This is a genomic window from Clostridium sp. SHJSY1 (assembly GCF_031626875.1).
Lineage (GTDB): Bacteria > Bacillota > Clostridia > Clostridiales > Clostridiaceae > Clostridium.
Genome location: NZ_JANDMF010000019.1, coordinates 1 through 57,671 on the forward strand (window position 1 = coordinate 1; position 57,671 = coordinate 57,671).

A 57,671-nucleotide genomic window follows, 5' to 3' on the forward strand; every position below is an offset into this window, starting at 1 on the left:
TATATAAAATGGTGTGTAAAATTCAAAAAGGGAGCTATCGCTAACGGATTTTAATCCGCTAATGCGACAGCCCCTTTTATATAAAATTATTATATTCTAATTACTTAACTATATTAACTGATAATAGAGATATAACACTTATTGCCAAACTTAAAGTTGCATATATAACTTTTTTTATTCCATGTTCATTTAACCAAAACCTAAAAGCTAAAAAAGTCATGGTCAAAGAAACTCCAAATTGTATTGGTGCATAAGAATTAAACCACACATAAGAATTAAACCATAGATAAGAGTTGATTAACTGATCTATATTTATAAAATGGTAAGAAGTTAAAATTGTACATATAATAAGTACACTGGTTATAAACGCTGATGCAATTGTCATTATATTAATAAACTTTTTCATAGCTACTCACCTATCATTTCTTCAAATTCTTCTTCTGATATGACCTTAACACCTAAATCAATAGCTTTTGTAAGTTTTGATCCAGCCTCTTCTCCTGCAAGTACATAATCAGTTTTTTTACTAACACTTCCAGAAACCTTAGCTCCTAATAGTTCTAGTTTTTCTTTTATACTTCCTCTTGTGTAATTATTTAATGTACCCGTAACAACTACAGTTTTACCTTCAAATACACTTTCTATTACATCAATCTCTTCATACCTTGGATTAACTCCTAAATTCAAAAGTTCTTCTATAATGTTTAGGACTTTTTCTTCCTTAAAGAACTCAATTATACTATTGGCTACTATATCACCTACATCAGATACTTTAATCAAATCTTCAAATCCAGCTTTTTTCAAACTATCAAGTGACTTAAATGTTTTAACTAAATCTTTAGCTGTCTTAACGCCAACATTAGGAATACTTAGTGCATAAATAAATGCATGCAATTCACAATCCTTACTTTTTTCTATAGAATCTAATAAGTTTTGAGCCTTCTTTTCTCCAAACTTATCTAGAGTTAATAAATCTTCTTTATTCATCTTATACAAATCAGAAATTGATTTTATATTTAACCTCTCAAATAGCTGTTCAGCTGTTTTTTCAGAGAACCCTTCTATATTCATAGCTTCCCTTGAACCATAGTGAACTATAGTCTTAACTAGTTGTGGCTTACAGGATAAAGTATTGTCACAGAAATAATGTGCTCCCTCTAAAACTATATGACCTCCACAGCTAGGACAAACTTCAGGAACAGTTATTTCCTTTGTACCTTCTAAGCTTTCAGATACAACTCCCATTATTTCAGGAATAACATCATTAGATCTTCTAACAAAAACCTCTGCTCCTATTCTTACACCTTTTCTAGCTATATCATCCATATTATTAAGCGTAGCTCTTTTAACTGTAACACCAGCAAGTTCTACAGGCTCTAATAGTGCTGTTGGAGAAACCCTACCACTTCTTCCTACATTCCATTCTACATCTAATAATGTTGTTGTAGCTTCCTGAGCTTCAAATTTATATGCTATTGCCCACTTAGGGAACTTAACAGTGTATCCTAAAAGTTCTCTAGTTCTAATGTCATCTATAGCAATAACTAATCCATCTATATCATAATTCAAGTCAAATCTGATATCCCTTATATAATCAATTTCTTTTTCTATATCCTCAATAGATGAACAAACTTTAAGATACTCATCTATTGGAAGCCCCTTATCTTTGATAAAGTCCATCATTTCCAAGTATGTTTTAAATTGATAGCCTTCTTTATATCCTACATCATAGAAAAATGCTGACAGATTTCTATTGGCAGTTTCTTTGACATTTAAATTTCTTAAAGCTCCAGCTGCACCATTTCTTAAATTTTTAAGCGGTACTGTTGCTGTCTCATTGTATTTTTTAAAGGCTTCTGTAGTCATTATAGCTTCTCCATGAACCTCTAGAATGTCATTTGAATCTATTTTTAAAGGAATAGACTTGATGGTTTTTACTTGAGAAGTTACATTTTCACCAATAGCCCCTGTTCCTCTTGTTGCACCTGTTACAAGTACACCTTCTTCATCATATGTTAAGTTAATTGTAAGCCCATCAAACTTCTTTGTTATTACATATTTTAAATCAGGTAATTTTTCTCCTCTTGCTCTATTCTCTTCAATGAACTTTTTATTTCTATTATGCCACTCTCTTAATTCATCAACACTTTGGGCTTTATCCATACTCCACAGTCTCCCTTTGTGAGTATATTTACTAAACCCATCTAATACTATATCTCCTACTCTTAAACTTGGAGAATAAGGAAGTATATATCCTTCTTCTTTTTCTAATCTTTTTAGTTCATCATATTTTTTATCATATTCTTTGTCAGTAACTGTAGGGTTATCCAAAGCATAATATTCATAAGAATACCTGTTTAATTCATCTACTAATTCCTTTATTCTCTCTTTATTATCCATTTTTAGCTACCTCCAAAATCACTATAACACTTCTAATTTTGCTAGTGATAACAACAATATCTTTACTCCTTGCTTATCAAATGCAATAGTTAACTTTTTATCATTTCCTGATGGAGTTACCGAAACTATTGTCCCAACTCCAAATTTCTCATGTTTAACTTTTCTACCCATTGTAATTTCAGCTGTATTTGATGTTGTAGTTGTAGCTCCAACACCTGCTGAAGTTCTCTTTGAGTACAGATTTCCTCTTATACTATGTGGATTAAATTTAGATGAATTAGTTCCACTAGCTTTTGCTGATGATGAACTTGTAAGTCCTCTCTCATTTATAAATTCTTTTAATTCAGATTTTACTTCTCCTATAAAATCTGACTGACTATAACTTACTGTTCTACCAAATACCTTTCTCACTTCAGCAGACGTCATATACAATATTTCTTTTGCTCTTGTTATTGCAACATAGCAAAGCCTTCTTGCCTCTTCCATTTGATCTTCTTTATCCATATCAGTAACACTTGGGAATAATCCATTTTCCATACCAACCATAAATACAACTGGGAACTCCAACCCTTTTGCACTATGAATAGTCATAAGTACTACTGAACCCTCTCCATTTTCCTCTTCATCAAGCTTATCTGTGTCTTGAACAAGTGAAATTTTTTCTAAATAAGCTTCTAAACTTTTATCTTCACTATTTTTCTCAAAGTCAACTGCATCAGATACTAATTCTTTTAAGTTTTCTATTCTACTCTTATCCTCTATCTCTCCAGATTTAGATAATTCATCTAAATATCCAGTATCTTTTAATATACTTTCAACTAAAACTGATGGAGGAACTGTTTCTTTTAAGTCCATGAAATTTTCCATAAGTTCTGTAAACTTTTCTATACAAGAAGCATTTCTAGCTGTTAATGATGGTATGTTTCTCACTTGACTCAAAGCATCCCATAAATCTAATTCGAAATCACCAGCAAATTCTTGAACCTTTTGTACAGTTGCATCACCTATGCTTCTCTTTGGCACATTTATTATTCTCTTTAAGCTTATGTCATCTTGAGGATTAACTATAACCTTTAAATAAGAAATTAAATCTTTAATTTCCTTTCTATCATAGAATCTAGTTCCACCTACAATCTTATATGCAATTCCTCTTCTTCTCAAAGTTTCTTCAAATATACGAGACTGAGCATTTGTTCTATATAAAATTGCAAAATCATCATTTTTTCTGTTTTCACTATGTTTTAAATCTGCAATAGTTTTAGATACAAAATCTCCTTCTGACCTATCATCAAAAGCTCTATAAATTTTAATTTTACTCCCTGCCTCTTGAGTTGGTCTAAGTTGTTTGTCTTTTCTTCTTGAATTATTTGCTATAACCACATTTGCTGCTTGAAGTATATTATCCTTTGATCTATAGTTTTGCTCAAGTTTAATTACTCTAGCCTCTGGATAATCTTTCTCAAAGTCTAATATATTATTTATATCAGCACCTCTCCAAGCATATATGCAATTGTGCATCACTATGTCATTTGCCATATAATTTCTTACGCCTTCTATATTTAAATCATAAACAACCCCGTTGTATTGTTGAATATTTACTGATACTACTTCTTCACCAATAACCTTCCCTTCATGAAAAGTTACAACTTCCATACCTTCTTTTAAACTTCCTAAAGGCATAAACAAGAAATTTTCATCTCTTGTTAACTTCGCTCTCTTTGTTATTTCAAAATTTTCACTATCATTTACAATATTTTTAACAAATTCCTCTGTTTTATCAAAATCACTATGTTCAGTTTTTTCTATATCTGATATAGATACTGTAAAATCATTTATTTCAACTACATGTGAATATATTTCCTTACTAGTCTTATTTCCACCAAAGAAATTAACATTAATTTTCTTTCCTTTTACTAAATCTGAACTTATGAAGTGTGGATATTCTTTATATAAATATTCACTATCCATCAAAGCTTCTACTACATCATTATCTTCACCTTTAGTTAAATTGCATTTATTTAAATACTCATCTTTATAGCAAATTGCTTCACTTTCTGTTTTACAAACCTTAAGTATCCAAATCTTATCTCCTTGATGATCCAAAAGTGCCACATTTAATCCATTTATTTTTTCTCCACCAACATTTATAGAAGAAGAAGTCTTACCAATTATATAACCAACATTTCTTTTATAAATTAAATATACATAAAATAAATTTTCTAAATCCATTACTTTACTAAAAGTAAGATGGTTTGGTGTTCCTTTAATTACTTTACCACTTTTGGTAACTATCTCAACTATATCTCCATTGTACTCTTTCTTTGATACACTTGTTACTTCTTGGAACTTATATTTCCCATTTCCTACTAATGATTGAACTTTATCTCCTTGATTAATTTTTTCAATCTCTACTATACTACCTTCTCTATTTATAAAAGTACCTTCAACTAAACATTGATCATCATCACCAACAACACAAATATTCTTATTTTTAGCTGCTAAGAGCTTAACTAATTCATATTGTGCTCCGTTTGTATCTTGATATTCATCTACCATAATATATTGAAATTTTCTTTGATAAAATTCTAATACATCTGGATTCTTTTTAAATAATTCTACTGTCTTAAATATTAAATCATCAAAATCCATTGCATTGTTTTCTTTTAGTCTTTTTTGATACATTAAATAAACATCTGCTATCTTATTTTCTCTAAAGTTACTTTCAAATTCCCTTTTGAAACTTTCTGAAGTTTGCATCTTATCTTTAGCTCTACTAATCTTCCCCATTATCTCTCTTTGAGTAATATCTTTATCATTTATATTTAGAGCTTTCATACATTCTGTTAAAAGAGTTTTTTGATCTGATGTATCATATATAGTAAAGCTACTTCGATATCCTAAATGTTCTATTTCTCTTCTAAGTATTCTTACACAAGTTGAGTGAAATGTAGATATCCACATATCTTCAGCCTTTTCTCCAACAAGTTTTTTAACTCTATCCTTCATTTCTTTAGCTGCTTTATTTGTAAAAGTTATCGCTAAAATTTTATAAGGAGGTATCCCTAAGTCCTCTATCATATGAGCCATCCTATAAGTTAACACTCTTGTTTTTCCTGAACCTGCTCCAGCAAGTATTAATACTTGTCCGTCAACAGTAATAGCACCTTCATATTGTTCTTTATTAAGTAATGATTTTAAATCCAAATCATACCCTCCTCTCTAAATACTAAAACATTATAGCACACTAAATCCTTCATTTATATTATAATCTTCTACTCAAAATAATCCAAAGTCTATAATTAAAAAGCTACTGATAGCTGACATATTTGTTATTGAATTAGCACTTGATATTCCTCCATAAATTTCTTTTATGCTTTATTTTAGCATATATTTAACCTTTGAAAAAATTATGTTACCATTAAATAGAAATCTTTTTTATATACAAGGAGGATTAAATGAAAAAATTTCTTTTATGCTTTATATTTATTATAATAACCTTTTCTTTCATAGGGTGTACCAGTAAGGTTGATTATAATAGTGTGAACAGTTATTCAGACGAAACCTTAACCTCTGTACTTACTGCCATGAATCAGTTAGATTATGATAAATTTTCTTCTTATTTAAGTAGTGAAATGCAAACCTCTTACAGTTTATCAAACTTTCAGAGTGAAACTACTAATATTATGAACAAAATTGGTTCTTTTGAATCATTAAGCTACTTTTATGGCGAAGAAAGAAATGGGTATATATCACTTATATATGATGTTAAATACTCTAATTCTGAAAATACAGTGCCTATATCTATAACATTCAAAAAGGATGACAATGAACATAAAATATATCAATTATATTTTGATTCAACAATTATCGATAATTAACACGGAAATTACTAATTTATTCAACAAATGCTGATATTTAATATTACATTTATATTAAATATATTATATAATATATTTGTTATCATTAAATAAGGAGGTATTTTTGCATGGATGAATCTAGTATATATCTAGTTTTTTCAAAAACAGGAACATGGCTTTCACGCTTAATTAAAGTCTTAACAAACCATCCGTATACTCATGTTGCTTTAAGTTTAGATTCTAATTTTAACAACATGTATACTTTTGGTAGATTAAACCCTAACAATCCTTTTTATGCTGGATTGACAATTGAAAATCTATATGCTGGAGTTTATCAAAAAGCACAATACTGTGAAAGTTTAATATGTAAAATACCAGTTACTAATGAGCAACTAGAAAAATTAATTATAGAAATTAATAAATACTATTCTTCAGATATACAATATAAATATAATTTTTTAGGTTTGTTTGCTGTTTTATTAGACAAGCCATGGAAAAGAGAAAATCGCTACTTCTGTTCTCAATTTGTAACAGAATTATTGATTAATAGTGATATATGGGTTAGTCCAAAGTTGCCTGAATTAACAAGACCTATAGACTTGATTCATATAGATAACAAAGAAATTATATTCCAAGGTTTAACAAAAGAACTTGTTTCTATTGATAAAACATTTTCTCCTATAGCACTTTAATAGAATTTTATAGTATTGATATAAAAAGAGATTTAATATTCTCATTATTTTATATCAATACTATTTTTTTCATAAAATTCAATAGTTACTTTATTTTTTCTTCGTATTAGATTAAAATTAATTGTAAATGTTAATGAATTAAGATAATACTTAAGAGAGGATGAATAATATGGCAAGCGAAATGAACTCATCTAATTTTATTAGAAATATAATTATTGAAGATTTAGAAAAAGGGAATACAAAAGAAGTAATTACTCGTTTTCCACCAGAGCCTAATGGATATTTACATATAGGCCATGCTAAATCAATATGTTTAAACTTTCAACTAGCTGAGGAATTTAAAGGAAAAACTAATTTAAGATTTGATGATACTAATCCAGTTAAAGAAGATACTGAATATGTTGATTCTATAAAAAAAGATGTTGAATGGTTAGGTTTTAAATGGAGCAATCTTCTATTTGCATCAAATTATTTTGACACAATGTATGAAAAAGCTATCCTTTTAATAAAAAAAGGAAAGGCATATGTATGTGATTTAACTCCTGAGGAAATGAAAGAATATAGAGGAACATTAACTGCTCCTGGAAAAGAAAGCCCTTACAGAAATAGATCTGTAGAAGAAAATTTAGATCTTTTTGAAAGAATGAAAAATGGTGTATTTAAAGATGGAGAAAAAGTTTTAAGAGCCAAAATAGATATGGCTTCTCCAAATATAAATATGAGAGACCCTGTAATTTACAGAATTGCTCATGCTACTCATCATAATACAGGAGATAAATGGTGTATCTACCCAATGTATGATTTTGCACATCCTATAGAAGATGCTATTGAAGGGGTAACTCATTCTATTTGTACATTAGAATTTGCCGATCACAGACCTTTTTATGATTGGATAATACAAGAATGTGAAACCGAAAGCGTTCCAAGACAATATGAATTCGCAAGATTAAATTTAACTAATACAGTTATGAGTAAAAGAAAATTAAAACTATTAGTTGATGAAGGAATTGTTGATGGTTGGGATGATCCAAGAATGCCTACTATTGCAGGTCTTAGAAGAAAAGGATATACCCCTGAATCTATAAGAAACTTCTGTCAAGCAATTGGTGTTGCTAAAGCAGCTTCTGTTGTTGATGAACAAATGCTTGAATTTTTTATCAGAGAAGACCTTAATCCAAAAGCTTTAAGAGCTATGGCAGTAATAGATCCTCTAAAGGTTGTTATTACAAATTATCCTGAAGGTCAAACTGAAATGTTAGAAATAGAAAACAACCCTCAAGATGAATCTGCTGGTACTAGACAAGTAGCTTTTTCAAGAGAAATTTATGTTGAAAGAGAGGACTTCATGGAAGTACCTGCAAAAAAATACTTTAGATTATTCCCTGGGAATGAAGTAAGACTTAAGGGTGCATATTTCATAAAATGTAATGAAGTTATAAAAGATGAACATGGGAATGTAGTTGAACTTCATTGTACTTATGACCCAGAAACTAAGAGTGGTAGTGGATTTACTGGAAGAAAAGTTAAAGGAACTATCCATTGGACAGACGTAAACTCAGCTATTCCTGCTGAATTTAGATTGTATGAACCTTTGATTCTTGATGATGTTGAAGAAAACGAAGGCAAACACTTCCTAGAACAAATAAATCCAAACTCTTTAACTATACTTAAAGGATTTATTGAACCATCTGTAAAAGGTGCTCTAGCTGGTGATAAGTACCAATTATTTAGACATGGATATTTTAATATAGATTCTAAAGATACAACAGAAGATAATCTTGTATTTAATAGAATAGTTTCATTGAAAAGTTCATTTAAGATTGGTTAAAAAACTAAGAGGCATCTCAAAAATTGAGATACCTCTTAGTTTTTTATACTTATTTTCTTGTATGTTTATATTCTGAAGAATATATATTCTCAAAAATATTTATGGTAATATTCTTATATTCAGAATATGCTGATTTAATGAGGGGTTATCTATATTTTAAAGAAACTTTTCAAATCTTTCTCTTACTTTATCTTCACCTAAAATTTGCATTATAGTATAAAGGTCAGGAGTATTTGCTCTATGCGTTAATGCAGCTCTTACGGCTCCAGCTACATCAGAAATCATTCCTTTATAGTTATCAGGATTAGTTTTATACTCTTTCCTATTTGCACAATATCCCAGATTAAGTCCTATAGCTTTTAAATCTTCAAACCATGCTTCTTGACTTCCAGAGTTAAAGTTAAACTCATTAGCATAAGTTTTTATAACTTCCTTAGCAGCATCTAAAGATAATGTTTTAGGTAATTCTATATTTACTTCTGCTTCATTATAGAATAATTCATCAAAGAAATAGAATATCTTCTCTTTAACTTCATCCCACTTAGCAAAGTCTTTTCTTGGTTTTGGCCCTTCTTTATCTATATTAAACATTTCTTTTGACATATCTTCTTTTGCTGTAACAAGTTCAAACATTTCTTTATCAAATTCTTCAGCCCATTTTGTATAATCATTATATACTTCTTCAGCCTTAAATTTAGAAATTACATCTTTACTAACATCATTTAATTTTACTATATCAAATAATGCTCCACTCTTACTCATTTTATCAAGATCTACATGGAATTCATGATAATCCGCATTTGGATTTTCATTTCTCCAATCTTCATAACTTGAGTTAATTATATTTAGTAAATATTCAATAACAGATTCTGTTGGATAACCAACTTCCTTATAGTAAGAAACAGCAGCTTCTGCATCTTTTCTCTTTGAAAGTTTTCTCTTTGAACCATTATCATTTTTCATTATTGTTGGTATATGAGCATAGTTTGGTCTATCAAATCCCAATACATCAAATAATTGTACATGTATTGGTAATGATGATAGCCACTCTTCTCCTCTAATTACATGAGTAGTTCTCATTAAAGCATCATCAATTGCATGAGCAAAGTGATAAGTTGGAAGCCCATCAGATTTAATTATTACTATATCCTGATCATTTTCTGGAAATGAAGTATCACCCTTTATAAGATCATGGAAATCCACTCTATTTTCTGATTTTCCAGGTGACTTTAATCTTATGATATAGCTTTCACCATTTTCTATTTTCTTAATAGCATCTTCAGCACTTATATTTCTACAAGTAGCATATTCTCCATGATATCCTGGAGTAACTTTTTCAGCCATTTGCTTTTCTCTAGTTGAATTTAATTCTTCTGGAGTACAGAAACAAGGATATGCTAATCCTTTTTTAACTAACGCCTTAGCAAAAGTTGAATATATTTCTTTTCTTAAACTTTGTCTGTATGGACCATAGTTACCTACTTCTGATTCTTCTCCAGTAGCACCTTCATTAAAGTTCATACCAAAATTCTTCATAGTTTCAATAGTATCAACTATTGCACCTTTAACTTCTCTTTTTTGGTCTGTATCTTCTATCCTTAAGAAAAATACACCTTCACTTTGACTTGCTATTCTTTCATTGATCAAGGCAGCAAAAACTCCACCTATATGTTGGAATCCTGTTGGACTTGGAGCATATCTACATACTACTGCTCCTTCTTTTAAATTTCTTTTTGGATACTTTTCTAAATAATATTCTGGTGTCTTTTCTATACTTGGAAACAGAATATCTGCTAATTTTTCAAAACTCATAATATCACCTTTCTTTTATTGTAATTAAAATAAAAAAATCTTCCATCCTAAAAATAGGACGAAAGAATATTACCTCCGTGGTACCACCTAAAATTGAACGAATTAATCGTTCCACTCTTATCTATAAGGGGATTATCCCATAACGACTCCAAAGCTTCTTTCTACAGGTAAATTTACTTTAGTTTCACCAAAACCCAAAGCTCTCTTTAAAACCTAACACTGTATACTCTTCTTTTTCATTGTCTATACATATATTATTAACAAATCTTTCTTAATTATAACTTGTCAAAATAATCTTGTAAATATATTTATTGTATTAAAAAATTTCATTTTATTTTATTTTTGCAAGTTTCCATTCATTTTCTCATTTCATTTTTGCAAGTTATGAAGGATTATGTTCCTCAATAAAAAACACTTGTTTTTCATAGAAATACTTACAAATACATTTTAGTTTGTCTTTATTATTTGACAATATTCTCAGCATTTTTTTAATCATATAAAAAATGTTAACAATTACATATTAGTATTTTTAACAAAATAAAAAAAACGCAACCCTTGGGGCCAGGTTGCGCTTTAGCAATAAGCAATAAATAAAAAGGGGGCTATTTATTCCTTTTATTTATCCTTGCATAAATATTATATGTTATTGTCCACTAAAATGCAAGAGATTTTGAAAAAAAAGTTTGTTTTTCATATCATTATGAATGATATTCCTGCATCCTTAACAAATATTCGTTAATTTGACATTAATATTGCTAATTCATCTTCTGTAAGTTCTCTATATTCGCCTTCTTCCAAATCATGGTCTAATTCTATTCCTCCAAACTTAATTCTTTGAAGATAAACAACCTTTTTCTCGACAGCTTCAAACATTCTTTTAACTTGATGAAATTTCCCTTCTTGAATTGTTATATGAACCTCCGAACCTTCAGCTCCAACTGATAACACTTCTAACTTGGCTTCTTTACAAGTATAGCCATCGTCTAATGTAATCCCCTTTCTAAAAGCTTCTATATCTTCTTCAGTAACTTCTTTATTAATCTTTGCATAATACACCTTATCAACATGCCATTTTGGTGAAAGTAGTTTATGATTTAATTCCCCATCATTTGTAAGAAGTAAAAGACCGACAGTATCTTTATCTAATCTTCCTACTGGAAATGGTTCAAATACTTGATGTTCAACTTCAAGCAAATCTATTACAGTCTCTTCTCTATTATCAACAGTTGCAGATATTACTCCATCTGGCTTATTCATAATAAGATATATATACTCTCTATATGTAATTTCTTCACCATTTATTTTAATTACTGATTTTTCCGGATCAACTGCCATTCCATTATCCTTTATAATAATTCCATCAACTTCAATAAGCCCTTTTTTAGCCATAATCTTAACTTCTTTTCTACTTCCATATCCTAGATTTGATATTACTTTATCTAATCTCTCCATTAAAACAACTCCAATACTTTAAAAATTAATTTTATTATACCTATTAAAACTATGATTAACAATCAAAAATCATATGTAACTTATAAAAAATAAGGATAAGCTTGTCTTAAGCTTATCCTTATTTTTTAGATTCCATTTCTATAATATGACATAACCTTAGGTACATAATTTTGAGTTTCCTTAGGCAATTTGTACAAATCTGCCCCAGAAGTTACCCCTCTTCTTTGTAATGTTCCTGGTCCTGCATTATATGCAGCTACAGCCATTTCAGTGTTTCCATGATACATATCTATGTATTCCTTAAATAATTGAACTCCAGCTTTAATATTTTGATCTGGATCGTATGGATTAGTAACTCCCATTGCTCTAGAATTTTCAGGCATAAGTTGCATCAACCCCTGCGCACCTGCTGAAGATCCTGCATTTGGGTCAAAATTTGATTCAGCCTTTATAATTGATAATATTAATTTGGAATCCACACCATACTGTTTTGAATACTTATCTACAATTGAATATATTTTATTACTATCAGAACCTCCTGTTGAAGAAGATTCTGACACTAACCTACTTGTACTTGCATTTGCATTATATTTCAGACCATTACCTAATAATTGTTCCATTGCTTGAAGATCTTTACCATTACTATTATTTATTGTATTTCCCAATTTTCCTCCATCTTCAGTTTTAGTCATATAATCTACCAAAGCCTGATAAATTATTTCAAACTCCATGCCATCACCAACAGATTTTTGAAGCACATTTTCCATCAGCTTCATTTGCATTAATTGTTGTGCTGCCTTATTTGCATCATCTATCTTAATACCCATACATTTCTCCTTTTTTATATATCAAATCTAAATTCTCCATAATCTTCATATTTAACTTTTTTATAAAAACTCTTAGAAAAAACCATAACTCTATATTCACCTTTAACAAAAGGTATAAATGTATAATAATTTTTTTTACTATACTCTTGAACCTTTACCCAGTTGCCTTTTTCCATGATGAAAAATTCATAGCAAACATCTTTTCCACCTTTACTTATTGCTTTAAATGTTACCTCTTTATTAATCTCAATTTTATTTTTATCACAAATAATTTTAGTATTTGTAACTGGTTTTGTTTCAAACACATAAAGGCTTAACTCTTTTTTGCTATCAAATTCATCTTCACACTTTACATTTTTTGCATAGATTTCAAAAACATATTTTCCTGCACATCTAGGCTTAACTTTTATCCTCTTACTTTCAACAAATCCAGTATCCTCAACTAAATGCCCATCAATCTTTGTTATATATCTAAGTAATACACTTCTAGTATTTTCTGTTATAGCTTCAAGTTCTATTACTTCACCCACTAAATTAACGTCTTTATGTGGCATTAATATATAGTCAATTTCACCTGGTAAATATTCTTTTGCAGTTAAATAGACAAAAGTATGGCTGTCATATTCCATAGTAGAATATTTATTTTTTACTCTTATCTCAATTTCATATTCTCCCTTTTCTTCAGGAGTAAAATTAGCCCAGTTTGCTGTTCCATACTCTATTCTTTCTTTTTCTTTATTATCTTTATACACTACAAATGAATATTGTAAGTTTATTTCACCTTCTGCCATAACCTTAATGTTTATAGGTTGCCCTATTAAAACAATTTTTTTTGTATCTAATATTACGTCAACTATCTTGGCAGGCTTCTCTGCTCTTTTATCTATAGTAAATATGATATTTTTCTTAGCTTCATATTCTCCTTCAAATGATACATCTTTAACATATAGAATAATATCATATTCTCCTTCTTTTTTTGTTTCCCATAAAAATTCATTTCTTCTTATATATCCTGTGTCCTCTGATATTGGACCATTAATAATATATCTATATACCAGTTCATTTCCACCCTTGACATCAGCCTTTAAAAATATAGAACTTCCATTTACTTGAGGCGAATTAACATGCGAAGTAAAATTTTTAATTTTAACTTTTTTATAAGGCTTTACTTCATATAGCATAATTGCTCTATCATCATATTCTTTATTTGAAAGTATATCTCTAACCAAGCATAAAAGCCTATACTTTCCTGCTTCACTTTCTTGATAAGCTAATGACCTCCTAGATGAATAATCTTGCAAACATGTAGTTTTTCCTTCATTATTAATTTTGATAAATTTATATAATAAGCTTCTCTTATCTCCTAAATTTACATCTACTTTAAAAGTCAATTCTTCATTTACTAATAAATTCTCTGTCAAACATTTAAAATCTGATATTTCTATTTTCACATTAGGTAAAACATCAAATCTTATAGTTGTAAATTCATCAAAATTTTCTTTAGAATCTATTGCCTTGCATTCAACTAATACCTCCTGCTTACCTTCTTTTATTGCAGTATATATTAATGTATTATCTAAATTATAGTCCCTAATTAACTCCCAATCTTGCTTTCCTTGTATCCAAAATCTATATAAAATTTTCTCATCACTTTCAACATTTATATTGACCTTCTCACCTACCATAACATTAACATTGTCTATAGTAACATTTTTTATAAGTTTAACCTTCTCATTCCCTACAATAAAATCTTCCTTAGCTAATAAATCATATGGTTTTTCAGAATCTATCTCCTTAGCTTGAACCATAACCATATATTTCCCCTCTTCTTCTGGCTTCCACATACATGTCTTCTTTTCAGAAAAATCTTGAATAGTACACCAAATTCCACCACTACCTATAATGAACTTATACTGAAGATTTTCCTTATTAAAATCTGCTTTTATGTTAATTTCGTCTTTTACAGATATCGGACTCTCTTTATCAAACTTTATACCCTCTTCGACCATATAGTATCACCTCTTAATTCTTGATACTTTCTATTTTACCATATTTTGTAAACCACTGCTAATATATCTCTTCTTTTATTATACAATTTTTATCACTTTTATTTAATCATAAATTTAAAAAAACATCAAAATATTTTCAATTATTTTGATGTTATTTATTTATCTGTATTATTTTTTTTAAATTTATGATTAATTTTGTTTCATCTTCCTTAGTTCTTTTTTTAGGGTTTGTAGTTTTTCCTCCACCCCGTCTTATTTTTTGAGATAAATGCCGCTCTTCAAGTAATCTACTTATATTTTCATTAGTATATAAATATCCTTTTGGGTTCAATACAAATGCTTTCTTAGGTAAACACATTGCTGCAACCCCATAATCTTGAGTTATTACTATATCACTTTCAAATGTATTATTAACAACATACATATCAACGCTTTGAAATCCACTATCTACAACTTTAACTGTTGAATAATCACTATTAATATAATGATGTATATCACAAAAAATTAATACTTCTATACTTTCTTCTTTGGCTATTTTTTCAATAATGGAGATACTTGGACAAGCATCTCCATCTATAATTATCTTCATATTATAATCTTTTTTCTAGTTCAGCCTTCATTTCTTCATATCCAGGCTTACCTAGTAAAGCAAACATATTCTTCTTATATGCTTCAACTCCTGGTTGATCAAATGGATTAATACCTAGTATATATCCACTAATTCCAACAGCCTTTTCAAAGAAGTATACTAATTGACCAAAGTAATATGCTGATAATTCTGGTACATTTACAACCATATTTGGAACTCCACCATCATTATGAGCTATTAATGTTCCTTGGAATGCCTTTTTATTAACAAAATCCATATCCTTACCAGCTAAGAAGTTTAATCCATCTAAATCATCTTCAGTTTCTTCTATTAAAATCTTTTTACTTACACTTTCAACATTTATAACAGTTTCAATAAGATCTCTTTTCCCATCTTGTATATATTGACCCATTGAGTGAAGATCAGTACTGAAATCAACTGCTGCTGGGAATAATCCCTTACCGTCTTTTCCTTCTGATTCCCCATATAATTGTTTCCACCATTCATTAAAGTAATGTAATGATGGTTCATAATTTACAAGTATCTCTATATTCTTACCTTTGTTATATAATGCATTTCTAGCTGCAGCATATTTATAACAATCATTTTCTTCTAAATTAGGGTTTGAATAAACTTCTCTTGCATCTGCTGCACCCTTCATCATTTCATCTATATCAATTCCTGCTGCTGCAATTGGAAGTAATCCAACTGGAGTTAAGACTGAGAATCTTCCTCCTACATCATCAGGTATTACAAATGTTTCATATCCTTCTGCATCAGCTAAAATCTTTAACGCTCCTCTAGCTTTATCTGTTGTAGCAAATATTCTCTTTTTAGCTTCTTCTTTACCATATTTTTTTTCCATAAATGATTTAAATATTCTAAATGCTATAGCAGGTTCTGTAGTAGTACCTGATTTAGATATTACATTTACAGAAACATCTTTTCCTTCAAGAACTTCTAATAAGTCACTCATATAGGCAGAACTTATATTGTTTCCTACAAAAAATATTTGTGGAGCTTTTCTCTTTGAAGAATCCAATACATTTTGAAAATTGTGTGTTAACATTTCTATAGCAGCTCTTGCTCCTAAATATGAACCACCAATTCCTATTACAATAAGAGCATCAGAATCACTCTTTATCTTTTCTGCTGCTTTTTTAATTCTCTCAAATTCATCTTTATCATAATTTATAGGAAGGTCAACCCACCCAAGAAAATCGTTACCAATTCCTGATTTATTATGTAACGTATCATGAGCTGCTTTAACCAATTCCTCCATATAACTTACTTCATGCTCTTTTAAAACTGGAGCTGTTTTTGATAAATCAAACGACAATGCTTTTTTCATAACTATTACCTCCGAATATTATTAATGGAAATTTACCCTTAATTATTATATCATAGTTATTGTAGATTTTTTAACTAATTCATTATTATTATCTATTTTTAATGACCATATTATTTATTGTACATAAAAATATTTTTCGAATTACTTTTCTATGGAATATAGTGATTAAACAATCCATATCTACCTAATATTTCATATAAAGTCCCATCTTCTTTCATCTCTTTCAACTTTTCATTAATGGCATTTAATAATGTAGTATCGCCTTTTTTTAAAGGATATCCCACATTAAAATCTATCTCTGACTTATACTGACTTGGCGATAATAATTTAAACTTATCCTTAGGACTTACTAAAATCATATTTTCTGCTATTATAGAATCAGTTATTATGGCATCCACCATACCACTTTTTAATGCTGCCTTTAGAGAATAGTCATCAAATATAAGAATATAATCCTTTAGTAATCCTTGCTTTTTCCAATTCTCAGCCATAGATACATACACTGAACCACCTACAACACCGATAGTTTTATTCTTTAAATCTTCCGTACTATTTATATCTGAATCCTCTCTAGTTAATATAGCCTCTTTTTCTGTATAAATTGAGTTGGTGAAATCTACTACTTTTTTTCGTTCATCAGTTATAAATATCCCTTGTGAAAATAAATCTATATTTGGATTCACAATTAATTCTTGTAATGCATTAGCAAATGGAATATACCTTACTTTTACCTCTTTAATTCCTAATCGCTTTGCCACTTCTTTTATAATCTCTGCGTCAAGGCCACTAAATGCTCCACTTTTAGGATTCTTATATGAATAAGGTTCTTCATCAGGAGATACTACTGTTAATATTCCTTCTTCTCTTATCTTCTGTAATCTATCTACTTCTACCATTTTATTTATTGATTGTATCATCTTTCCATTTGCATTAGTTGTAAGATTTAAAATAACAATTAATGCAACTAAGAACTTAAAAAAGTTTTTCAATTAAATTCCTCCCCAATTGTTCTTTTAAACTAAGCGTTATGTTTAACATCATTCCTATCTATGGAATATAATGACTTACAGCACCATATTTAGCCAGTATATCATATACAGTTCCATCTTTTTTCATTTCTTGTAACTTCTCATTAATCTCATTTAATAATGTAGTATCCTCTTTCTTTACAGGATACCCAACATTAAAATTTATCTCTGCCTTATATTTATTGGGTGATAATATTTTTAATTTAGATTTTGTTGCTACGCTATTTTCAGCTATTATAGATTCTGTCAGTACTGCATCTACAATTTTATTTTCTAGTGCTAACTGTAAAGAGCCATAATCAAAAAAGACTAAATAATCTTTTAATAGTCCTTGCTTCTTCCAATTCTTAGCCACTAATTCATATACTGTCCCGCCAACAAGTCCAATTTTAGCATTTTTTAAGTCTTCTTTATTATTTATGTTAGAATCTTGTCTAGTTATCACTGCATCTTTCTCTATATAAATTGGATTGGTGAAATTCATTAAATTCTTTCGTTCATCTGTTATATATAACCCTTGTGCTATTAAATCTATATTCGTATTATTAATAAATTCTTCTAATATATTAGGAAATGCAACATATTTTACAGCAATATCTTTAATTTCCAAACGTTTTGCTATCTCTTTTATAATATCTGCATCTAACCCATGTAACGAACCACTTTTAGGCTCCTTATAAGAATAGAATTCTTCATTAGGTGATAATATTGTTAGTACTCCTTTTTCCTTTATCTTCTGTAATCTATCAAATTCCTCAGTTACAGCTCTATTTTCATTACTTACTTTTATCATTTCACATCTTACATTTATTGCAAAATTCAAAATAACAATCATTGGAATTATACACTTCAAGTAATTCTTCAATAAAATTCCTCCTAAAGTAGATGTATTCTGTTTTATTTTTACTCTCTATTATATTAATTATTCTAATATGATAAAAATAAGCTATCTAAAATAGTCACTATAATTTCTATTTTAGATAGCTTTTCTTTTATTTATATTATTTTAACTGAAATTGGGCTTTTAACTCTAACTTATCACCATTAAATGTGAAATTAGCATTTGACCCATCTTTATTAATATATTGATATATTGTGGATTCTGTATTCATTATCTTGCTTTGTGATAATATTTGACCTTCACCTAAAACTTCTTTTAATTGATCATAAGTCATTCCATTGTTAATCTTATTATACTTATCTAATGTTATGTCTGCATCCATCTTTTTAAGACCTGATTGTGCTTTCCCAGTAACTACACCATTTTGAATAGTTACATTCATACTACTTAATCCCTTGCCACTCCATGCATATATTACAGTTTTAATTCCAGAAATCTCAGATGATGATTCTTCTTTTCCTTCTCCTAGTACATTAATCAAATCATTATAGTTTTGTCCCATTTTGATACTTAAAAAATTATCATAATTTATTTTACTATCTTGATCTTCAGCTTTAGAGCCCGCTTGACTAGAAGTTGTATCAGTAGCATTAGATGCAGCAGTATCATTATTTTTGTCTTTACCTTTTTGAGTTCCAATAACAGCTACTATAAGTATTAAAATTACCCAAACCCACACTTTCTTATAAAATGGCTTTTTTCCTGATTTACTCATATTAGTTTCCCCCTATCTTTACCATATAGATTTTACATTATATCCACATTTATGTAAATATAATTTTACAAATCAACCCTATTAATAGAAATATAGTTATTTATTATATATTGTTATTACTTTTTCAATTTATACTAAAAAAGTGAAGGTCATTTATATAGCTAATAAATTTTCATTGTTTATTAACCACATAAATACTCTTCACTTATAATACCTAATTTGTCTTTAAAGTATATGTATTTGTAGAATTTAAAGGAACTGTATTTAAATAAGTTTCTCCTGTCTTATTAAAAAATACACCATAAGTTATTCCATTGCTACTTCCATCTCTTATGCCTTTTACTTGAACGACAGCATTATCTGGCACTCCAACCTTTACAGCTTTATGCCTAATAGAAAAAGGTTCTCCTTGGGCTGTTCCATCTACAAATACTTGAACATAATCTCCATCCTCTTTATCTGAAAAATTCCAAATAGAAAGTTCTATGTTTCCATAGCCACTAGCTGTTTCTACTGAAAAATCCTTTGCTTCTAGTTTTACACTCTCTTTGCTCAGCTTTTCTCCAACCTTTACTTCTTCTATTTTTCCTGATTTAATATCTGACTTATAATTTACTTTACCTGTTCCTCCTAATACTGATGAATAAATTACAAAAAGTAAAGCAAGTGTGCCAACTACAGTTCTAAAAATTTTCATAGATGGAGTTATAAAATTTTCTTTCACTTCCTCTTCTTCTAACTTTTTATATGAAATATCTTCTTGCTTTAAATTTTTATTATCTTTATTTCCTTTAGAATTATATTCATCAAAATCCTTAGACTCATTCTCTTGAAATCTTTTCATTTTATCTCCCTTCTAAACTAAACATTTCCACTATAATTTTGCATTTTCTCTTCTGCCTTTGGAATAAAATTTACAATTGGCTTTTTAGCATAGTAAATTGAAACAAATATCCTCCAAAGAATTAATGAAAGTATAAATACAAATATTCCAAACTTATGTCTTCCTTCATTTAATGTTATATAACTCCAATTTAAAACCTCTGTTCCAATGGATATAAATAAATTAGCAATAGTTAAATATTTAATTGTTTCAAATGAAAATGGCAACACACTATATATCTTTCTTAAAATTCTAAACCTCAAGGATAAATACAGCATCACTAAAATTACTATCATAATAGAAATGTAATCTCCCGTTACAGTATATCCTGAATTTATTATTTTAAATCCGTCAGCTATTGTCATAATTGGCATTAAAATAGATATTAAAAACACTAACAATATAAGTGGAACACCACAAACAAATGTTATAAGATTGCTTAATAACTTAAAAATCTTCTCCACAATGTCACCATCCTTTATAAATTAACCTTAGAAATATCATCAGCTTCAATCATAATTAGATCTTCCTTTGTTAAGTTTTCTACCTTTTCTAATCTAACAGCTTGATTTCTAACAGCTTTTTCAAATAAATTTCTTACATATCTTCCATTTCCAAAATCATCAATTTTTAAGGCTTCCTCAAAAATTAATTTCATTTTCCCTCTGGCCTTATTAGATACTGCATAACCTTTATTCTTAAATGTAATATCCGCAATCTTTACAAGTTCTTCTGCTGAGTAATCCTTAAACTCTATAATATTTGCAAATCTTGATTTTAATCCTGGATTCACATCTAAAAACTTATCCATATCTTCACTATACCCAGCTAATATAACAACAAGATTTTCCCTATTATCATCCATTCCTTTAACAAGAGTATCTATAACTTCTTTACCAAAGCCCCCTCCTGTATTTGCATCTTGTGCTAATGAATAAGCTTCATCTATAAACAAAATTCCACCAAGAGCTGATTCAATCTTTTCTTTAGTCTTTATAGCTGTTTGTCCAACATAACCAGCAACTAATCCACCTCTATCTGTTTCAACAAATTTCTTGTCATTTAAAACACCAAGGTTATAAAACACTTCCCCAATAATTCTAGCCATAGTTGTTTTCCCTGTACCTGGATTACCTTTAAATATCATATGAAGAGTTTGAGAGTCATCTACTGGAAGAGCTAATTCCTTTCTTTGAGCTTTAATCTTAAGTTGAGCTTGAAGGCTTTTTATAAATTCTTTAACTTCTTCAAGTCCTATTACTTCATTTAATTTTCCTTCTAAATCAAAACTTTCATCGCTCTCTTTAACTTTTCCAAAATCCTCTTCATATAAGATGACAACTGATTCTTCATTTATCTCTTCCATATCAGCTATCCTTGAAGATTGTCTTCTTATTGCTTCTTCTACCACATTTCTAACTAATCTTCCATTTCCAGCTTCTGCTCCACCATTTTTCTTAGCACTATCTATAGTTGCTCTTAGCTCATCTTCAGCATCATCTGAAAGGATGAACCCTTTACTCTTAATCATAGATTTTCCTATGCTTAAAAGTTCATCTACAGTATAGTCTGGGAAGTTAATCTTAAGTGGGAATCTTGATTTCAGTCCTGAGTTGCTCTTTAAAAACTCATTCATTTCCTTATCATAACCAGCAAGAATTACTATAATATCTTCTCTATGATCTTCCACAAGCTTTACCAAAGTATCCACAGCTTCTTTTCCTAAAGAATCATTTTCTGTGGACATTAATGCATAAGCTTCATCTATAAATAGAACACCACCTAATGCTGATTTAAATATTTCTGTTGTCTTCTTAGTTGATTCCCCTAAATATTGGCTTACAAGACCACTTCTATCAGTTTCTATAACTTGACCAGATTTTAAAATACCCATCTTTTTCATTAAATCTGCAACAAGCCTTGCAACTGTTGTCTTTCCTGTTCCTGGATTCCCAGTAAAAATCATATTTAAAGATTGAGAAGATTCAACACTTACACCTAACCTCTTTCTCTTTTCATTTGCTTTAAGCTGCTTTTCTAAATTTCTTACAAATTCCTTTACTTCTCCTAAACCTATTATTTTTGAAAGTTCATCTTCAAGATTAAAGTCTATTTTTTTATCTAAACCAAAATCACTTAACATAAGCTTATTCAAATCACTTTTATTTATTTTATTTTCATCAGCTCCTGCTAATCTCTTTGATTGGTTTGCTATAGCTTGTTCTACTATATTTCTTGCAAGTCTTCCATTACCACTATCATTTTTACCTTTAATTTGCTTACTTTCAAATAGCTCAATTAGTTTTGCATCTAACTCTTCATTAATTTCATATCCATTTGATTGGGATATCACCTTTGAAATTTGTAAAAGTTCCTTTGGAGTGTAATCTTCAAAATCAACATTATAATTAAATCTAGATTTTAAACCACTATTAGTCTTTAAAAACTCTTCCATTTCTTTTGAATAGCCAGCAAGAATAACAACTAAATCATCTCTGTTATCTTCAACTGCCTTTACAAGACTATCCACCGCCTCAATTCCAAATACATCATTTTCATCTCTAGCTAAAGAATAAGCTTCATCTATGAATAATATTCCACCTTTAGCTGCATTAACTTTTGCCATAGTCTTTTGTGCTGTTTCTCCAACATATTGACCCACTAAATCATTTCTTGAAACTTCAACTAAGTGCCCACTAGATAAATATCCAAGAATTTTTAGATATTTAGCCATAATTCTAGCCATAGTTGTCTTTCCTGTTCCAGGGTTTCCTGTAAAAATCATATGTAATGATAATTTAGCTGCTTTTGATCCTTGAGCCACCCTTAAATTTTGGACTTTTATATTATCTTGGAGTCTCTTAATAAATGACTTAACACTATCAAGACCTATTATATTATCAAGCTCTTTATTTAACTCTTCTAGACCTTCTTTATCTGCTTGTTTTATTATCCCTGATAACTTTATTTTATTTAAATCATCTAACAATACTAATGAATTTTCATCATCACTTAATGTATAAGTTTTATTCTTTAGCAACTTTTCATTTAACTCTAATTCAACAAGAGGTTTGTATATACTTTCTTCAACAAAAGTATTTAATGCATGAGCACCATTTAATTTATCACTGTTTTTGACAATAAACTTTAATGCACTTTCATGAAAGTTTACTGTAATAGCTAAGTTATTTTCTATCTTTTTCCTATAATCCTCTAATATAAATTCACAAATTATAGAAAGATTATCATCCGAAAGAGACTCTGTTTTCACTATGTCATATACCTTCTGCATAAATTTACTTGGAAATGAACTTTTAATTTCATTTTCACTTTTTTCTGTAACAAAAACAATATATTTTCCATTTGCTAGAATTTCATCTGTGGTATTAAGGGTTAGATTACCCTTTCCTGTTACTTCTATCATCTGATCTACTTGATCCATATATCTTTTATTTAATTTAAGTTTTTCATTAATACCTAAGTTAGTTATTGTATCTAAGACGCTTGAATGACATTTGTCAAAATTATCAAAAACAACAACTGGTTCTTGTCTATAAAGTGCATTATAAAGATCTGGTAAAAATAAATTTTCTGCATCTTTTTCAAGTTTATATTTAGATAAATCTATTTGAAAATTTCCTGTTCTTTTAAGTATTTTTTCTTCTTTTAAAAATTTAGTAATAGCTTTTATAGCCAAATGTCTTCCTGAACCTTTTGGTCCAGTTACAAATATAATATTACTTATTCCATCTTCCTTTCCATAAACAAAAGGTCTTTTAAATGCAATAGTTAATTTATCTAAGAATTCATTTTGCCCCAATACATATTCATTTAACTTATTCTCAACTAAACAGAATGCTTTATCTAGTTCATCCCTATTTTTATTATTTTTTAAATATATATCTCTAGTATTTCCTGACATAGAAGATGTTCCTATATTATTTTTTACTCTAGTATCAATTTCTTCAGCTGCTTTTAATGTGTTTGATGCCTTCTTAGCTACTGTTTTACTTATCGTATTATTTGCATTTGTCATAGCATTATTTGTAGCTTTTCTTCCTTTTTGAAATAATTCTTTATTTATAATTCCTGCTCCCTTTATATGCTCTAAAACTTGAATTTCAGGAAATAAAATTCTCATCAAAACATTTGGTTTTAGCAAAACATCTTTATTCAACTTATTCTTCGTCAATTAAATACCCCTCCACTTCTATTTTTCATAATTACTTATTATATCATAAATTACATTTTTTAAGTGTATGTGTATCTTCATCTTATCTTAATAAGTTAAATTTTCATTATTAACATAAGTTTATCAAATCATTCTCCAATCTTTATTTTAATGTTATAAGTTCTATAATTATGTTTAGAAAATCTAATAATTAGAATCAATAGATTTTATTTACAAAAAAATATCTATGCAACTTTCCTTGGATAACTATCAGTTACATAGATATTATTAATATAATCTAAAATATTCATTTTTCTAGAGCTACAGGTTTTGGGTTTTTTTTTCACTTAATTATTTTAACAAATATAAAGTTTTAAATTTGCTTCATTAATGTAATAATTTATAGCAAATTTAAAACCTCTAATTTTCAGGTGAATTTTATATTAATTAATGTGTTATATGTTTTGCTATAATTTTTAGGTCCTCGTTATCAACCTTGCCATCCCCATTAACATCTGGTGTATAGCTTCCCCATTTGCTAGAATTTGTTCCAACAAGTTTTGAAGCTATTGCCATATCGTCAATTGTTACCTTATCATCTCCATTAACATCACCTGTTACAATTTTAAATATTTGTCCTGAACATGTGGCTTCATAAACTTTATCATTGACATCCCCAACAATTGCAGTTGTTACTATTATTTCACCCTGGGCTACATCTTGATTAACTTTAAATGTAAGCTTTAATATCTGACTATCACTATTTATGCTGTTTTCTTGTCCATTGCTTCCACCTATAAATACTAAATGTCCATCACCTGAATTTTCTTCATCTGAAATCTGAAATTTATCTGTATTTGTAACTTCAGAATTAACAAATTGGAATGCCTTATTGTCATATTGAATATCTATATATTCACTACTGATATTATTACAATTTTTCATACTAACATATACAACAAGTGTTGAGCCTGAAGAAATTGTAGTTTTATCACCTTGAATACTAATAGCAGTTGGGAACAATATTGAACATTTACCTAAATCACTCCATGTTCCTGTTCCAGCTGCAGTTATAGCTCTTACTCTATAGTTATGACTTGTCCCTGATGTTAATCCTGATACTGTATAGCTTGATGCTGTTATTCCTGTAATAATCTTACCATCTACCTCTATATCATAACTTATTGCTCCTGTTACTGTTGCCCAAGTTATTGCCATAGATGAAATATCAACTGTAGAAGTTACATTTGTCACAATGCTTAAGGTTGTTTTAGTTACTACATCACTCCATACCCCTACTCCTGCTGAAGTTACTACTCTTACTCTATAAGTATGGCTTGTTCCTGGTTCTAAGCCTGTTACTACATAACTTATTCCTGTTACTCCTGTGATTACTTTTCCATCTACTTCAATATCATAGCTTAATGCTCCTGTTACTGCTCCCCAGCTTACTGAAATAGATGTGCTATCTGTAACTGAAACTACACTACCTACTACACTTAATGTTCCCTTTGTTACTATGTCACTCCATACTCCCACTCCTGCTGAAGTTATTACCCTTACTCTGTAAGTATGGTCTGTTCCTGGGGTAAGTCCTGAAATTACATAGCTTGCTCCTGTTACTCCTGTGATTACTTTTCCATCTACTTCAATATCATAGCTTAATGCTCCTGTTACTGCTCCCCAGCTTACTGAAATAGATGTGCTATCTGTAACTGAAACTACACCACCTACTACACTTAATGTTCCCTTTGTTACTATGTCACTCCATACTCCCACTCCTGCTGAAGTTATTACCCTTACTCTGTAAGTATGGTCTGTTCCTGGGGTAAGTCCTGAAATTACATAGCTTGCTCCTGTTACTCCTGTGATTACTTTTCCATCTACTTCAATATCATAGCTTAATGCTCCTGTTACTGCCCCCCAGCTTACTGAAATAGATGTACTATCTGTGGTTGAAACTACACCTCCTACTACACTTAAGGTAGTCTGACTTACAACTTCACTCCAGGCACCTACTCCGCTAGCTGTTGTTGGTCTTATTCTATAAGTGACTGTTGCACCAGGTTCTAAACCTGTTATCACATAACTTGTTCCACTTATTCCACTTATTACAGTTCCATTAACTTCTATATCGTATCCTGTTGCTCCAGCTATTGGTGTCCAACTTACATTGACTGATGTGTCTGTTGCTACAGCTGTAACACTACCTTGTATAATCACATCTAGTGCAGTTTTAACAATTGGATCACTCCAATCTCCTATTCCATCTGCTGTTGTTGCCCTTATTCTATAAGTATGAGTTATACCTGGTTGCAAATCAGTTGCTACATAAGTTCCAACATTTCCAACACTTACTACAACTCCATCTACTTCTACATCATAACCTGTTGCTCCTGGAATTACTCCCCAAGATAGATTTACAGATGTTCCTGTTACTACTGCTGTAACTCCAGTTGAAACTACAACATTTAAATCTGCCTTACTAACTGGATTACTCCAATCTCCTACTCCAACACTTGTATTAACTCTTACTCTATAAGTGTATGTTGTTCCTGGAGTTAGTCCTGTAATAACATAGCTTGTTCCAGTTATTCCTGTAATTAATGTGCCATTTACTTCTATATCATAACTTGTTGCACCTGTTACTAATCCCCAATTTACTGTCATAGAATTATTACTTAGCACAGCTGTTACATTAGCTACAACATTTATAGTTCCTTGAGTTACTACTTCACTCCAATCACCCACGCCAGTTGAAGTGACTACTCTTACCCTATAAGTATGATTAGTTCCTGGTGTAAGTCCTGAAATTGCATAGCTTGTTCCAGTTATTCCTGTGATTACTTTTCCATCTACTTCTATATCATAACTTAACGCACCTAATGCTGCTGCCCAATTTACTGTTAAGGATGTACTTCCAACACTTGAAGTTACATTTCCTATAACATTTATTGTTGCTTCAGTTGTAAGTGCTGTCCATTCTCCTACACCCGCTGAAGTTATTACTCTTACTCTATAAGTATGATCTGTTCCTGGTGTAAGTCCTGAAATCGCATAGCTTGTTCCTGTTAGTCCTGTGATTATTTTTCCATCCACTTCCACATCGTAACTTAATGCTCCTGTTACTGTTGCCCAATTTACTGTCAATGAAGTACTATTTACAACAGCTGTTACATTAGTTACTAAGCTTAAAGTTGATTTTGTTACTATTTCATTCCAATCACTTGTTCCTTCAGCAGTAATTACCCTAACTCTATAAGTATGGTTTGTCCCTGCTGTTAAATCTGAGATTACATAGCTTGTTCCAGTTACTCCTGTTATTACTTTCCCATCTACCTCTATCTCATAACTTGTTGCATCTTGTATAGCATCCCAATTTAATGTTATTGAAGTACTAGCTACCACTGATGTTACATTAGTTACCACACTTAAAGTTGACTTTGTAATCTGTTCACTCCAGTCTCCTGTTCCTGCTGAAGTTATTACTCTTACTCTATAAGTATGGCTTGTTCCTGCTGTTAATCCTGTTATTGAATAACTTGTATCTGTTACTCCTGTGATTATTTTTCCATCTACTTCTATATCGTAACTTAATGCTCCAGCTAATTCTGCCCAACTAATTGCCATTGAGGTACTTGTTACTGTTGAAGTTACATTGCTTACTATACCCACAGTTGTTTGAGTTGAAAGTGTTGTCCAGTTTCCTGTTCCTGCTGAAGTTATTACTCTTACTTTATAAGTATGGCTTGTTCCTGCTGTCAAACCTGTAACCAGGTAACTTGTTCCTGTTACTCCTGTGATTACTTTTCCATCTACTTCTATATCGTAACTTAATGCTCCTGTTACTGTTGCCCAATTTACTGTCATTGAACTGCTTGTTACTGTTGAGGTTACATTTTCTACCAAGCTTAGTGTAGATTGTGTTGCTATTTCAGTCCAATCACCTGTTCCAGTCTCTATCTTGGCTCTAACTCTATAGGTATGGCTTGTTCCTGATATTAATTCTGCTATAACATAGCTTGTTCCTGTTATATCCGAAATTATTTTACCATCTACTTCCACATCATAAGCTGTTGCTCCATCAACTTTATCCCAATTTAATGTTATTGAGTTAGTTGCTACTGTTGAAGTTACGTTTGCCACAACACTTAAAGTTACCTTATTAAACAAATCAGTCCATTCTCCAACGCCTGCTGCTGTAGTTACTCTTAATCTATAGTTATGACTTGTTCCTGCTTCTAATCCAGAAATCACATAGTTTGTATCTGTTATTCCTGTTATTACTTTTCCATCTACTTCTATGTCATAACCTATTGCTCCTGTTACTGCTGTCCAATTTATTGATATTGATTTTCCTGTAGCAGTTGCACCTACATTTATTACAGCACTTAAAGTTGATTTAGTAGTTAAATCGCTCCAATCACTTGCTCCATCTGCAAATACAACTCTAACTCTATAATTATGACTTGTACCTGCTGCTAGGCCAGAGATTACATAACTTGTATCTGTTACACCTGTTATTACTTTACCATCTACCTCTATGTCATAGCTTATTGCCCCATCTACTTTATCCCAGTTTACTGTTATTGAAGTACTTGTTACTGTTGATGCTACGTTAGCTGCTATGCTTAAGGTAGTTTTTGTTATTAGATCAGTCCATTCTCCTACTCCTGCTGCTGTCGTTACTCTTACTTTGTAGGTATGGCTTGTACCTGCTGTTAAACCTGAAATCACATAACTTGTATCTGTTATTCCTGTTATTACTTTACCATCTACTTCTATATCATAGCTTGTTGCTCCTTCGATTTTATCCCAGTTTACTGATATTGAAGTACTTGTAGCTATTGATATTACCCCAGTTACTGCACTTAATGTAGCTTTACTTGTGAATTCGCTCCATTCTCCTGCTCCTGCTTCACTAATTGCTCTAACTCTATAGGTATGAGTTGTTCCTGCTGTTAATCCTCCTATTATATAATTTGTATCTGTTATTCCTGCTATTACTTTACCATCTACTTCTATATCGTATCCTTTTGCGCCATCTACCTTGTCCCAACTTACACTTATTGATGTACTTGCTACTGTTGATGTTATATTACTTACTGTACTTAAAATAACTTTATTTGTTAACTCAGTCCATTCTCCTACTCCTGCTGATGTTGTTACTCTTACCCTATAAGTGTGACTTGTTCCTGGTATTAAATCTGAAATTACATAACTTGTATCTGTTATTCCTGTTATTACTTTACCATCTACCTCTATATCATAACCCGTTGCCCTTTCTACTTCTGCCCAGTTTACTTTTATAGAAGTACTTGTAGCTACTGATGTTACCCCAGTTACAACACTTAATGTATATTTAGTTGTTAAATCAGTCCAATTACCTATTCCTGCTCTAGTATTTACTCTTACTCTATAGGTATGGCTTGTTCCTGGTGTTAAATCTGAAATTACACAGCTTGTTCCTGCTACATTATTTATTACTTTGCCATCCACTTCTATGTCATAGCCTATTGCTTCATTGACTTTATCCCAACTTAAATTTATTGCTGTACTTGTTACTGTTACTTGTACATTAGTTACTACACTTAAGGTAGTTTTAGTTGTAAGTTCTGTCCAATCACCTACTCCCTCAGATGTTATTACTCTAACTCGGTAGTTGTGAGTTGTTCCTGATGCTAATCCTGAAATCACATAGCTTGTTCCTGTTACATTATTTATTACTGTACCATCAACTTCTATGTCATAGCTTATTGCCCCATCTACTTTGTCCCAACTTACATTTATTGATGTGCTTGTTACAATTGATGTTACATTAGTTACAGCACTCAGTGTTACCTTAGTTGTAAGTTCAGTCCAATCACCCACTCCTGCAGCTGTTGTAGTCCTAACTCTATAAGTATGACTTGTTCCTGGGGTTAAACCTGATATTATATAACTTGTATCTGTTATATCTGAGATTACTTTACCATCCACTTCTATGTCATAGCTTGTTGCTCCCTCTACTTTGTCCCAGCTTACATTTATTGACGTACTTGTTACAATTGATGTTACATTAGTTACTACACTTAATGTAGTAGCATTTGTTAGTTCACTAAAATCTCCTGAACCATCTGTAAATTCTGCCCTTATTCTATATGCATGAGTAGTTCCTGGCATTAATCCTGTTATTTCATAGCTTGCATTAGTTATTCCTGTTATTAACTTGTCATCTACCTCTACATCATAACTTGTTGCTCCATTTATAGGATTCCAGATCAATTTTATAGATGTACTTGTTACTGAACTTTGAATACCATTTACCAAATTCAAAGTTGTTTTGCTTGAAAGAACACTCCAATCACCTATACCAGCTGCTGTTATTGCCCTAACTCTATAAGTGTGAACTGTCCCTGGCACTAAATCCTTTAATTCATAACTTGTATCTGTCAAGCCTGTTATTAGTTTGCCATCTATCTCTATATCATAGTTTGTTACTCCTGCCACTGCATCCCATGTGATTTTTAATGATGTACTAGTTACGGTTGCATTTACATTGTTTACTGCACTTAATGTTGATTGACTTACAGGTGAACTCCAATCACTTGCCATACTAGACGTTTTTGTTCTAACTCTATATGTATGGTTTGCGCCTGCTGTCAATCCAGCACATTCATAGCTTGTATTATTACCAGCATCTATTACCTTACCATCTACTTCTATATCATAGCCTATTGCCCCATCCACAGCATTCCATGTGATTTTCATAGATGTACTAGTTACATCTGTAACACTTAGTCCATCAGGTATTTCAATAGGAAAGTTTGGTTTTGGTAACTTCATTAAATATGGATACTGTGTATCCTTACTCCAAGTTGATGTAAAGTCCCAATTTGAATAAGTATCCTTATTGTATAAATCTTTTGTATCCTTTGATTGTTCACTTGGTATTTTCATACCTGAAATTCTACTATCAAAATAACTATCTGTTACTGAAGTAGATGTTCCTGAATTTCCCCCTATGTTGGTTCCTGAACCACTTGTTTTGGCTGCAGAATAACTATTTGTAATGGTTGTATTACCATTTCCAAGTATTCCACCCACATAAGAATTTCCTGATATTGTTCCTAAACTGAAGCAATCCTTAACAATTCCAGCATTAGAATTTCCAAGAAGTCCTCCTACGTTATTGGCTCCTGATATATTACCTGAAAAATATGTTTCAGAAATATTTCCCTGAAATGATCCTACAATACCGCCTACATTGCTACTCTTAGAATTTACATTTCCTAATACATAACAATCTTTTATAGTTCCGATAAGACTTCCAACAAGGCCTCCTACACTATCACCTTTTCCCACAACTGAAATATTAGAATAGGAATTAGTTATAGTTACATCATTTCCGATTCCAATTAGTCCACCAGTGCATCCAGAACCTGTTACTGTTCCTCCAATAACTGAACAATTATCAATAATGCTTACACCATAAACATTTGATGCTAAAGCTCCTGTGTAGCTACCATCTGAAATATTTACATTTTTTATGCTTAGATTTTTTATTGTTGCACCCTTAACACAACCAAATAATCCATTTGTATAATCACCTGAAAAATTTTCAATCGCATGCCCATTACCATCAAATGTTCCTGTAAAAGGAACTGCACTATTTCTTCCAATTGCTGTCCAATCAATATTTTCTATGTTAACATCATTGGCTAACTTATAACTTGCTCCAACATCATATTTTATATTTTGAAGCTGTTTTGCAGTACTTACTATATATGGGTCATCAATTGTACCTGTTCCTCCTGCAACTTCTCCTGTAGGAGCAGCTGTAACACCATCAGGTTTTTGTACACTTCTCAAATAAGGATAAGAAGTTCCTTCATCAATTGCCCATACTCCTGATAAATCCCAGTCTTTAAATGTTCTTGACATCTTCATCGCTGTGGATAATTTACTTATATCATAAACACTTTGTGGAGCATATTTACTAGCTACTCCATCATAATAACTACCAGTTATTGTTGTATTTGTTCCTGACAAACCTCCACTACCTGTTCCAGTTACAATTATTCTACCTGAGGAATAACTATTTTTTATTGTAGAATTACTGCCTTCTATTCCAGCATTATATCCTTGTATTCCTCCAATATAATTTCTTCCTTTTACTGCACCTAAATTAAAGCTGTTTTCTATAACGTTACCTGAATTTGAATATCCAACAAGTCCTCCTACATCATCTCCAGCAGCAGTAACACTCCCACTAGCATAACATTGATTAATTTGTCCATGAAGCCAGCCTGTTAATCCTCCTGCATAGCTTCCATTAGAACTAACATCATTAATTGTATAAGACTTTGTAATATTTCCTTCCTCTTTCCCGACAAGTCCTCCAGTATAATTGCCACTTTGACCTACTACTTCTGCAGTTGCATAACAATTAGTGATATTACCTGTAAGGTTTCCTATAACTCCACCTACATTATCACCTTTTCCTGTTACGTTAACTGAAGAATAAGAATTACTAATGACTAGTCCATTTGCTTCACCTACTAAACCACCAGTATTTCCATTACCAGTAACACTTCCATCTGCAGAGCAGTTATCAATCACACTTGTTCCAGACATGTTACCAGCTATAGCTCCTGTATAACTTTCACCATTAATATTTACACCTTTTATGCTGAGATTTTTTATTGTTCCACCATTTACATATCCAAATAGTGAATTTCCATCAGCATTAACCTTTGTAATTGAAAGATTTGTTAAAACATGTCCGGCTCCATCAAAAACTCCACTAAACTGTGCTGTACTATTTCCTATTGGCGCCCATTCAACATTGCCAAGGTTAATATCACATCCCAATTTATAATTTGCAGACAAGTTACTACTAACTTCTTTCAACTGGTCTTTAGATGATATTATATAAGGGTCACTTGAGGTACCTGTTCCTGTTCCAGAGAAAGCGTATGCCTTATTCGAACCAATGATCTCAAGAGTAATCGTTCCAAATAGTAACGTTATAAAAAACAAAAAAACTTTACATTTTTTTAGTTTTTTACTCTCCAATATTTTCTCACCTCTCTCAAAAAAGTTATTTAATTCCTGTAAAAATTAGTATTATATTATCACCACCTAATTATGTATTGACAAATGATAATACTTTATAAACGCCTTATTACATTTATTTACATATTTTCTTTATTTTTATCATTTATCTAATTTTAATTTTAGTTGTAATTTTGTGTATTGTAAAGTAAATATTGTCATATAGTCGAGTGATAAGTTGCTCATTAAAAAAACTGTCCTAAAAATAAATATTACTTTATTTTTAGAACAGTTTAATTAACTATATTTATTTACTCTTACTTGCCAACATAGCCTTAGCTACATACTGCCTATCTAACTGATCTACCTTACCATCTCCATTTACATCTGGCTTGTAGCTTCCCCACTTATCTTGAGTAGTTCCTATAAGTCTTGACACTATATTAACATCAAGCATATCAATCTTACCATCTCCATTTACGTCGCAATTTATTATGTTAAAGTTTTGACCTGAACATGTTGCTATATAATTTTGACTATCTTTATCTCCAATATTACCTTGTGATACACTGATCAATCCATTTCCTACTGCTATTTTAGCTTTAAATGTAAGCTTAAATAACTTACTATCAGAATTCAAAGTATTATCCCCTGTAGTTCCCCCTATAATTCTTACAGCACCTTCTGTAGAATCATCTGCATAATAAATTTGATTTGAATTTGGATCTACTGGTTCAGCACTACCATAAGTAAATAGATTAGAATCGTATTTTACAATTATATCTTCTGAATTTATATTTACTACATTTTTCATATCTACTACTATTGTAAAGGTATTTCCAGCCATTAAATTGTAATTATCTGCTTCAATACCTAAGTTAGGTGATGGTACTGGTTTTCCTGTGATTGCATCACTCCAGTCTCCCACTGCACTTGAAATCTTAGCCCTTACTCTAAAGCTATATTCTATATTTGGGTCAAGTCCTTGTGCTACATAAGTTGTACTATTTTCATTGTCTATTACTTTTCCGTTCACTTCAACATCATAGCCTGTTGCTTCATCTACTGCATCCCAAGTTAACTTTATTGAATTATACGCTGCTTGTACTGTTGTATTCTTTACTTTATCAATTGACTTGGTACTTTCATTAATTACAATGCTCCACTCTCCTATTGTATCCTCTGATTTTGCCCTTACTCTGAAAGTGTGGCTTGATCCTATATCTAATCCATCTACTTTATAACTTGTATTTGTTCCATTGTCTATTGCCTTTCCATCTACTTCTACATCATATCCTGTTGCTCCTACTACAGCTTTCCAATCTAGTTGTATTGAAGTATGTGTAGATGTCTTTATAACATCTGTTATTACTGCCAATGTTGTTTTTGTTATGGTGTCACTCCATTGACCCAATGTGCTACCTGCTTTTGCTCTCACCCTAAAGGTATGCTTTGTTCCTGGTTGTAAGCTATCTGCTTCATAAGATGTAATATTTCCATTATTTATTGTTTTTCCATCTATCTCAACGTCATATCCTACTGCTCCTGCTACCTCATTCCATTTGTATTTAATTGAAGAATCGCTTACTGATGTGTTAATGTTATTTGGTGTTACAACAGCTAAAGTAACTTCATCTATCTCATTACTCCATTGACCTATTGTATCTAATGTTTTAGCTCTTAACCTAACCTTATGCGTAGTTCCTGCTACTAAACCATTCACCTCATAACTTGTACTGTTTCCATTATCTATTACATTACCGTCAAATTCTACATCATAACCAGTTGCCCCTATTACAGCATCCCATGTTAGTCTTATAGTTGTATCTGTTACTGAAGAAATTACTGAATCTGATGATATTACACCTAATGTTGTTTTATGTGTCATATCGCTCCAATCGCCAGATGCATCATTTCCTTTTTCCCTTACTCTAAATGTGTGAGTAGTTCCAGCTGTTAACCCCTCTGCTTCATAGCTTGTATTATTACCGTTGTCTATCAATTTCCCATCAACCTCTACATCATACCCTGATATACCATTTACTGCATCCCAAGTATATTTTATAGTTGTGTCTGTTACTACTGCTGTTATATTATCTGCTGATATTTCGCCTAATGTTGTCCTTGAAACTATATCACTCCACTCACCTATTGTATCTGCTGTTTTAGCTCTTACTCTAAATGTATGATTAGTACCTATTGTTAAGCTATCTAATTTGTAACTTGTACCATTTCCGTTGTCTACTAATTTTCCATCTACCTCTACATCATATCCAGTGGCACCCTTTACTGTTACCCATGATAAATTTATGGAACTATCTGTTGAAGATACTTTTATATCATTTACTGCAATCTTAGATAGAATGGTTCTTGAAATTGGCATACTCCAATCTCCTACACCATCTGCTATTTTTGCCCTTATTCTAAATGTATGTGTTATCCCCTCTTCTAGGTTTGTAATTTCGTATGAAGTACTAGAGCTATTATCTACTATATTACCATCTACTTCTACATCATAACCTAATGCTCCATCTACTGCTGCCCAGCTAAGTTTTATTGATGATGAAGTAATATCTACAGTGACATCATTTACTGATATTACTGATATGGTAGCTTTATTTATTGGTACACTCCATTCTCCTGTTCCTTGTCCTGTTTTTGCTCTTATTCTAAATTCATGATTTATCCCAGGTGTTAGTCCTGTTACTTTATAGCTTGTATTAGCCCCTGCATCTACAATTACACCATCCACTTCTACATCGTAACCTGCTGCTCCATTTACTGCTCCCCAACTTAAGTTTATTGTTGTTCCTGTTGCTGTAGCAGATATATTGCTGGCAGCTACTACTGCTAAAGTTGTTTTTGTTACAGTTTCACTCCATTCTCCTACACCTGCAGCTGTCTTTCCTCTTATTCTATAGTGATGAGTTACTCCTGTTTGTAATGAGTTTGCTTCATATACTGTGCTGTTTCCATTATCTATTACTACTCCATCTACTTCAATATCATATCCTGTTGCTCCTTCTATTGCATTCCAGCTCAATTTTACTGATGTATCTGTTACTACTGATGCTACATCCTTTTCCTTTAGTGTATCTAATGTTGTTTTTAATATTGGTTCACAAAAATCTCCTATACCAGAAGTTGTCTTTGGTCTTATTCTATAGGTATGTGTTATTCCTGCAACTAATCCATCAGCTTCATATACTGTACTCTTACCATTATCTATTATTTTTCCATCTACCTCCACATCATAACCTGTTGCTCCATCTACTTCTCCCCATTCAAGTTTTATTGATGTGCCTGTTACTTGTGATGCTACAGTGCTTGAATCTATTCCTGATAATGTTGTCTTTATTATTGGATTACTGAAGTTTCCTATTGTATCTGCTGTTTTTGGTCTTATTCTGTAGGTATGTGTTACCCCTACATCAAGTCCTGTTGCTATATATACTGTACTACTTCCATTGTCTATTACCTTTCCATCAACTTCTACATCATAGCCTATTGCTCCTGTTACAGCTCCCCAACTTAATTTAACCGATGTACCTGTAGCAACTGCTACTACATTATCAGTGGCTATTATAGCTAAGTTTGTTCTATTGATACTTGTGCTCCAATCTCCAACTCCACTAGCTATCTTTGCTCTTATTCTAAATATATGAGTCTCTCCAATTGTTAATCCTGTCAATTCATACTCTGTATTATTTCCATTGTCCACCACATTTCCATCTACTTCAATATCATATCCTGTTGCTGCATTTATAGCATTCCAGTTTAATTTTATTGATGTATCTGTTATTGATGTTGTAATATCACTTGGTGATATTACTGCTAAGGTTGTTTCTGTTATTTTATCACTAAAGTTTCCTACTGTATCTTCTGTCTTTGGTCTTATTCTATAGATATGTGTTACACCTGTCTGTAATCCATCAGCCTCGTATACAGTGCTATTTACATTATCTATTACTGTTCCATCTACCTCTACATCATATCCTGTTGCTCCATCTACTGCATTCCAACTTAATTTTACTGATGTGTCTGTAGCTGATGCTGTTACATCATTTACTGATATTGTTGATAAGACAGTTTTTGTTATTAAGTCACTAAACTCTCCTACTCCGCTACCTGCTTTTGCTCTTATTCTGAACTTATAAACTGAACCTGGTACTAAATTTTCAATGTTATAGTTAGTATTGTTTCCGTTATCTATAACACTTCCATTAACCTCTATGTCGTAACCTGTTGCTCCATTTACTGGTGCCCAGTTTATTTTTATAGCTGTATCTGTAACATCAACTTTTATATCATCCTTAGAAATTGTGCTTAAAATTACTTTAGTTATTACATTACCGAAATCTCCTAAACCTTTATCAGTTTTTGGTCTTATTCTATAAGTGTGAATTGATCCTGCCTTTAGGTTATCAGCTTTATATTCTGCGCCATTTCCATTATCTATTACTGTTCCATCTACTTCTACATCATAATCTGTTGCTCCACTTATAGCTTCCCAACTTAATTTTACTGATGTATCTGTAACTATTGCACTTACATTTTTGATAGTATCTAAAGTTGTCTTTGTAACTACATTACTCCATTGTCCTATTGTATCTGCATTTTTTGCTCTTACTCTATATACATGAGTTACTCCTGTCTCTAATCCTACTGCATCATAAGTTGTACTGTTTCCATTGTCTATTACAGTTCCATCAACATCTATATCATAACCTGCTGCTCCTAAAACAGCATTCCAGCTTAAATTAACTGATGTACCTGTAGCCACTGCTTTTATACTATCACTAGATATTACATCTAAAGCAGTTTTAGTAATTAATTCGCTCCAATCTGCAGCACCACTTGCTGATTTTGCTCTTATTCTAAACTTATAAGAAGTTCCAGCAGTTATATTCAATAATTGATAACTTGTACCACTTTCACTGTCTATTACTTTACCATTTATCTCTACATCGTACCCTGTTGCTCCTGCAATAGCATTCCAACTCAAGTTTATCGCACCACTTGAAACTACTGATGTTACATCACTTGACGATATTTTGCATAAAATAGTCTTTGTTATTGGATCACTAAATTGTCCTATTGTATCTAAAGACTTTGCTCGTATTCTGTAAGTGTGTGTTGAACCATTTTCTAATTTTTCTCCTGTATACACTGTGCTATTTCCATTATTTATTATTGTTCCATCTACTTCTACATCATAACCTGTTGCTCCTAAAATAGCATTCCAGCTTAATTTTATTGCTCCGTCTGAAACCACAACATTTACATTGTTTGATGTCAATACTGCCAATGTTGTCTTACTTACTTTATTGCTGAAGTTTCCTATTGTGTCTGATGTCTTTGGTCTTATTCTATAAGTATGAAGTGTTCCTTGCTGTAAATTTTTTGCTACATAGCTTGTATTATTTCCATTGTCTATTATCTTTCCGTCTATCTCCACATCATAACCTGTTGCTCCTAAAATAGCATTCCAGTTTAGTTGTATTGAATTTCCGGCTACTAACGCTGTGATATCTTTAATCTCAATTGTATCTAAAGTTGTCCTTGTAACTGTTGCACTCCAATCTCCTATTCCATCAGCTGTAATTGCTCTTACTCTAAAGTTATGGGATGTTCCTGAAATCAAATTCTTTGCTTCATAGCTAGTACTAGTTCCATTTTCAACTATCTTTCCATCCACTTCAACTTCATAACCTATTGCTCCACTTACTGCTGCCCATGAAATGTCTACAGTTGTCCCTGTTATACTTGAAGTTATATTTCTTACTTCTCCTGGAGTAGTTTTTGTTCCAAGGTCACTCCATTCTCCAATCCCATCTGGTGTTTTCACTCTTACCCTAAAGTTATGAGTTGTTCCTGGAGTTAATCCACCAATTTCATAGCTCATATTATTTTCATTGTCTATTATATTTCCATCCATCTCTACATCATAGCCTGTTGCTCCATCTACTGCGTTCCATAGTAATTTTATTGATGTACTAGTTACTACTGCTGATACTCCTTTTAAATCATTAGGAGTGGTTTCTGTAATTAAATCCGTCCAAGCTCCTACTCCATCTTTTGTCCTTAATCTAACTCTAAATGTATGACTTGTTCCTGGAGTTAAGTTTCTTGCTGTGTAACTTATGTCTGTGCCATTATCTATTACTTTTCCATCTACTTCTATGTCATAGCCATCTACCCCTCGTATTGGATTCCACTGTACTCTTATACTTGTACCTGTTACCTTTGTAACTTTAAATCCATCTACGGATCTTGTTTGATCACCTGAATTAGGGAATAATGGTATGGATAGTTTTCTAAGATATGGATATGCCTTATCCATGCCCCAAGTAAATGTAAAGTCCCATCCTGAATAAGTTACCTTATTTTGTAGATCACTTGTAGCCTTTGCTTGATCTGCTGGTGCCTTTATCCCTGATGCTGTACTGTCAAAGTAACACTTAGTTATTATGGAGGCTGTCGATGATGTGATTCCTCCTATATTTGCCCCTGTTCCTGTTACCTTTCCAGCTGAATAACAGTTTGTTATTTTGGCATTTCCAGTTCCTTGTATTCCTCCTATAAGATTTGTCCCAATTACATTTCCTATATTAAAGCTATCCTGTACTGTACTTGAAGTTGAACTTCCAACTAATCCTCCAACATTATTTACTCCTGAAATAGTTCCTGTAGAGTAAGATTGTACAATTGGTCCTTGTAATGCTCCTGCAAGTCCCCCTACATTATTAGCTGTATTTGAAGTTACATTTCCATTAGCATATGAACCTGTTATACCTCCTGCTATATTTCCTGCTATTCCTCCTACATTATTTCCATCTGAAGTCACATCTCCAATTGTGTAACAGTTAGTTATATTTCCTGCAAGGTTTCCAACAAGTCCTCCTATATTATCACTTTTTCCTATTACTGTTACTGTTGAGGATGAATTACTTATGTTTAATGCAGCTCCACAACCTACTAGACCTCCTACATAGCTTCCTCCAGAAACAGTTCCATCTATAGCTAAACATCCATCAATTGTACTAGTTCCTGCTACATTTGCCACTAAAGCTCCTACATAATCTCCACCTAATATATTGGTATCTTTCATAACAACATTTTTTATTGTTGCACCTTTAATATATCCAAAGAGACCATTTACATTAACTCCTGAGTTATCCATTGAAAGATTTTTTATTGAATATCCATCTCCATCAAAAGTTCCTGTAAATTGTGCGTTGCTATTACCTATTGGTGTCCAGCTTATTCCACTAAGGTCGATATCACGTCCAAGTTTGTAGTATGCTGCTAAATCATATTTTATATTAACTAATTCATCTACATTAGTTATAATATAAGGATTGTCCTGTGTTCCTTTTCCAATGGGATTGTACTTAGAAACTACTGTAACAGAATCTGGTTTAGTTATACTTTTAAGATAGGGATAGGATTTGCCCTCATCTATCCCCCAAGTATTTACAAACTCCCAATTCTTAAAATTTCCTTGGCACTCCATCTCTGCAGTAAGTCTACTTATGTCATTAGCATTTTGTGGTGCAAATCCACTTGCCATTCCATCATAATAACTACTAGTTAAAGTTCCACCATTTCCAGTTATTCCACCTATATAAGTTCCACTAGATAATATTTTTCCTGCTGAATAGCAATATTTTATAGCTGTAGTACCATTCCCCTGTATTCCACCTACATAAGAGCTCCCACAAACTGAAACAGTATTAAAGCTATTTTGTATTACATTTGTTGTACTGTTAGTAACCCCTGCAAGTCCTCCTGCATAACTTCCTATTGTTGTAACACTTCCAGTTGCATAAGATTGATCTATTGTTCCTTGAATACACCCTGCAAGTCCTCCTACATTATTTCCATTTGAATTAACATTGTTTGTTGTATAACATTTTGTAATATTTCCAACTATATATCCTACAAGTCCTCCTGTATTATTTCCAGCCTTAGATATTACATCACCTGTTGCATAACTATTGATAACATTTCCTGTAAGATTTCCTATTAAATCACCAACATTATCACCACTTACTACTTCACCTTTTAAACCAATTCCATCTACTATTGTTATTTTTACTGAAGAATTTGAATTGCTTATAGTTAATCCATTTCCTAGTCCAACTAAGCCTCCAGTATTTCCATATGCAATAATTGTTCCATCAGACGAGCAGTTATCTATTATGCTTGTTCCTGTTACATTTCCTGCTAATGCTCCTGTATAGTTTCTACCTATAATATTTACACCTGTTAGCTTTACATTTTTTATATCTCCACCATTTACATAACCAAATAATCCAGTTACATCATTTCCAAGTCTGTTAGTTGTGAGATTTTCTATAGTATATCCATTTCCATCAAAGGTTCCTGTAAACTGTACATTGCTATTAGTTCCTATTGGTGTCCAGTTTATTCCTTTAAGATCAATGTTATTCCCAAGCTTGTAATTTGCTCCTAAATCACACTGTATATTTTCAAGCTGCTGAACTGTAGTTATAATATATGGATCTTCTACTGTTCCTTTTCCTCCTTTAACCTCGCCTGTTGGAAGTCCATTAGATACTTCATCTGGCTTTGGCATATTCTTTAGATAAGGATATGACTTTCCTTCATCTATTCCCCAAGTATTGATAAATTCCCAGTTTAGAAAATTAGTCTTTTGTTTCATTGATGAAGTTATTCTACTTACATCTAATGAAGTTTGCGGAATATATCCACTTGATATTGCATCATAATAACTACTATTTACTGTTACTGATGTAGTGTTACCTGTTAATCCGCCTATATTCGCTCCTGTTCCAATCACTTTTCCAGTTGAATAACAATATTTCATAGTTAGATTACCAGAACCTTGAATTCCTCCAACATTTGATACTCCTGTTACTACTGCCATATTGAAATTGTTTTGTATTGTCATTGATGTAGTTATTCCTGCAATACCTCCTACATAACTTCCAGTTGTTGTCACACTACCAGTTGCATAACTTTGATCAACTGTACCAGTATTTGCATTTCCTACAATACCACCTGTATTATTTCCATTTGCATTAACATTATTAGTTGTGTAACATTTTGTAATGTTTCCTGAAATAGCACCTACAAGCCCACCTGTATTGTTTCCAGTTTTAGATACTACATCTCCTACTGCATAACTGTTAGTAATGTTTCCTGTAAGATTTCCTACTAAATCACCTACATTATCACCATTAATTCCATCCCCATTTACTATATTTATTGTTACTGAGGAATTTGAATTGCTTATGTTAAGTTTATTTCCTGCTCCAACTAATCCTCCAGTATTTCCATAAGCAGTAATTGTTCCCGTTACTGAGCAATTGTCTATTGTACTTACTCCTGCAACACTTCCTGCTAATGCCCCTGTGTTATTTCCACCTAGAATATTAACATTGTCCATTTTTAAATTTTTTATAGTTGCTCCATTTAAATAGCTAAAGAGACCAACTGGGTTACTATCACCTAGTTTGTTCATAGAAAGATTCTTTATTGAATAACCATTTCCATCAAATACCCCAGTAAAAGGTACAATATTGTTAATTCCAATTGGTGTCCAATTTACTCCATTTAAATCTATGTCCTTTGCAAGTTTATAATATCCTCTAAGATCATTTGTCATATTTTCAAGTTGTTCTGCTGTACTTACCATATAAGGGTCATCAGCTGTTCCTTTACCTCCTGCTACTTCCTCTGTTGGAAGCCCCTCTGTAACACCAGCTGGTTTCTGCACAGATTTAAGATATGGATAGGATGTCAACTCATCTATTGCCCAAGTATTTATAAAATCCCAACCTGTAAAGTTACTTTGCTGTTTCATTGCTGTAGTAAGTCTAGCTACATCTAGTGAATCCTGTGGTGAATACTGACTTGATACTGCATCATAATAGCAGCTATTTATTATTGTATCTGTTCCAGATATACCTCCAGAAGCCCCTTGTGCCATTACCTTCCCTGCTGAATAGCAATTCTTTATTGTTGCTTTTCCATACCAAGTATAATAGTTATTTCCTCTATATCCAGTTCCTACCCAATCCGTTATACCTTGATCGTATCCTTGTATTCCTCCTACATTACTTCTTCCTTGAATAAATTTTAAATTATAACTATCACTAATTAAGTTTGGTGGATTAACATTAGGTGCCATATAGGAATATCCTACTAGTCCTCCTACATCATCTAATCCTGTTACACTTCCAACTGTGTATGATTGATTTATATTTCCATAAAGCCAACCAACTCCCCCCCCTACATAACTTTCTTGTGATGTTACATTGTTAGAAACATAACTTTTTGTTATACTTCCTGTTAAGACTCCTACAAAGCCTCCTACATAGTTTCCACTTGTAGAAACCACATCACCAGTAACATTTGAATTTGTTATACTTCCATTAAGATCACCTACTAAACCTCCAAGTCTATTTCCTGATGATGATCCTTGGTTTGATCCATTCACCTTTGCACTTGAAGAAGAATTAGTTATATTAGTTCCACTAACTCCTTGTCCTATTAATCCTCCTGTATAAACATATCCATTAATCGTTCCACTTACTGAGCAATTATCTATTGTACTGCCTGTACTATATGCTGCCAGAGCCCCTGTATAATTTCCTCCTATTAGATTTACACTATCAAGTTTAAGATTCTTTATTGTTGCTCCATTTATATAATTGAATAATCCTGTAAAATCCGTTCCAAGTCTGTTCATGGAAAGATTTTTTATTAAATATCCTGCTCCATCTAGCGTTCCAGTAAATTGAAAACTAGTATTATTCCCTAGAGCAGTCCACTTAACTCCTGATAAGTCAATATCATTACCTAGCCTATAACTTGCTCCCAATTGGTACTTTATATTTTGAAGCTGCTGAGCTGTACTTATTATATATGGATTATCTGGTGTTCCATTTCCATTAAGAACCTCTCCATTATTTAATCCATTAGGCTTTTTAACATTTTTTAAATATGGATAAGAACTTCCTTCGTCTATTGTCCATGCATTTATGAACTCCCAATTTACGAAATTACTTTGATGCTTCATAGCTGATGTTATTCTACTTACATCATAAGCATTTTGAGGAACGTATCCACTTGTTATACCATCATAATAACTGTTAGTTATTGATGTATTAATACCTGTTAATCCTCCTAAATATGAACTTCCTGATATTTTTCCTACAGAATAACAACTTACTACACTTGCTGCACCAGTTCCCTGTATTCCCCCAACATATGCGGCTCCAATAACAGGTGCTAAATTGAAGCTATTTTGTATTGTTCCTGAATCCACATATCCTGAAAGGCCTCCAGCATTATTGGCTACTGTTGTTACACTTCCTGCTGAATAACATTGGTCCATAGTTCCTTTAAACCACCCAGTTACTCCTCCTACAGTATTTCCTTTTGAACTTATAGTATTAGTTGAATAACTTCCTGTTATATTTCCACCTAGGACTCCTGCAATTCCTCCTGTGTAATCCCCACTTTTAGATGTTACATTTCCTGTTGCATAAGAGTTTGTTACATTTCCTGTAATTTCTCCAACAAGTCCTCCTATTCTATTTCCTGAACCTGTTATTGATATTGATGAATTTGAATTACTTATATTAAGGGTATTAGCTTGTCCTACTAGCCCCCCTATATAAGATTCTGCTACACCATTTATACTTGTGTTTATTACTCCATCAGCTGAACAATTGTCGATTATACTTGTTCCTGTTACATTTCCTGCTATTGCTCCTATATGTTTTCCGCCTATTATATTTACATTGTTTAAATTTAAATTTCTTATTGTTGCACTGCTTATACTTCCAAATAATCCATTCAAATCTAATCCAAGCCTATTCATAGATAGATTTTTTATTGCATGTCCATTTCCATCTAATGTTCCTGTAAATGGTACATTATTATTTCCTATTGGTGTCCATTTTATTCCTCTTAAGTCTATATCATTTTGAAGCTTATAATAAGCACATAAATTATAGTTGATATTCTGGAGTTGCTGGGCTGTACTTATTATATATGGATCTGTCTTTGTTCCACTTCCACTTGTCATTTCACCAGAAGGAAGTCCTTGCGATACTCCAGATGGCTTTTTCACATTTTTTAAATAAGGGTATGACTTTCCATCATCTATTGCCCAAGTATTTAAGAATTCCCAATCTACAAATGTATTTTGCATTTTCATTGATGTTGTTGACCTACTTGTGTCGTATGCATTTTGAGGGATATAACCTGATGCATTTCCATCATAGTAACTGCTGATTATTGGCACGTTTACTCCTGTAAGACCACCTATTGCTCCTAAGCCTGTTATCTTACCAGAAGAATAACAATACTGTATACTTCCCACACCATTTCCTTGTATTCCTCCTACACCAGATACTCCACTAACAGAAGCTAAATTAAAACTGTTTTGTATTGTTCCAGCATAAAGACTTCCTATAATTCCTCCATCACCATTTCCTGATGAAGTTACACTACCTGTTGCATATGACTGTTGAACATTTCCATTAATCCATCCAGAAATTCCCCCTGTACTGTCACCTGCAGAAATAATATTATTGGTTGTATAACATTGTGTTATATTTCCTGTTATTGCTCCTACAAGTCCTCCTGTATATATTCCACTTTTAGATACTACATCTGCTATTGCATAGGATGAAGTTATATTTCCTGTAAGAGCTCCTATAAGACCTCCTACATAATTTCCTTTTCCTGTAATACTTACAGAAGAGTATGAATTACTTATATTAAGCCCACTAGCTGTTCCCACTAATCCGCCAGTGGTCCCATCCGCTATAATTTTCCCATCTGCTGAACAGTTATCAATGATACTAGTTCCTATAACATTGGCTGCCAAAGCTCCAGTATCATTTCCTCCTATAATGTTTACACTTCTTAAATTTAAATTCTTTATTATTGCTGAATTTAAATATGCAAACAATCCATTTTGCCCTAAATCTAGTTTGTTAACATAAAGATTTTTTATTGTGTGGCCTTTTCCATCTAGCACTCCACTAAATTTTGCTGAACTGGTTCCAAGTGGTGTCCACTCACTACTTCCTAAATCAATATCACAATCTAATCTATAATTTGCAGTTAAATTGTTACTTATTTCTAGAAGTTCAGCTCTTGAGTTTATAACATAAGGATCGTTTGTTGTTCCAGTCCCAGATCCTGAATATGCATAAACATTTTCAGATTTAATTGTGAGCACAGAAGTTAATGCTAGCAAAAAAATTATAAGAAGCAAAATTTTTTTACTCTTTTTAACTAACTTACTTTTCACTATATTCCCCCCTCATATATTATTTTTTATTTTTTATCTTTTGTGTTTTTCCACCTCCATTCATCCATTTTACTTTAATTCAAGTTTTTTACATTAATATAAGTTTATTCAATTAATATTTTAGTTGTTTTTTTGCCAATTGTAAACATTTATTCCCATTATATTACTATTTATATCAAAAATGTATTTCTCTTTAAACCAATAAAAATTATGGTGCTAAATTTTGTTGAATTAGTGATTATTTTTATATTATTAACTGTCATTTGAATCAAAAAAATTGTTTTTAAGCATAAATTAAAAGCATAGAATTTCTAACCTTCTATGCTTCTAATTTATGCTATATTCTTTTTCCTATATAATCTTAAAAACCTGTTCAATATTTTCTAAAATTTATAATATATCTCAAACTAATTTTTTACTACTACAGAAACTCCATCAGGTATAATTACAACTTTTGCATCTTCACCTTTTAGAGCATATGCTCTCTTTAAAGCTTCTTCAATAGAATATGCACACTCCATATGCATATTCTCAATTATTTTAGGATCACACATATCACTTACCATAATAACCTTATTTTTACTCAATATTCTTGCTAAAATTTGAAATTCCCATTGATCTGGTTTTGTTTTATCCTTAGAAACTTGGAGGACTTTATTAAGTACCTCTATTGGACTTTCAACCTCCGCCATATTTCTATAAAAAGATTCTCCACCATGTCCATCATTGCATGCTGATACCATTATTATTACAGAACCTTCTTTACAACAAGCTTCAGCTGCTGTCATTCCTTTAACTGATTGATAAATATTCTGATCAAGAGGATATCCTCCATTAGAACTAATTACTATATCTCCCTTAACACTATCAATACTAGAAAGTTCTGAAACAAATTTGCACCCTTCTTCATGTGCAAACTTACTATTTCCACTAACCGCATGTATAATTTTCTTATCACTATCAATAACAACATTTAATATAAATGCTAATTTAGCTTTTTCAGCTGCAAACAGCATATCTTCATGTATAGGATTCTTGACTAATCTGCCTGGTCTTGCATGCCCATTTCCTATAAATTCCGAATTATGGTTCCACATTATTGTGCTTGCACTTGCAATACCTGGAAGTATGCTTTTTCTTCCCCCAGAAAAACCTGCAAAAAAATGTGGTTCTATAAAGCCCTCAGATATTAGAAGTTCTGCATTAACAGCCAGCTTATTTATCCATAACTCTCCACCAGATGGAAGAATACCTATGAAAGCTTGTTCATCTTTGTTCTGTGAGTAATGGTTAATTATCTGTTCATTATTTACAATTTCCTCTCCAAATTTATTAATCATTTCTTCTCTTGTAGTAGGTCTATGGAATCCAGTAGCTATAAGAATCTTTATATCTATATTGGGATTCACCTCTCTAATTCTTCTCAAAAGTATTGGCATAGTTATTTTACTTGGAACAGGTCTCGTATGATCACTTGTTATAATAACAATATTTCTTTTCCCTTGCACCAATTTTTCCAAACTTTTACTTTCAATAGGATTATCTAATGCTTTTTCAACAATTTCTTTCTCAGTAAGTTCCGTTTTGTAATTATGTGCTCTGGATTTAAGCACAGCTTCAAGATTCTTATCAGGAATATTTGCCTCTAAAAATCGCTTATTATAAGGTATTTTTATTATTGCCATATTTCCTCCCCCTTTTACCTTTAAAACTAGTTTATACAAATAAACTTTCATATTAAAATCTATTACATAATAAACTCATTTACCAATCTGGTCTGACCAATTTTCTTACAAGAATAATATTACCACAACAGCTAATTATTTTCTACTTATAAACATTAACTCAATATATTGGAAGTTTAATTTTTTATAAAAAAGTAGCTATGTCATAAAACATAACTACTTTTTATACATAAATATATAATTAATTATTTTTGGCAATTTTTAAAGAAAATCTAGATTTAAATTATTCCCACTCTACTCTTTAATATTATCTTCAATTAGTAGATGCTTGTTTTAGATATTTTTATTATTTATTTTACTTGTATTATTTATGACAATTTAACTATTTAAAATTTAATAGAATCATTTTAGAATCAAAGTAATCATTTATACTAAATTTATCACATATCAAAATATGCATCAATATAATCAGTATGTCTTGCAACTCTTAATAAAGTAAATACCCTACTGAATTTTGGCTGATACAAAGATTCCTCTACTATCTCAAAGTCATCACTATTCTCCTTAAACCATATATCACAACTTAAAATTCTTTTTACATTTTCATTACTGTATCTATTATGTAAAAGTTCTTTGGCTGCTGATCCTTTTATAATTCCAGACTTCAAGTTTAATTCAAAGCTACCTGACTTTGCTTGAACTATCTTTCTTCCATTACCATAATATATTAACGCCATAACTCTGTCTTCAGTGTTTGCTATTATCTTTCTTGTCATTGCCCCTAATGATACATTGAAATCCTGAGCTAATTCCTTTATTAAATCCAAAGTTATAACTTTATCCTGAATTTTATCATGTAATATATTGGTTGGTATTAATAGTTCTGATGCAAAAATATCAGCTTGATTTTCTTCAATATTATCTGAATTAAAATCTCCAATATTAGAACATGTACACATATTACTATGCCATGGGATAAAAAAATGTCCTACTTCATGAGCTATAGAGAACCTTTGTCTTGGTACATACAAAATCTTTTTATCATTTATAATTATATTCTTTTTTCCCTGAGAAACAATCAAAAGGGCTTCGGCAGAATTAATATTTTCGTAATTGACTTTTATATCATAAGATTCGCATACTTTAAAAATATCTATAGGTGGAGTTAAATTTAATGCTGAAAGAATATCCTGAGCATAAATCTCAGGATTATTTTCATATAAATACCTCATACTAATTATAAATATTTAGATATTATTTCAGTATCTTTTTCATTTAACTCTCCACTTTTGCCTCTTGCAGCAATATCATATGCTTCTTCTCCGCCCATAAAAGATTCTATATCTTTTCTAATAAATCTCCATTCCCTACCAAACTTGTGAGCTTTTAGTCTACCATCTCTTATCATATTATATATTGTCTGATTGCTAACTCTTAATAAATCTGCTACTTCAGTTAAATTTAAAAAGTCAGGCTTTTGTTCTTCTCCAACATTAACTAAACTTTTACTTAGCTTTTGTAGCATAATAGCATCATTTTTTTCTATTATAACCTCACCACATTTTGGGCATACATAAGCATTAACTCCATCTACAGTTAATTTATAAGCGCCCCATCCTGTATTAACAGATGTGGTTTTCTTCTCCATTTCACTGTTACAAATATAACACATCTTACTCATACCTAATATCTCTCCCTTCTTCTTAGTACATCATTAACACATTCCCAAACTTCTTCTTTTGTCTTGCACACAGTAATAATTAGAGGCGTATCTAAAGCAGCAACAACTGTATATACTTCTGTCTTTTTACCTGTTGCTTCCTGAAATAAAACTTTAATATCATTAGTTCTTCTATCAGTTTGAAATTCTATAGTCTTTCCTTTTATTACACACTCTAACACTTTATCAATGTCAATTTCACGTTCTGACATTCTTTCTATGGCATGATCAGTAAAATCAAACTGACCCTCTCTGACTTTTTTGCGAATCATTTTTTCAGCTAATTGTTCTATCATAGATTATTACCTCTTCTTATATATAATATACACCCTATAGCGATTTTTTACAATAAAATATTATAAATTACTATAAAATATTATAAATTACTATAAAGCATTATAGCATCATTTTAATGACATATGTATAACAAGTCTTAAATTAAATGCTTGTACATTTAAATCAATGTGATTCTAATGCTAGAAATTTAACCTTAAAAGTTTTATTTATTTGTTTACAATTTTGACACCAATTCATTGTCTTTGTGTTATATTTTTTGATCTATAAATTAGTTTACTATATTCCACTTTGATCTCTATTCAACAATACTTTCTGAAGCAATGAATCTAATGTATCTCCATTAAAACTTTTAACTTATATTATATAACCTAGATTATAAATTATAATTAGGCATCTTCACTACTGAATATTCAATGTCATTTTCAGTTACATCTTCAAAATTCATAAATTTTATGCTATCCATCTTTATTTTCAAATGTGTTCCAAATTCTATATTATCCATTTCAATTGATTTATTGTTGTCACTTAATACAGCTGGAGCTATAAAAAATTCTTTTTTAGCTTCTACTTGTTTCTTGAATATAGCTAAATTATTTCTAAACACATCAATATCCATATATTGATATCTAGAAAACACTGTAAAAAGTGTTTCATCTATAAAAAAGCCTTGTTTTTCTGCTCTTTTTATACATTCATCCATATTAGTAGTTATGTGTACAAAATACCCATCTTCAATACCAATATTCTTTTTTTCAATGATAGAGATTTCTATATCTTTACATACATCTTCACCACAAAGCTTTTTCCAATCCTCAAATATCTTACTTGCACTTTCTTTATCTTTGTATAACAAAGCCATTAAAGGTGGATTTTCATTTTTAGGATCAAACATGTATGCCACACCACTCCATTTAGCTTTGTCCCAAGTCTTTAGATCAATCATTGATGTAACAAACATATTTTTTCTTTCTCTAGCTTGCAATATATTCTTTTCCACTTCACCAAGTGGCGGCTTTATAGTATTTTTTATACCTTTTAACCTATTGCATAACTTTTTAAAATCTTTTTCCCTATCTACATAATAATATGTTGAGCTTTGTATTGGCTTTAATATCTTTGTAGTACTATAATCATTAAATACTACTGGTATAAATTTTGTGTTGTTACAACATGATTCATACAAATGTTGATATATAATATTTAACTCCCAATTTACACCTTTTCCTTCTCCAGATTTAAAATTCATTACCTTATCATAGTACAACTGTGTACATATTATAAGTACATAATCTGAATTCTCAATTTGATTATCCATCCATCTTGGCCATCCTTCTGGCGGACTCTCCTCATATTGATCAATATTTGCATCTATGTTATGACTTCTTAAGATATTTGAAAACTCTAATACCTTATCTGCAAATTGTTCTGTATCATGAGCATATGATATAAATACTTTAGGTATAACCATGCATATTCCCCCTAACCACTTACATAGACTATTAACTAAATAATTCTCTTTTAAATGCACTCTGCATTAATAAATTGTAATTATCATCCAAACTTTTCAAACTCTCTTTCATTTCAAATTTAGGTCTAATCACTTGTCCTTCTATTAATAGCTCTTTTTTCCCATATGATAAACTTTCATAAATTCCTCCATTTAATTTTTACAATTTTATTGAAAATTTCTTATTATTCAACCGCCTCCAATATCTGGCTTTACAGGTCCAAGTAGATAGTTATACCTAATATTCGTTATAATCAACCTATTAATACTCTTCACCATTACCTTACCTTCTTGTATAGGTCTTCCAAATATCGCTATATTTTGAGACATTATTGATTGCTCATGTGCTTGAAATTGGGGTATCCGTCTATTTGAAATACCATATAGAACTGATTGATGTGGCATTGCTCCATTTCTAATGTAGCTAAAATAAGATGGATATATTATCCCATCAAATCCCGCTTCTCTCACTGCTAAACTTATTTCACGTGTTATCTTATAAGCATGTATTCCTGCAAGGAATAACATATTTACAGCCAAATCCAGGCTTTCAAACTCAGATATATTTTTATTTTCATTCAAAACACAAGATAGATTTAAAAGTTTCAATTGTGATTTCGGAAGTAATGTTGCTACGTATAATTCATCTTCTGTGCTTGCACGCATTTCATGTATACATAATTCCAAATCTGGTGAAGCATAAAGAACTGGATTTCCAATAGAATCTAAACGTCCACTTCCCAATGATTGCTCTGGAGGACTATCAAATTGTCCCGGACTAAATGCAATGTCTTTTCCATTTCTTATTCTATACAAAGGTGAATCGTTTGAAGTTATTATAGTTTCTGGATATTCCCTCAAAATCTGTTTTATAATATTACACCGTTTATCTTTATCAAGTAGAGCTTTTAATGGTTCAACTTCACCATACATCCATGCTCTTGGTCCATAATAAAAAAATCCTATTCCAAGTTTATTTTCAAAAATCGTCACGTCTTTTTCTAAATTTCTATTTAAATCTATTGAAGTTTTTTGGCAGGAATTATATTTAATTTCTGGAAAGGCCCCATAATCGCATTTAACTACTGATCCCCAAACAAAGAAACTATATGCTAATGCCTCCAACTGCTCTATTGTTAACTTTTTACCTTCATTTGAACCACAATTTGGGCATAAATCATTTCTACTGTCACCAACTTTTTCTGCATCTAGCCTTAGTCCTTGATCAAAAAAACAACTTGAACAAGCAACAATTCTTTCATTACTGTTTTTGTCATCAAATAGCTCCATGAAAATCACCCTTTCATAGTCAATAATTATTCTAATTATATCCATTTTATCATATTATACCAAATACATCGAACTCATTTTCATCCCTCATACAGTTACCTCCTTATGAAATTAAGTTCTTTGTTTCGTAACTACCCAAGGACGACTTAAAATATAGCCAAAAAAATTAGTTACGATATATATTTATCTAATATACAAATCGTAACTACTTCTCATGCTATTTTATTCAATTTTACCCGTTAAGGATGAGTGTATTACCTGTCTAAACCTTATTTCCACTCTACTCTTTAATATTATATTCAATTAATAAATGCTTATTTTTGTGTTTCTATTATTTATTTTATTTATCTTAGATTCGGCAAGTGAAACAATAAAGTATTGATATTACTAGCATTTATGCTTTTAAAAATCAAACTACTCACCATCCCTAGGTTCCTTAAAAGATTAAAAGCTACTATCATCTAAAATGTTAGATTTAGACCACACGAATAAAACTTAAAGGCTGAACTATTATGCTCATGTTTATACAGCTATTCTATTTTTGCCACTATGCTATGCTTGGCTTCATACTGTTCTTACATAAAATTATGGTCAACATTCCAAAATATAATCATACATATTAAAATTAATTGGTATCCTCCTCTGCTCCCCTTTGATTTGATAAGTGATTTTTCGTTCCACAATTGTAACCATCCTTTCTATTTTGTTACACTATATAACTCTAAGGACACATAAGAGTACGCTAATAATTCTACATATTTTAGGTTTTCCCCCCCTCCAAAATATAGCCTTTTTATATGGGAAACTAACTTTTGAATGAAATAAAAAGACAGTCGTATAGATCTAAAAGCACCGTATTTCAATGTTTTCCTACCTATAAGGCTGTCTATTTTATTCGTTTCAGAGTACCCATTGCTTAATTCTGCGAAAATTCTTTCGAAAGGGGGCTGTGGTCTTTTCTTTTTTAAGCTCTGGAGATTTAACCTACAACACCCTATACCACTTCAATTGTTTACTTAACCTATTCAGCTACTTTACTAACTGTTGACAATAAGGTAACATTTCTTCTATTTTCGCTACAATACGTTTTTGTTCTGCTAATGGTGGTAATGGAAAAAGCATATTTTGAACACTCTTTCTATCTATACCTGGAATAACTCCCTGTCCCTTTTCTTTTATTAAAGAAACATTAGCTTTTAAAAACCATTTTATATATGACATATTCATAAATTCAAAGTACTTTATAGCCATAATTTGTCTTGCAATATGAGCTTCTTCAATATCGCATGTTACAGTTTTACCATACCCTGATCCTTTACAGACTAACAGAATATCACCCGAATTAGCAAGACATCTAGGTGTTTCTGTCCACCTACTTACAATTACTCCTTCATCTGATAGGCTACTTGCTCCTGTGATATATGGAATCCCTTTATATTGATCATTATATTGGTCTGGCTGAAAGTCTTGTCCTGACAATAAATTAATTACGTCGCCAAATCTCACCCACTTCCAACTCCCAGGTATCTCAAAAGCTACCTCATCCTCAGTAATTTCAGTGAGTGGCTTTTCCTTCTTAATCTTCTTTTCCTTTATAAGCTTTTCTTTTTCTTCTTGTATCTGCTTATAGAGTTCTTCGGCAGTACCATCTTCCTCTCTTTGCTCCACTAACTTTCCTTGGATGGCATATTGCAAAATTGACTTTTGCATATCTTCTGGGAACTTCTTATTAAATATCTCTAATTTAGAATAGGCTTTACCGTATTTTTCTATGTAAGGAATTAACTCTTCTATCTTTCCTACGATACGCTTTTGTTCTTCATATGGAGGTATTGGTAATATGCAGTTTCGTAGTTGTGTTTTACTAAATTTAGGCATTGCGGTTCCTGAAGTAAATTCATTTAATAGTTTTTGTCCATAAAACGATAATATTATATACCTAATAAAGTTTGTCATTATATTATCTAAACATTTAACCATAATTGAATTTGGAGCCAATGTCATAGGAATATCTAGTATTGGAATAATGAATGCCTTACCTATGGATGCACCTATATTACTTAGCATCAATTCTCCACCAAATAATCTTGATTTCTTAAGAAAGTCATAACTTGTTTCATCTACATATGTCAAATCATAAGAAAACCCATTCGAAAAGTCCTGTGTTTTAACTAATAATGCATAATTTTTCTCTTTATATGTTTTGACATTGTTTCGCAAAGATGCAAAACTTCCGTTAGCAACGTAGTCAGTAGAATATAGAACCGCATCATTAAACCTCACCCATTCCCAACTCCCAGGTATCTCAAAAGGCACTTCATCCTCAGTAATTTCTGCCAGTGTTTTTTCCTTCTTAATCTTCTTTTCTTTTATAAGCCTTTCCTTCTCCGCCTTTATCTCTTCTATCAGTTCTTTAGCAGTACCTTCCTCTTGTCTCTGTTCAACCAGTTTTCCTTGGATAGCTAGTTGAAGTATACTGTTCTTCAAATCCTGTGCATTCATCCTAATTACCTCCAAGCATTGAAGTAATCTGCTTTAGCACATGATCTATTTCAGCATTAAGGGAGGCTCTTTTTTCTTGATACTGATGAATTAATTCCATTGGCTCTAAAATCACTTCTTCTTCATGAGGAAAGCCACATAAATCAATGTTGTAGTTTAAGGCTTCTATTTCACTTACTGTATACTTCTTAGCCTTTGAGAAGCCATCTATTTCGATCTCTTCTCTATTATCCCACCAAGATATTGCTGGTTCAAAATGCTCCAGCTTCATTGGTTTTGTCTTTGAAAAATTTTTATAACCCTCTGGCATATCTAATCTATAAAACCATGTTTCTTCTGTTGAATGTGTGTTATCAAAAAATAATATATTTGTTGTAATTGATGTATATGGAGCAAATACACTATGGGGAAGTCTAATAACTGTATGGAAATTGAACTCACTAAATAATTTCTTCTTGATATTTACTTTGGCATTATCTGTACCAAATAGGAATCCATCTGGGAGGATAATACCACATCTGCCATTTTTCTTTAATCTAAACATAATGATATTCATAAATAAATCAGCAGTTTCAGAACTTCTAAGGTCACTTGGAAAATTAACTTTTACGCTGTCTTTTTCATTTCCCCCATAAGGTGGATTCATAAGTACCACATCGAACTGTTCCATTTTTCTATATTCCTTATAATCCGTTTCTAGAGTATTTCCATGGATTATATTAGGATTATCAATATCGTGTAATAGCATATTAGTTATACATAGAATATGTGGAAGTGCCTTTTTCTCCACTCCATAAACAGAATTATTATATATATCTCTATTTTCAAGGGAATTTCCAACCTGTTTGTCTAGAGCATTTAAAGCAGAAACTAAAAATCCACCAGTACCACAGGCAAAATCTCCTATCTTTTCACTTAAAACAGGCTTTATAACCTCTACCATAAAATCTGTTACTGCTCTTGGTGTATAGAATTCCCCTGCATTTCCTGCACTTTGAAGATCTTTAAGGAAAGATTCATAAATTGTACCAAAAGCATGACGTTCTTCATATTCTGTAAAATCAATTTCATCAATTATATTTACCACTTGACGAAGTAGTACTCCATCCTTTTGATAGTTATTAGCATCTTCAAATGCATATTTTACAATGACTTGATTCATTGATGTTTCTTCATCTATTTCAAGATTTTTTAGAGTAGGGAACAATTTATTGTTTACAAACTCAAGGAGATTATCTCCAGTAAGTGCTTCCCCATCTTTTTCATCCACAGCCCAATCTCTCCACTTTAATCCCTTTGGAATAATTGATTTGTAGTTATCATCATAGAATTCCCAGACTTCTTCCTTTGCATCATATATTTTTAAAAATAGAATCCAGACAATCTGCTCTATCCTTTGTGCATCACCATTTACCCCTGCATCATTTCTCATAACATCTTGGATTCTTTTAACAAAGTTTGTTATTGCCATTTTTCTTCCCTGCTTTCATTAGTATTTTAATTTTATTATTTTAAGCGTAGTAAATTTCATTTTCTAATTCATGGACTGCCTTTTGATACCCTTCTTTTCCACCAAAAGCTTTGACTATCTTCATAGGGCTGCCTAGCTTCGTAAACTCCTTAAGTTCAAGTACTTTTGTTTCTTCAATTTCCTTTATACCGTCACTTGCATATTTATCAAGCAATGCTTCTAGGACTTCCTTTGCCACGTCAGAGTACTTGTATAAATAATGTCTCTTTTTAACATTGTTTGCCCTCTCAGCTTTGGTTAGTGGCATTTTGTCATAAGCTAAGTGAC

The 57,671-nt window shown here is 31.3% G+C and carries 29 protein-coding genes and 1 other annotated feature (1 of these 30 running past the window's edge); of the genes, 3 read left to right on the top strand and 26 right to left on the bottom strand.

Annotated features, from left to right (window positions below; genetic code table 11):
* Positions 1-100: 100 nt before the first annotated feature.
* The 3 genes from NNC19_RS10220 to NNC19_RS10230 are packed head-to-tail and all read right to left on the bottom strand — an operon-like array spanning position 101 to position 5,604.
* Positions 101-406: a hypothetical protein gene (locus NNC19_RS10220; RefSeq protein WP_310938547.1), complete on the bottom strand. Its 306-nt coding sequence runs from the start codon at positions 404-406 to the stop codon at positions 101-103.
* Positions 407-408: 2 nt separating this feature from the next.
* Positions 409-2,400, bottom strand: coding sequence for an NAD-dependent DNA ligase LigA (ligA, locus tag NNC19_RS10225; RefSeq protein WP_310938548.1), 1,992 nt, complete (start codon positions 2,398-2,400; stop codon positions 409-411).
* 21 nt (positions 2,401-2,421) lie between these two features.
* A complete protein-coding gene (locus NNC19_RS10230) occupies positions 2,422-5,604 on the bottom strand; it encodes a UvrD-helicase domain-containing protein (protein WP_310938549.1) in 3,183 nt (1,060 codons plus the stop codon).
* Positions 5,605-5,855: 251 nt separating this feature from the next.
* Here NNC19_RS10230 and NNC19_RS10235 point away from each other — a divergent pair, with 251 nt between their 5' ends.
* The 3 genes from NNC19_RS10235 to NNC19_RS10245 all read left to right on the top strand — a co-directional run bounded on the left by NNC19_RS10235 (position 5,856) and on the right by NNC19_RS10245 (position 8,777).
* Positions 5,856-6,278 (top strand): DUF3887 domain-containing protein, encoded by a 423-nt coding sequence (locus NNC19_RS10235; RefSeq protein ID WP_310938550.1) that lies wholly within the window; start codon positions 5,856-5,858, stop codon positions 6,276-6,278.
* A gap of 107 nt (positions 6,279-6,385) precedes the next feature.
* Positions 6,386-6,949: a hypothetical protein gene (locus NNC19_RS10240; RefSeq protein ID WP_310938551.1), complete on the top strand. Its 564-nt coding sequence runs from the start codon at positions 6,386-6,388 to the stop codon at positions 6,947-6,949.
* Between the two features lie 169 nt (positions 6,950-7,118).
* Positions 7,119-8,777 (top strand): glutamine--tRNA ligase/YqeY domain fusion protein, encoded by a 1,659-nt coding sequence (locus tag NNC19_RS10245; protein ID WP_310938552.1) that lies wholly within the window; start codon positions 7,119-7,121, stop codon positions 8,775-8,777.
* 156 nt (positions 8,778-8,933) lie between these two features.
* On the opposite strand, the gene gltX is transcribed toward NNC19_RS10245, so the two are convergent.
* From gltX to hsdR, 23 genes are all read right to left on the bottom strand, one after another.
* The gene (gene gltX, locus NNC19_RS10250; protein ID WP_310938553.1) at positions 8,934-10,589 is read right to left on the bottom strand and encodes a glutamate--tRNA ligase; all 1,656 of its coding nucleotides are present in this window, start codon (positions 10,587-10,589) and stop codon (positions 8,934-8,936) included.
* Between the two features lie 51 nt (positions 10,590-10,640).
* Positions 10,641-10,838, bottom strand: a binding site (T-box leader).
* Between the two features lie 486 nt (positions 10,839-11,324).
* Positions 11,325-12,041 carry a pseudouridine synthase gene (locus NNC19_RS10255; protein WP_310938554.1) on the bottom strand — a complete coding sequence of 239 codons (717 nt, stop codon included), beginning with the start codon at positions 12,039-12,041 and terminating at the stop codon, positions 11,325-11,327.
* A gap of 125 nt (positions 12,042-12,166) precedes the next feature.
* A complete protein-coding gene (locus tag NNC19_RS10260; RefSeq protein ID WP_310938555.1) occupies positions 12,167-12,868 on the bottom strand; it encodes a lytic transglycosylase domain-containing protein in 702 nt (233 codons plus the stop codon).
* 14 nt (positions 12,869-12,882) lie between these two features.
* On the bottom strand, positions 12,883-14,877 hold the full coding sequence (locus NNC19_RS10265) for a triple tyrosine motif-containing protein (RefSeq protein ID WP_310938556.1): 1,995 nt from the start codon (positions 14,875-14,877) through the stop codon (positions 12,883-12,885).
* Positions 14,878-15,028: 151 nt separating this feature from the next.
* Complete coding sequence (locus tag NNC19_RS10270) at positions 15,029-15,466, bottom strand: YaiI/YqxD family protein (RefSeq protein ID WP_310938557.1); 438 nt, start codon at positions 15,464-15,466, stop codon at positions 15,029-15,031.
* A gap of 1 nt (position 15,467) precedes the next feature.
* A complete protein-coding gene (locus tag NNC19_RS10275) occupies positions 15,468-16,817 on the bottom strand; it encodes a glucose-6-phosphate isomerase (RefSeq protein WP_310938558.1) in 1,350 nt (449 codons plus the stop codon).
* A gap of 149 nt (positions 16,818-16,966) precedes the next feature.
* Positions 16,967-17,806: a transporter substrate-binding domain-containing protein gene (locus tag NNC19_RS10280; RefSeq protein ID WP_310938559.1), complete on the bottom strand. Its 840-nt coding sequence runs from the start codon at positions 17,804-17,806 to the stop codon at positions 16,967-16,969.
* A 58-nt stretch (positions 17,807-17,864) separates the two neighbouring features.
* Positions 17,865-18,710, bottom strand: a complete 846-nt coding sequence (locus NNC19_RS10285) for an ABC transporter substrate-binding protein (RefSeq protein WP_310938560.1) — start codon at positions 18,708-18,710, stop codon at positions 17,865-17,867.
* 136 nt (positions 18,711-18,846) lie between these two features.
* Positions 18,847-19,461, bottom strand: coding sequence for a DUF3862 domain-containing protein (locus tag NNC19_RS10290; RefSeq protein ID WP_310938561.1), 615 nt, complete (start codon positions 19,459-19,461; stop codon positions 18,847-18,849).
* A gap of 214 nt (positions 19,462-19,675) precedes the next feature.
* Entirely contained in the window at positions 19,676-20,305 is a 630-nt protein-coding gene (locus NNC19_RS10295; RefSeq protein ID WP_310938562.1) for a hypothetical protein, read from the bottom strand.
* Between the two features lie 17 nt (positions 20,306-20,322).
* On the bottom strand, positions 20,323-20,808 hold the full coding sequence (locus NNC19_RS10300) for a hypothetical protein (protein WP_310938563.1): 486 nt from the start codon (positions 20,806-20,808) through the stop codon (positions 20,323-20,325).
* Between the two features lie 14 nt (positions 20,809-20,822).
* Positions 20,823-24,536: an AAA family ATPase gene (locus tag NNC19_RS10305; RefSeq protein ID WP_310938564.1), complete on the bottom strand. Its 3,714-nt coding sequence runs from the start codon at positions 24,534-24,536 to the stop codon at positions 20,823-20,825.
* A gap of 426 nt (positions 24,537-24,962) precedes the next feature.
* On the bottom strand, positions 24,963-33,572 hold the full coding sequence (locus NNC19_RS10310) for a fibronectin type III domain-containing protein (protein WP_310938565.1): 8,610 nt from the start codon (positions 33,570-33,572) through the stop codon (positions 24,963-24,965).
* 286 nt (positions 33,573-33,858) lie between these two features.
* Complete coding sequence (locus NNC19_RS10315; protein ID WP_310938566.1) at positions 33,859-46,872, bottom strand: fibronectin type III domain-containing protein; 13,014 nt, start codon at positions 46,870-46,872, stop codon at positions 33,859-33,861.
* Between the two features lie 407 nt (positions 46,873-47,279).
* Positions 47,280-48,557: a nickel-dependent lactate racemase gene (gene larA / locus NNC19_RS10320; protein WP_310938567.1), complete on the bottom strand. Its 1,278-nt coding sequence runs from the start codon at positions 48,555-48,557 to the stop codon at positions 47,280-47,282.
* A 440-nt stretch (positions 48,558-48,997) separates the two neighbouring features.
* Complete coding sequence (locus NNC19_RS10325; RefSeq protein ID WP_310938568.1) at positions 48,998-49,789, bottom strand: ImmA/IrrE family metallo-endopeptidase; 792 nt, start codon at positions 49,787-49,789, stop codon at positions 48,998-49,000.
* A 5-nt stretch (positions 49,790-49,794) separates the two neighbouring features.
* On the bottom strand, positions 49,795-50,238 hold the full coding sequence (locus NNC19_RS10330) for a helix-turn-helix domain-containing protein (RefSeq protein ID WP_310938569.1): 444 nt from the start codon (positions 50,236-50,238) through the stop codon (positions 49,795-49,797).
* Between the two features lie 2 nt (positions 50,239-50,240).
* Positions 50,241-50,573, bottom strand: a complete 333-nt coding sequence (locus NNC19_RS10335) for a DUF4258 domain-containing protein (protein ID WP_310938570.1) — start codon at positions 50,571-50,573, stop codon at positions 50,241-50,243.
* Between the two features lie 374 nt (positions 50,574-50,947).
* On the bottom strand, positions 50,948-52,042 hold the full coding sequence (locus NNC19_RS10340) for a toll/interleukin-1 receptor domain-containing protein (RefSeq protein WP_310938571.1): 1,095 nt from the start codon (positions 52,040-52,042) through the stop codon (positions 50,948-50,950).
* 228 nt (positions 52,043-52,270) lie between these two features.
* Entirely contained in the window at positions 52,271-53,416 is a 1,146-nt protein-coding gene (locus NNC19_RS10345) for an RES family NAD+ phosphorylase (protein ID WP_310938572.1), read from the bottom strand.
* Positions 53,417-54,400: 984 nt separating this feature from the next.
* Positions 54,401-55,873 carry a restriction endonuclease subunit S gene (locus tag NNC19_RS10350; protein ID WP_310938573.1) on the bottom strand — a complete coding sequence of 491 codons (1,473 nt, stop codon included), beginning with the start codon at positions 55,871-55,873 and terminating at the stop codon, positions 54,401-54,403.
* 1 nt (position 55,874) lies between these two features.
* On the bottom strand, positions 55,875-57,344 hold the full coding sequence (locus NNC19_RS10355) for a class I SAM-dependent DNA methyltransferase (RefSeq protein ID WP_310938574.1): 1,470 nt from the start codon (positions 57,342-57,344) through the stop codon (positions 55,875-55,877).
* A gap of 40 nt (positions 57,345-57,384) precedes the next feature.
* Positions 57,385-57,671: the final stretch of an EcoAI/FtnUII family type I restriction enzme subunit R gene (gene hsdR, locus NNC19_RS10360; protein WP_310938575.1), read on the bottom strand. It continues 2,086 nt past the right edge of the window; only the last 287 of its 2,373 coding nucleotides appear in the window; its start codon lies beyond the right edge, outside the window; it ends in the stop codon at positions 57,385-57,387.

Coding starts and splice junctions, on each gene's coding strand:
- NNC19_RS10235 (WP_310938550.1), top strand. CDS start 5,856: ATGAAAAAATTTCTTTTATGCTTTATATTTATTATAATAACCTTTTCT.
- NNC19_RS10245 (WP_310938552.1), top strand. CDS start 7,119: ATGGCAAGCGAAATGAACTCATCTAATTTTATTAGAAATATAATTATT.
- larA (WP_310938567.1), bottom strand. CDS start 48,557: ATGGCAATAATAAAAATACCTTATAATAAGCGATTTTTAGAGGCAAAT.
- NNC19_RS10325 (WP_310938568.1), bottom strand. CDS start 49,789: ATGAGGTATTTATATGAAAATAATCCTGAGATTTATGCTCAGGATATT.
- NNC19_RS10345 (WP_310938572.1), bottom strand. CDS start 53,416: ATGGATATAATTAGAATAATTATTGACTATGAAAGGGTGATTTTCATG.
- NNC19_RS10240 (WP_310938551.1), top strand. CDS start 6,386: ATGGATGAATCTAGTATATATCTAGTTTTTTCAAAAACAGGAACATGG.
- NNC19_RS10275 (WP_310938558.1), bottom strand. CDS start 16,817: ATGAAAAAAGCATTGTCGTTTGATTTATCAAAAACAGCTCCAGTTTTA.
- NNC19_RS10255 (WP_310938554.1), bottom strand. CDS start 12,041: ATGGAGAGATTAGATAAAGTAATATCAAATCTAGGATATGGAAGTAGA.
- NNC19_RS10350 (WP_310938573.1), bottom strand. CDS start 55,873: ATGAATGCACAGGATTTGAAGAACAGTATACTTCAACTAGCTATCCAA.
- NNC19_RS10335 (WP_310938570.1), bottom strand. CDS start 50,573: ATGATAGAACAATTAGCTGAAAAAATGATTCGCAAAAAAGTCAGAGAG.
- NNC19_RS10265 (WP_310938556.1), bottom strand. CDS start 14,877: ATGGTCGAAGAGGGTATAAAGTTTGATAAAGAGAGTCCGATATCTGTA.
- NNC19_RS10295 (WP_310938562.1), bottom strand. CDS start 20,305: ATGAAAAGATTTCAAGAGAATGAGTCTAAGGATTTTGATGAATATAAT.
- NNC19_RS10220 (WP_310938547.1), bottom strand. CDS start 406: ATGAAAAAGTTTATTAATATAATGACAATTGCATCAGCGTTTATAACC.
- NNC19_RS10260 (WP_310938555.1), bottom strand. CDS start 12,868: ATGGGTATTAAGATAGATGATGCAAATAAGGCAGCACAACAATTAATG.
- NNC19_RS10290 (WP_310938561.1), bottom strand. CDS start 19,461: ATGAGTAAATCAGGAAAAAAGCCATTTTATAAGAAAGTGTGGGTTTGG.
- NNC19_RS10330 (WP_310938569.1), bottom strand. CDS start 50,238: ATGAGTAAGATGTGTTATATTTGTAACAGTGAAATGGAGAAGAAAACC.
- NNC19_RS10270 (WP_310938557.1), bottom strand. CDS start 15,466: ATGAAGATAATTATAGATGGAGATGCTTGTCCAAGTATCTCCATTATT.
- ligA (WP_310938548.1), bottom strand. CDS start 2,400: ATGGATAATAAAGAGAGAATAAAGGAATTAGTAGATGAATTAAACAGG.
- gltX (WP_310938553.1), bottom strand. CDS start 10,589: ATGAGTTTTGAAAAATTAGCAGATATTCTGTTTCCAAGTATAGAAAAG.
- NNC19_RS10355 (WP_310938574.1), bottom strand. CDS start 57,344: ATGGCAATAACAAACTTTGTTAAAAGAATCCAAGATGTTATGAGAAAT.
- NNC19_RS10340 (WP_310938571.1), bottom strand. CDS start 52,042: ATGGTTATACCTAAAGTATTTATATCATATGCTCATGATACAGAACAA.